Genomic DNA, 53,976 nt, shown 5'->3' with positions numbered 1-53,976 from the left:
TGTTGGGGTTCGTTCCTGACACTGGTGGCGAATTCTCCGGCCCCCTCAGGCAGCCTGCTGCAACCTGGCAAAGCGCGAGCGTCTGGTCGGCGCCACGGGCGTTCCGTCCAGCCATTCGCAGACCCGTACCAGATCGAGCGCGACGGCGGTGGCGATGTGTTGCAGGCGTGTCTTGGCCAGGCCAATGTAGCGGCAGGTGCGCAGACCGCTGCGGCGAATGGCCTGCGCATGAGTGCTCTCGACGCCCGCGCGGGCCGCATACTCTTGCTCGAAGGTCTCGGAGGTTTGCGTCAGGCGCGCCTCGCGCAGCGCTTCGTGGCACTCGCGCGACTGCAAGAGCACGATGCGCGCGCTGGTTTTGGATTTGGTGCAATCCGCACGATGCGGGCACGAGCGGCAATCGCGGGCGGAGAAACGCACTTGCGTCTCAATGCCGGGGACCCCGGTTTTCGGCTTCCAGGTCTGGCTGAGACAGCCGGCGGGACAGGTCGCCCGTTGTGCCTCCCAATCGATGAGGAAATGCGCTTTGTCGAACCCCTTGCCGGCGCGCGCCTGCCAGCTGGTATCCTCGCCCAGCGGGCCGATCACGCACACGCCGTCGCGCTGTTGACTGTCAAGGACCACCTGCGGAGAGGTATAGCCTTTATCGACTAAGTGCTTGGCGGGCAGCAGATCGGCGCGCGCAAGTGCGCGATGCACGTCCGGCAGCGCTTTGACGTCGGGAACCGTCGCGGCGGTGGTCTCGACGTGGGTAATCACGCGCGGCGCGTCGCTCTCGCAGGTCTCGCTCAGGTGGACTTTATAGCCGACCCAATCGACGCTGCGTTTGGTGCTGTAGCGCGCTTCGGGGTCGTAGGGCGATTCGATGCGCTGCACCAACGCGGACAGCTCATCGCCCGAGCGCCACGCCAGAGCGTCCTCGTCGCGGCGGTATTGCTGCTCCCAGACTTGGCGCAGCGTGCCCACCTCGGGGAGCGCCGCGAGCCGCGCGCCCGCGGGTGCGGCGGCGATCGCGTCCAAGAGGGTTTGCCCGTCGGCGCCGATCTCGGCGGCCAAGCGCTCGCGCTCGCTCTTGGCGGCGGGCAGACGGAAGTTTTCGACCCGTCGGGCATAGCGTTCGTACCAGCTCGGCGGGGCGAGCGCAGCCAGCCAGTCGGGCGCCGCATCCGCCACGGCGTTCAACGCCGTGCGCAGCGTCTCGCCGACCCGTTCCAGGCGGTTGAGGGTGCGCACCGCAGCCAGAATATGAGTGGAATCGGTGCGTTGCCGACCGCGCGCCTGGAGCAGGTGCATCTCCCGCAGGCGCGCCAGCAGCGTATCGAGCAGCCGCCTTTCGGCCTCGCCCCCCGTCAGGCGCGCGCGAAACTCGCTCAACACGGTGTGATCGAACCCAGGGTCACTCAGCTCCAGCCCGAGCAGGTATTTCCAGTCCACGCGGCCCCGCACGGCGTCGGCCGCCGCGCGGTCGGACAAATTCTCAACGAATTGCAGGATCGTCACCCACGCCAGGCGGGCGGGCGACGCGGCCGGCTGACCGCAGCGCGGAAACAGGTCGGCAAAATCCGCGTCCTGGTACAGTCCCCCCAGGGCGTCGGCGATCCTCAAGCACAACGTACCCCGCGGAAAGGCGGCGCACGCCACCCGGCGGGTTTCTTCGGGGATTTCGAACGCGGGGCAAGGTTGGAGCGACACAGAAAGCCTCCGAAACAACAGGGCACAACCGGTCCCTCCAGTGTAGGCGAACGTCGCCGCGTTGTCGGCTCGGCATCCGCCTCGCCCGGCTGCGGAATTCGCCACCAGTGTCAGGAACGAACCCGAACATTTCAGCGCCTTGCATGCGGTTGCTGAGGTGCTGCGCCCCCGGTGTCGAGGCTTTGATCACCATTCAGGCCACCAGCCTCGCGTCAACCCGTCGCGGCCTGGGGGCCGCTCCTACCGCCGTAGGAGCGGCCGCCAGGCCGCGACCAAAGTCACCCGAGCAGTGGCTGCAATCATGGTCAAGGCCAGTGTCGAAAAGGGATGCGCCGACAGCCGGTGACTCTTGATCACTGAAAGGGCGTGCCAGCAAGAGACCGCAGACAACACTGATCCCGCTGCCATGCCCTTTCAGGTCTTGGTGCTGCCCTCCAACCGCGCATGGATCTCCCTGCTCAGACAGGCAAGTGCCGTCTCGCACAGGATCGGCGCCTCGTCCGGGGTGGTGATGAAAAAGACATCGTCCACTTCGGCGCCAACCGTGGCGATCTTGGCATTTTGCAGGCGTACCCCGCAGGTCTCGAAGACCTCACCGACCTCGGCCAGCAGGCCGGGGCGGTCCAGGGTGCTCAGGCGCATCACGGTGCGGCGGTTGGTCTCGTCGACCGAGAAGCTGACGCGGGTCTCGATCGGGAAGTGGCGGTGGCGGCGCGACAGGCGGCGTGCCACCGTGATGCCGTCGCGGGCGTGGGCGCGGAGATCCGCGGTGAGGGTGGTGTGGATTTCGTCCATCCGATCGGAGTCGTTGACCGGGTGGCCGTCCAGGTCCAGTACCTGGTAGGTGTTGACCGCCATGTGGTCGTCGGTGGTCATGACCCGGGCGTCCATGATGCTGAGCGCGAGCTGATCCAGGACCGCGGTGGTGCGGGCGAACAGGTTGGCCCGGTCGGGGGTATAGATGAAGATCTCGGTACCGCCGCGTGCGGTGACCGGGCGGATGACCACCAACGGCAGTTCGCCGGGGTCGGTGTTCAGGATCAGGCGGGTCTGCCAGGCGATCTCGTCGGGCGAGTTGTGCAGGAAGAAGTCCTGGCCGAATCGCAGCCACAGTTGGTCGCACGCCTGGGGGTCGCCGCCGTAGCGTTGGACCAGCCGCTTGGCCTCGGTCTGTTTCTGTTCGATCAGTTCGTGCTGGGCCTGGGGGTGTTCCAGGCCGCGCAGCAGGGCGCGCCGGGTGCTGTGATAGAGTTCGCGCAGCAGGGCGGCGATCCAGCCGTTCCAGCGCTCCGGGTTGGTGGCGCGCGAGTCCGCCACGGTGAGCAGATACAGATAGTCCAGGCGGGTCGGGTCCCCGACCAGTTCACCGAAGGCCTGGATCACCTCCGGGTCGCTGATGTCCTTACGCTGCGCGGTCATGGACATCAGCAGGTGTTTTTCGACCAGCCAGGCGACCAGGCGGCTGTCGAACTCCGAGAGTCCGTGCAGGCGGCAGAAGTCCCAGGCATCGCGGGCGCCCAGTTGGGAGTGATCGCCGCCGCGGCCCTTGGCGACGTCGTGGAAGAGCCCGGCCAGGTACAGGATCTCCATTTTGGGGATGCGCAGCGTCACCGCGCTGCACAGCGGGAACTCCTCGGCGTGCGCGGCGATGGTAAAGCGGCGCAGGTTGCGCAGCAGGGCGAGCGTGTGCTCGTCGACCGTGTAGACGTGGAAGAGATCGTACTGCATGCGCCCGACGATGTTGGCGAAGGCCGGGATGTAGGCGGCCAGCACCCCGTAGCGGTTCATGCGCCGCACGGCGTGGGTGAGGCCGCCGGGTTCGCGCAGGCACTCCATGAACAGGCTGCGGGCGCGGATATCGGCGCGGAAGGCGTCGTCGATGCGGTGGCGGTTCTCGCGGATGGCGCGGATGGTGCTGGCGCGCACCCCGTGCAACTCCGGGTGGGTCTGCAGGATGTGGAAGACCTCCAGCAGCGCGATAGGGTAGCGGCGGAACACGGTCGGTGAGCTGATTTCCAGAAAGCCGCTACGGGTCTGGAAGCGTGAGTTGATCCGCACCGGGGGGCCGATGTCGTCGTGCAGCAGGATGGCCTCGCTGAACAGTTGCAGCAGCATCTCGTTTAGGCGGTTGAGTTCTTGCACGGTGCGATAATACTGCTGCATGAACTGCTCAACGGCGAGGTTGTTGTCGCCGTCGCAGAAGCCGAACCCCTGTGCCAGGGTGCGCTGGTAGTCGAACAGCAGCCGGTCCTCGCACCGTCCGGTGAGGCGGTGCAGCGCGAAGCGGATGCGCCACAGGTGGTTTTGCCCCTCGATCAGGGCCTGGTACTCCGGTTCGGTCAGGAAGCCCTGGGTCACCAATTCGTGCAGGGTGGTGGCGGCAAAGTGCCGCTTGGCCACCCAGCCGATCATCTGGATGTCGCGCAGGCCGCCCGGGTTCTCCTTGATGTTCGGCTCCAGGTTGTAGGCGGTATCGCCATACTTGTGCCAGCGCGCCTGCTGCTCCGCGGCCTTGGCGGTGAAGAAGGCCTGGCTGTCCCAGATCCGGTCCGCGGCGGTGGCCGTGCGCATGCGCTGGAACAGGTCGGCGTCGCCGGCCAACAGCCGCGCCTCCATCAGGTTGGTCATCACGGTGACGTCGGCTTGGGCCTCGCTGACGCAGTCATCCACGCTGCGCACACTGTGCCCGACGTGCAACCCGATGTCCCACAGGAAGGTTACCAACTGCCCCAGGGCCTCCTGAAGCATCGCCTCGGCTGCGGGTTCGGCGAGGATCAGGATGTCCAGGTCGGAGGCCGGTTGCAGTTCCTGCCGGCCGTAGCCGCCGACCGCCGCCAGGGCCACGTCCGCGGCGTCCCCCACATGGTGTTGCCAGACCTCGCGTACGACCCGGTCGGTGATTTGGCTTAAGGTCAACACCAGGGTGGTGACGGGCACCCCAAGGTCGAACTCCTTGAACAGTGCGTCGCGCCCGTCGCGCAGTTGTTGACGATAGACCGGGACCAGGTCGCGCAGGTTGGCGGGGCCCGGGGTCATGGGGCGGGGACCGCGGCGCGCTCGTCCGCGCGCAGGGTCAGTACCTCGTGGCCGTCGGGCGTGACCAGCAGCGTGTGCTCCCACTGGGCCGAGAGGCTGCGGTCTTTGGTGACCACGGTCCAGGCGTCCGGCAGCAGTTTGATGAAGCGCTTGCCGGCGTTGACCATGGGCTCGATCGTGAAGCACATCCCCGGGCGCAGCACCAACCCCTCGCCCGGCTTGCCGTAGTGCAGCACCTGGGGGTCTTCGTGGAACTCGCGCCCGATCCCGTGTCCGCAGTACTCGCGCACCACGGAGTAGCCGTGGGCCTCGACAAACTGCTGGATGGCGTGCCCGATATCGCCCAGGGTGGCACCGGGGCGCACGACCTCAATGCCGCGCCACAGCGCGTCGCGTGTGACCTTCACCAGGCGCTTGGCCAGGATCGAGGGCTCGCCGATGCAGAACATCATACTGGTGTCGCCGTGGTAGCCGTCCTTGATCACAGTGATATCCAGGTTGACGATATCGCCCCTTTTCAGTCGCTTGTTGGCGGGGATGCCGTGGCAGACCACATGGTTCACCGAGGTGCAGATCGACTTGGGGAACCCCCGGTAGTTCAGGGGCGCCGGAATGGCGCCCTGGACCGTGACGATGTGCTCGTGGCAGCGGATGTCCAGTTCCTCCGTGGTGACGTCGGCCTGGACGTAGGGGCTGATCATGTCGAGCACCTCGGCGGCCAGGCGCCCGGCGACGCGCATCCGCTCGATGGCCTCGGGGGTCTTGATTTGCACGCTCATGGGGCCTTTGAATGCGTCCATCGGGTATCCAGATTATTAAGGAAAAAACGGCCGCGATTTGCGCCGTCGTTGCCGGGGCTAAGCGGGCTATGGTATAAAACGCGGCACGCCGTCGCAAACGGGCGCTGCGCGGTCCCGCCGCGGGGCGGGTATGGCCCGTTTGAGATCAGGACCACTGCCGGGCGTGGTGCTCGAGGAGATCAGGGCGGCCGACCTCCCATCCAAGCGAAAAACCGTGGTTTTTCGCTTTATTTTTAGGGGCGGTCGGCAGACTCGATGTCCCCGACTCTGGGGCGTTTTAAGTGGATTAACACGCGGTCGCTGCGGCGGCCGGACATTCAACCGCACACGCGTCGTCACATGTTGCCGGGTGCCCGCCAGGTTCGTCACTGGATTGGGTTGCTGCATGGGACGCGTGGAGGCCCAACCCAACACACCTGAGGAAACGATCGTGAGTCAAGTATCCATGCGTCAGATGCTGGAGGCCGGCGTCCATTTCGGCCACCAGACCCGTTACTGGAACCCTAAGATGGGCCCCTTCATCTTCGGGCATCGCAACAAGATCCACATCATTAACCTGGAAAAGACGGTCCCGCTCTTCCAGGACGCACTGAATTTCATGAGCACCCTGTCGGCCAACGGCGGCAAGATCCTGTTCGTCGGCACCAAGCGGGCGGCGCGCGACGCCATCCGCGAGGAGGCGCTGCGCTGCGGCATGCCGTTCGTGAACCACCGCTGGCTGGGCGGCATGCTCACCAACTTCAAGACCATCCGCCAGTCCATCAAGCGGCTGAAGGACCTGGAGGCCATGTTCGAGAGCGGCGGCATTGAGCGCTTTAACAAGAAAGAGGCCCTGGACCTGTCGCGCGAGCGTGACAAGCTGGAGCTGAGCTTGGGTGGCATCAAGGACATGGATGGCCTGCCGGACGCCATGTTCGTGATCGACGTCGGCCACGAGAAGAACGCGGTGACCGAGGCCAACAAGCTTGGTATCCCGGTGATCGGTGTGGTCGACACGAACAACGACCCCAGCAAGGTCGACTATGTGATCCCGGGCAACGACGACGCCATCCGCGCCGTGCGTCTGTATATCGCGGGCAGTGCCGATTCAGTCCTGGAGGGTCGCGACAGCGCCGCCGGGATGGTGTCGGGCCGTGAGAGCGAGTTCCGCGACGCCGCTCCCGGGCGCGAATAGTCCGGTCGGGCCACACGGGGCGTCCCTGACCCGATTCGGTCGACGGTCGCCCCGTGATCGGTCGGCGGGCGCCCCCGGGGTGCCTCTGTCGAGGTGCCCCCCAGACGCCCCCGGAGTCGCCGAGCGCCCGCGGGCAACATCCCAATTTCGCCGCACCCCGACACCTGAGCGGGGTGCACGAGCAGTACAGAGGATTTGAGGCATGTCGATTACAGCCGCCATCGTTAAAGAACTCCGCGAGCGTACCGGCGCGGGCATGATGGAATGCAAGAAGGCCTTGGTGGAGACGGGCGGAGATATCGAGGCCGCGATCGATGCGATGCGCAAGTCCGGTCAGGCCAAGGCGGCCAAGAAGTCGGGCCGCATCGCCGCTGAAGGTGCGGTGGTCATCGAGCTGGCGGCCGACGGGCAGCGCGGCGTGATGGTCGAGATCAACTGTGAGACCGATTTCGTCGCCAAGGATGCCAATTTCACCGCCTTCGCAGCGGCCGTGGCCAAGACGGCGCTGGCGAGCACCGCGGCCGATGCCGCCGCGCTGCTGGAGCAGCCGCTCGTCGATGAGCCCGGAACCACGGTCAACGCGGCCCGCGAGGCACTGATCACCAAGATCGGCGAAAATGTCCAGGTGCGGCGCCTGGTGCGTTTCGACGGCGTCGAGGGCGCCCTCTTCAGCTACCGTCATGGCGTGCGCATCGGCGTCGTGGTGGAACTGCAGGGTGGCGACGAGGCCCTGGGGCATGATCTGGCCATGCATGTGGCGGCCAGCAACCCCGTGTGTCTGAGTGCCGACGAGGTGCCGCCGGAGCAACTGGAACGCGAGCGCGAGATCTTCCGCGCCCAGGCCCTGGATAGCGGCAAGCCGGCCAACATCGTCGACAAGATGATCGAGGGTCGGATACGCAAGTTCATGGAGGAGGTGACGCTGCTGGGTCAGCCCTTCGTCAAGGATCCCGAGCAGACCGTCGAGAAGCTGCTGAAGCAGGCCGGGGCCAAGGTGCGGCGTTTCGCCCGGGTCGAGGTCGGGGAAGGGCTGGAGAAGCGCAGCGAGAACTTTGCCGAAGAGGTCATGGCCCTGCAGAAGGACTGATTGCCTGGCGGGCGGGGGCACTGTCCGTGCCCCCGGCACCAACGGCCATGCCCCGATTCACCCTGAGTGCTGGGAAGACCTTATGTCCGTTCCGATCTACCGTCGCATCCTTTTGAAGCTCAGTGGCGAGGCGCTCGCGGGCGGCGGTCGCGAGAGCATCGACCCGGATGTGCTCGAAGGCCTGGCCGGTGATGTCCGGGACCTGCTCGGTGAAGGGATTGCGGTCGCCCTGGTCATCGGCGGGGGCAACATCTTCCGCGGTGCGGCGCTGGCCGCACGGGGGATGGACCGGGTCACCGGCGATCATATCGGCATGCTGGCCACCCTGATGAATGCCCTGGCCATGCAGGATCGCCTGGAGGCGCTGGGGGTGTCGACGCGGGTGATGTCGGCGCTGCCGGTCGGTGGCGTGTGTGAAGACTATAATCGCGCGTGTGCACTGCGGCATCTCGTGAAGGGGCGGGTGGTGATCTTCGCCGCCGGGACTGGAAACCCTTTTTTTACGACGGATTCTGCGGCCAGTCTGCGGGCCATCGAGATCGGTGCGGACCTGCTGATCAAGGCGACCAAGGTCGACGGCGTCTATTCCGCCGATCCCCTGTGCGTCCCGGATGCGACCTTTTATTCCCGAATCAGTTACGATCGCGCCTTGCGCGAGGGTTTGCAGGTGATGGACACGACGGCCATCGTGCTGTGTCGGGATCATGGCCTGCCGTTGCGCGTGATGAATATCAACGAGCCGGGGGCCTTGCTGCGCCTGATGCGCGGTGCAGACTTAGGTTCCCTGGTGGCAAGTGGTGATTGAAGATGATCAATGACATCAAGAAGGACGCGGCGACTCGGATGGGCAAGAGCGTGGAAGCCTTGGGCCACGAGCTGGCGAAGATTCGCACCGGGCGCGCCCACCCCTCGCTACTGGATCACGTCATGGTCTCCTACTACGGCTCCGAGATGCCGATTCGGCAGGTGGCGAACGTTACCGCCGAGGATTCGCGCACCCTGGCGGTGATCCCGTGGGAAAAGGGGATGGTGCAGGCGGTCGAGAAGGCGATCATGCAGTCCGACCTCGGGCTCAACCCGAACACGGCCGGTACTGTCATCCGCGTGCCCATGCCCGCGCTCACTGAGGAGCGGCGCCGCGACCTGATCAAGGTAGCACGCCATGAGGCCGAGCAGGCACGCGTCGCGCTACGCAATATCCGCCGCGATGCCAATGCCGAGTTGAAGGATATGGTGAAGGAAAAAATGATCTCCGAGGACGACGAGCGGCGTGGTCAGGAGATCGTGCAGAAACTGACTGATCAGTATGTCAAGGAGGTCGACGACGTGTTGGCCACCAAGGAATCAGACCTGATGTCCATCTGAGGCGTGTTGAGCCGCAGCCGAAACAAGACGACGTGGACACGGTATCCCCCGGCAGCGGGGCTCACGATGCTGAGCGGCGCGTCCCTAAGCACGTCGCCATCATCATGGATGGCAACGGTCGCTGGGCCAAACAGCGCAATCGCGCCCGCACCTGGGGGCACCGCGAGGGTGTCAAGAGTGTGCGTGCGGTGGTGGAGGAGTCGGTGCAGCGCGGGGTCGGGACCCTTACCCTGTTCGCCTTCAGCAGCGAGAATTGGCGACGCCCGCCCTCCGAGGTCAGCGTACTCATGGATCTCTTCATGATCACGCTGCGCGGCGAGGTGCGCCGGCTCGATGAGAATGGCGTGCGGCTGCGTGTGATTGGCGAGCGTACCGCCTTCAGCGAGAAGTTGCAGCGCCGCATTGACGAGGCCGAGGGCCTGACCGCCCATAACACCGCCCTGAATCTCCAGGTGGCGGCCAACTACGGTGGGCGCTGGGACATCACCCAGGCGGTTCGCCGCGTGGTCGCCGACGTGGCGGCCGACCGGCTTGACCCCGCCGCGGTGAATGAACAGGCGATCGCCGCACGCCTGTCTTTCGCCGATCTGCCCGACCCGGACCTTTTGATTCGCACCGGGGGCGAGAAGCGCATCAGTAACTTCATCCTGTGGCAGTCGGCCTACGCCGAGCTGTATTTCACCGAACTCCTGTGGCCGGAATTCAATGCCACTGCCTATGGGCTTGCACTGGACGACTTTGCCCATCGCCAGCGCCGTTTCGGCCTCACCGGGGAGCAGGTCGTGAGCGAGTCTGGAGTGGATCGCCATGAGTGATGCCAAGATCATGACGGCCGGTAGTGCGCTGCGCCAGCGCGTCGTGACGGCCTTCATTCTGGGGCCCTTGGTGATGGGGGCGGTGCTGTGGTTACCCGCCTCGGCATTCGCCGTCTTCATGGCGCTGGTGGTCCTGATCGGCGCCTGGGAGTGGGCTGGGCTCAGCGGGCTCAGTGCCCGGGTGGCGCAGGTGGCGTACGTCATCCTGGTGGCAGTGGGCTTGGCGAGCCTCTGGTTTCTGCCCCCGTGGTGGCGTACTTGGCTGGTTGCTGCGGGCGTCGCCTGGTGGGTCATCCAGACCGTCGCCTTGGTGCGTATCCAGCACATCGAGCCCCGGACTGGGCTGGATGGCGCGGGTGCGGCGACCGGACTCCTGGTGCTCTGCGTTTCCTGGACGGCCCTGATCACATTGCGTGACACCGGGCCCGCGGGGCCGGCCCTGGTGCTGTTCTTGCTACTGCTGATCTGGTTCGCGGACTCGGCGGCTTACTTCGCCGGCCGCCGCTGGGGGCGTTCCAAACTGGCCCCGGGGTTGAGTCCCGGCAAGACCCTTGAGGGGGTCTACGGGGCGCTGGCGGTGGCCGGCATCGGTGGGGTCCTGTTGGGCGCGGTGCTGGCCCCCCGGGTCGGTGGGATCCTGTTGGCGGTTGCTGTGTGTGCGGTCACGGTCGTCATGTCAGTCGTTGGCGACCTCTATGAGAGCCTGCTCAAGCGGCGGCGCGGGGTCAAAGACTCGGGTCAACTGCTTCCCGGGCACGGCGGCTTCCTCGACCGGATCGACAGTCTGACCGCGGCGGCACCCCTGTTTATGCTCGGTATCAAACTTTTCCTACCGGTGGTACATACATGATTGGTGTTGCGATACTCGGTTCCACCGGCTCCATTGGTCTCTCCACGCTCGACGTGCTGGCGCGGCACCCGGAGCGTTTCCGGGTCGTGGCCCTGACCGCGAACAGCAATGCGGAAAAGTTGGCCGAACAGTGTCGCCGCTATCGGCCGACCTATGCAGCCATGGCCGATCCCGCGGCCGCCCGGGTGCTCCAGTCGCTGCTCGCGGGGATGCCCGGGGCGCCCGAGGTCTTGTCCGGGGTTGCCGGGCTGGAACAGGTCGCGGCCCTCCCGGAGGCGCAGTATGTGATGGCCGCGATCGTCGGCGCCGCTGGCCTGCCCCCGAGCCTGGCGGCGGCGCGTGCCGGCAAGCGCGTCCTGCTGGCGAACAAGGAGGCGTTGGTGATGGCGGGGGCTCTGTTTATGGACGCGGTGGCCGCCAGCGGGGCCGAGCTGTTGCCCATCGACAGTGAGCACAACGCCATCTTCCAATGCCTGCCGACGGGGTTTCACTCCGGTCTGGCGCAGGTCGGGGTCGAGCGGATCCTGCTTACCGCCTCCGGTGGTCCGTTCCGCGACTGGCCCACCGAGCGCCTGGCCACGGTGACCCCCGAGCAGGCCTGTGCCCATCCGGTCTGGAGCATGGGGCGTAAGATCTCGGTGGACTCGGCCACCCTGATGAACAAGGGGCTGGAGGTGATCGAGGCCTGCTGGCTTTTCGGCACCGGACCGGAGCGGATCACTGTGGTGGTCCATCCGCAGAGCACGGTGCACTCGCTGGTCCAGTACAAGGATGGGTCGGTCTTGGCCGAACTCGGCAATCCGGATATGCGTACCCCGATCGCTCATGCCCTGGCGTGGCCGGAGCGGTTCGATTCCGGGGTTGCCCCACTCGATCTGGTGGCACTGGGGCAACTCGATTTTCAGGCCCCGGACACGGGGCGCTTCCCCTGTCTGCGTCTGGCCTTTGAGGCCGCGCACGCGGGCGGTTCTGCACCCTTGGTGCTGAACGCCTCCAATGAGGTCGCGGTGGCCGCCTTTCTCGAGGGTCGCGTAGGATTTCCTGGTATCGCGCGGGTCGTGGAGGAGACGCTGGCCTTCTACGCCGAGCAATCCGTGGCTGGTCAGGATCTGGCAGGCCTCATCGAACTCGACCAGCGTGCCCGCGCCAACGCGCAACAGATCATCGCCAAGCGGGTCGACTAGCGCCCTATGTCATTGCCTCTCCTGCAGGATATCGGCTATTTTCTGATCGCCTTGGCGATCCTCATCACCGTGCATGAACTCGGCCATTTCTTGGTCGCCCGGTGGCTCGGGGTCGGGGTGTTGCGCTTCTCGATCGGCTTCGGCCGGCCCTTGCTGCGCTACCAGCGCAGAGCGGACACGACCGAGTATGTACTCTCAGTGCTCCCGTTGGGCGGCTACGTGAAGATGGTCGATGAGCGCGAGGAGGCGGTCGCCCCGGCGCAACTCCACCTGGCCTTCAACCGGCAACGCCTGTGGCGACGGGCGGCGATCGTGGCCGCCGGGCCGGCGTTCAATCTGCTGTTCGCCATCCTCGCCTATTGGCTGGTGTTCATGGCCGGGGAGACCGGATTGCGCGCGGTCGTGGTGTCGGTGGTACCCCACTCGCCCGCCGCCCAGGCCGGCTTCCGGGAGGGGGACCAACTGCTGCGGGTCGCCGCTCGCGACGCCACCATTTGGGAGCAAGCGGTGTTCGCCTTCATGGCGGAGTCCGGTCGCAGCCAAGACTTGAGGGTCACTGTCCGTGATGCCGCCGGGCGGGAGCAGGAGCGCCTGATTGACGGCGAACGCTTCGCCGCACTGCCCGAGGATGCGAGCATCGTCAAGCGCCTTGGGCTCAATCCCCGCCCGCTGCATCTCCCGGCAATCGTCGGCGATGTCATTCCGGGTGAGCCTGCGCAGCGCGCCGGTCTGCAATCCGGGGATCGTCTGCTCGCCGGGGACGGTGAGCCGATTCGCGACTGGAGTCACTTCGTGGAGATGGTCCAGGCGCGGCCGGGCCAGGAGCTGCGCCTCGCGGTGGAGCGCTCCGGCGCGCCGTTCGTGATCCGCCTGACGCCGCGGGCCTACCAAAAGAGTGGTGCAACGCTCGGGCGCATCGGTGCCGGGGTCATGATGGATCGCCTTGAGGTTCGCTATGGGCCGCTGGCCGCGCTGGGGCAAGCGTGGGACCAGACCTGGGACATCAGTCGGCTCACGGTGCGCATGATCGGGAAGATGCTGGTGGGCCGGGCGTCCGTGGAAAATTTGAGCGGTCCCATCACGATGGCCAAGGCCGCAGGGGAAACCGCGAGCACCGGGTGGGACTCCTTCGTCAAGTTTCTGGCCGTCGTCAGTATCAGCCTGGGCGTCCTGAACCTGGTGCCGATCCCGATCCTGGACGGCGGCCACTTGCTGTATTTCTTCATTGAGTGGATCAAAGGTAGTCCGGTGTCCGAGGCGATCCAGCTGCAGGCCCAAAAGGTAGGCATCGTCCTGATCGCCGCCCTCATGGGTCTGGCCTTTTACGAGGACCTCGCGCGGGTCTTTGGTTAGCCGCTGCCGATCCCGTATACTAGCGCCCGGTGCCGGCAAAACGGTTGTTCAGGCGCCTGGTTTTCGTCACGAAGCGAACCTGTCCAGCGGTGGGCTGCGTTCACCTCGTGCTCTTGTCGGGTATCTTAAAATCGCGCAGATGGGCCGGTCTCGCACAGGCGACGTGAGTTTTTCGGTGCCCTTTAGTCGTTGTCTCGGGGTAGCCCGCGGCTTGATCTGGGGGAGATATTCCTTGTGCGTTTCATCTGCTGACATCGGCGGCGCTCGACGTCTGTCGCTCCTGGCCCTGCTGATCCTGCTTCTGTTCGGCGCCACGGTGTCGGCTGAGCAATTCCAGATTGCCGATATCCGGGTCGAGGGGCTGCAACGCATTGCGCCCGGCACGGTCTTCAATTATCTGCCGGTGCAGGTCGGCGATACGGTGGGGGACGACGTCACCGGCAATATCATCCGCGCACTCTATCAGACCGGGTTCTTTGAGGACGTGCGGGTGGAGCGCGACGGCAGCGTCCTGGTCTTGAGCGTTCAGGAACGTCCCTCCATCGCCAAGATCGAGTTCGTCGGCAACAAGGACATCGACGCCAAGTCCCTGGAGAAGGGGATGGAAGAGATCGGACTCAAGGAGGGGCGGGTGTTCAACCGCTCGGTGCTGGACCGTATCGAGCAGGAGCTGGAGCGCCAGTATTACGCGCGCGGCAAGTACGGTGTGCTTGTCACCTCCACCGTCTCCCCGTTGGCGCGCAATCGCGTGGCCATCCGCATCGACGTGACCGAGGGTCTCACCGCCCGTATCAAGCAGATCAATCTCATCGGTAACAAGGCTTTCGACAGCAAGGCGCTGCTCAAGCTGTTCGAGTTGGGTACGACCAGTTGGTACTCCTTTTACGCGAAGAACGATCAATACTCCAGGCAGAAGCTGGGCGGGGACCTGGAACGGCTGCGCTCGTTTTATCTGGATCGCGGCTTCATTAAGTTCGATATCAAGTCCACGCAGGTCTCGATCAGTGCCGACAAAAAAGAGATCTACATCACGGTGGTGATGGACGAAGGCAGCCCTTACACGATAAGCGACATCAAGTTGGCCGGTCAGCCGGCGGTCCCGGTGGCGAAGGTCATCCCCCTGATCCAATTGCGCCGGGGCGAGCCGTTTTCCCGCAAGCTGACCACCGAGAGTTCCGAGCGCATCCAGAGCCTGCTGGGCGACGAGGGCTATGCCTTCGCCAACGTCAACCCGAGTACCGAGATCAACGACACCACCAAGCAGGTGGCCGTCACCTTTTTCGTCGATCCGGGTAAGCGGGTCTATGTCCGCCGCGTCAACATGAAGGGTAACACCAGAACCCGTGACGAGGTGTTGCGGCGCGAGATGCGTCAACTCGAGAGCGCCTGGTTCTCCGCGGCCCTGGTCAAGGAGTCGCGTGAGCGCCTCAATCGCCTCGGCTATTTCGACGACGTCACCACCGAGACGCCGGCGGTTGCGGGTTCGGCGGATCAGGTCGACGTCGATATCAATGTCAAGGAGAAACCCGCGGGTAACCTGATGGCCGGTATCGGTTATTCCCAGTCCCAGGGGATTCTGTTAAACGCCAGCATTAATCAGAATAACTTCCTCGGCACCGGCAAGCGTGTCTCCCTGGCGTTCAATACCAGTACGGCGACCACCCTGTATCAGTTCAGTTACCTCAATCCCTATTACACCGTCGATGGCATCAGTCGCGGGTTTGACCTGTCGTATCGCAAGACTGACTTCACTAAGTTGCTCAACACGACTTATACGAGCTACACCACGGATGTCGGCGTCGCCGGGGTGAATTTCGGGTTGCCGATCTCTCATACCAGCCGCGCGGGCTTCGGCTTGCGCTATGAAAACACCAAGATCCAGTATGACAAGCTGACGGCGCCCCTCTATGCCCCGATCGTCGTGTATTTTACCGCCAAGAACGGCTCCGTTTACGATGATTTTATTTTTAGCGCGGGCTATAGCAACGACACCCGCGACCGGGCCGTGTTTCCGACCTCCGGGTATCAGCACAGTCTCCATGGCGAGGTCTCCATCCCCGGCAGTACGCTGACCTATTACCAGATCGGCTACGAGGGCACGCGCTACATCCCACTGTTCTCGAAGGTCGTGCTCGCGGTCTTCGGTGATGTGGGTTACGGTGACGGCTACAGCAACCTCAACTCCCTGCCTTTTTTCAAGAACTACTATGCGGGCGGTCCCCACTCGGTCCGCGGTTTCGTGGCCAACAGCCTGGGGCCGCGCGAACTTTCGCTCAATTACGGCCCGTCGGGCGGTAATCTCAAGATGGTCGGCAGCCTGGAGCTCTCGGCCCCGCCGCCCATGGGTGGTGAGATCGAAAAGACCCTGCGGGTGGGTGTCTTCCTGGATGCGGGTAACGTCTGGGTCACGCAGAACCTCTATCAAGCGTTGATCTACAAGACCGGCTTTAACCTTGGGGAAGTACGTTACTCGACCGGTGTCGCGATCAACTGGCTGTCGCCGATTGGTGCCCTTTCCATCAGTCTGGGCTTCCCGCTGAACGCGAAGCCGGGCGATGATAAGCAGATGTTCCAGTTCGGTGTCGGCCAGACCTTTTAAGGGACGGGAAGCCGCGACGTGAACCCAAGGCTGGTCGGCTGCGCGATGCTGACACTCCTGCTTGCGCCGGGGGTGCGGGCGACTGATTACAAGATCGGCGTGGTGGATCCCAACCGGGTGGTGGAGCGCTCTCCGCAATACGCGGCGGCCGGCAAGGCGCTGCAGGTGGAGGTGGAAGAGCGTGAACGCAATCTGCGCCAGCAGCAGGAGCAGATCACGGTCTTGCAGAGCAAGCTGGAGCGCGATGCCGCATTGATGAGTGAGGGCGAGATGCAACTGCTGCAGAACGATATCCGCAGCCGCACCCGCAAACTCAAGTATGCCCAGGATGAGTTCCAGGAGGACTTTGCCCTGCGCCAGAATGAGCTGCGTACCAAGCTCGGCAAGCAGGTCCAGGAAGTGGTCATCGAGCTGGCGAAGGAGCTTGGCATCGATCTGGTGATTTCCGATGGCCTGGTCTATTACAACCCGCGGGTCGATATCTCGGATCTGGTGATTGAGCGGCTGAAGCGCAATTCGGCAACCAAATGAACAGCAGCGACGCGGCGAATGCAGATGGTGGCGTGACAATGGCGGGACTGAGTCTGGAGCAACTCGCGGGTTTGCTGGGTGAGCCCTTTCGCGGCGACCCGTGCACCCGCGTGGCGCGCGTCGCTGATCTCGCCAGCGCAGAGAGCGACTGCCTGAGCTTTCTCGGTGATCGCAAATACCGTGGTGCCCTCGAGCAGACGCGTGCGGGTGTCGTCATCCTCAAGGAGCCGGACGCGGCGTTGGCGTCGGTTCCCGTGCTGATCAGTCGCAACCCGTACTTGAGCTTTGCGCGGGCGGCACGCCTGCTTTACCCCGTGCCGCCGGTGGTCGGCGGTGTCCATCCCGCGGCGGTCGTCGCCCCGGATGCCTGCGTCGATGCAGCCGCGTGGATCGGTCCGACCGCGGTGGTTGAGGCCGGGGCGCAGATCGGTCCGCGCGTCTTCGTCGGCCCGGGGTGCATCATTGGGGAAGGCGTCAGCATCGGTGAAGACAGCCGACTGGTGGCGCGGGTGACCCTGTGTCGCGGGACCCGTGTCGGCAAGCGGGCGCTGCTGCATCCCGGGGCGGTGATTGGCCGCTCGGGTTTCGGCTTCGCGAAGGACGGCGAGCGCTGGGTGCGCATCCCGCAGGTCGGTCGGGTGGTGCTGGGTGATGACGTTGAGATCGGCGCCAACACGACGGTCGACCGCGGCGCGATCGGTGACACCATTATTCATGATGGGGTTAAATTGGACAACCACATCCAGATCGGGCACAACGTAGAGGTTGGTGAGAATACCGCCATGGCCGCGATGACCGGGATCTCCGGCTCTACGCGGATCGGGCGCAACTGTACCATTGCGGGGGCCGTGGGCATGGCCGGGCACCTGACCATCGGTGACCAAGTCCATTTCACTGGCCAGGCGATGGTGACCCGCTCCTTTCCGGCGGCCGGGTCCTATAGCAGCGGGATACCGGCCATGCCCAGCGCGGAATGGCGACGGAACGTGGCGCGGTTTCGACAGCTCGATGAGCTGACGCGCCGACTCAAGCAACTCGAAGCGCGCGTCGCACAGTGTAGTGCCGCGCCTGGGCAGGAGGATAACTGATGCAGGCATCTGAGCCTAAGCAGGTGGACGTGACGGCGCCGGTCGACCGGGCCGTTTCGGACGTCATCACCATGGATATTCACAAGGTGCTGAGCCTGTTGCCGCACCGTTACCCCTTTCTATTGGTCGATCGGGTGCTCGAATTCAAGCGCGACCAGCGCCTGGTCGCGCTCAAGAATGTCAGCTTCAACGAGCCCTATTTCGCCGGCCACTTTCCGATACGCCCGGTGATGCCCGGGGTCCTGATCGTCGAGGCGATGGCCCAGGCGACCGGACTGCTCGCCATGGCCTCGCGCCCGGACGAGGTGGGTGAGAAGGCCCTCTATTACTTCGTCGGGATCGACAAGGCACGCTTCAAACGGCCGGTCGAGCCGGGCGACCAGTTGATCCTGTCGGTGGACCTGTTGGCCGTGCGCCGCGGCATTTGGAAATTCAACGGCGAGGCGCGGGTGGACGACCGCCTGGTGGCGAGCGCCGAGATCATGTGTACCGCCCGGGACTTCATCGCTTGATTCACGCCTCCGCCGTCATCGACCCAGGCGCCCAACTCGATGTGGGGGTGGAGGTCGGCCCCTTCGCGGTGATTGGTGCTGGGGTCGAGATCGGCGGCGGTACGCGCATCGGACCGCATGCCGTGATCCGCGGTCCCACCCGGATCGGGCGGGACAACCGCATCTTCCAGTTCGCCTCGGTGGGCGAGGACCCCCAGGATATGAAGTACCGCGGGGAAGAAACCCGCCTGGAGATCGGTGATCGCAACCAGATTCGCGAATGCGCCACCGTGCACCGCGGGACCATCCAGGATCAGGGGGTCACGCGGATCGGCAATGACAATCTGTTCATGGCCTATACCCATGTCGCCCATGATTGTCGCATCGGCGATCATGTCATCATGGCCAATGCCGCCTCGCTGGGGGGGCATGTTGAGATCCAGGACTGGGCGATCCTCGGCGGCTTCACCATCGTGCACCAGTTTTGCCGGATCGGCGCCCATAGTTTTTGTGCCATGGGCTCGGCCGTGAGCAAGGACCTGCCGCCCTATGTGACTGTCGGTGGTCAGCCTGCCGCTCCCCACGGGATCAACAGCGAGGGACTGCGCCGCCGCGGTTTCACCCCGGCGGCCATCACCGGCATCAAGCGGGCCTACCGTGCGCTCTACCTGGGTGGACTCAAGTTGGACGAGGCCCTGGAGCGCATCCGCGGCCTGGTCGCTGAGGCCCCGGAGGTCGCTGCCCTGGCGGACTTCGTGGCCGAGCGCACCCGCAGCATCGTGCGCTGATGCAGTCGGGCGAGCTGCGGGTCGGTATCGTCGCCAACGAGGCCTCCGGCGATCTGCTGGGTGGTGCCGTCGTGGCGGAACTCCGGCGGCTGGTGCCGGGCTTGAGCTGCGTCGGGGTGGCTGGGCCCTGTATGCTGGCCGCCGGTTGCCAGACCCTGTTTCCCCTGGAGCGCCTGTCCGTGATGGGGCTCGTCGAGGTGCTCGGTCATCTGCCGGAGTTGCTCGGATTGCGCCGGGAGCTCACGCGCTATTTCCTTAAGGAACGGCCAGATGTCTTTATCGGCGTCGACGCGCCGGACTTCAATCTGGGTCTGGAGCGGCGACTGCGTGCGGCTGGCATCCGCACTGTCCATCTGGTGAGTCCCACCGTCTGGGCCTGGCGCCCGGGTCGGGTCAAGGGGATCGTACGCGCGGTGGACCTGATGCTGTGCGTCTTTCCGTTCGAGGAGGACTTCTTGCGCCGCCACCGCGTGCCGGCTCGGTATGTCGGTCATCCGCTGGCCGATCAGATCCCGCTGGAGGTCGACCGCGCGGCCGCCCGTGCGGCTCTGCATCTCCCCGAGCACGGGACCCTCGTTGCCTTGCTGCCCGGAAGTCGCCGTGGCGAGATGGAGCGCCTGGCCGTGCCCTTCATTGAGACCGCAGTGCGCTGTCTGCAGGCCCGTCCCGATCTGCGCTTCGTCGTGCCGCTGGTCAACCCGCGGCTGCACGCCTATTTCGCCGCGCAGTTGCAGCGCCTGGCCCCGGACCTGCCGGTGACCCTGGTTGCCGGGCGGGGCCGTGAGGTCATCGCCGCGGCTGATTGTGTGCTGACCGCCTCGGGTACCGCGACCCTGGAGACCCTCCTGCTCAAGCGTCCGATGGTGGTCGGCTACCGCGTTCATCCCCTGACCTACCAGGTGGCGACGCAGTTGCGTCTGGTGAAGGTCCAATACGCGGCCATGGCCAACTTGCTCGCGGGCCGCGAACTGGCACCCGAATTTCTCCAGGATCGGTGCCGAGCTGACCTGCTGGCACCGGCCGTCCTGGCGCTTCTCGACGATCAAACGCGGGTGGCTGAGATTACCGCTGAATATGCCCGCATCCATGCCGGGATGCGGCACAACGCCGCCCGCGAGGCGGCGCTGGCGGTGCTCGAATTGATTGGGCGCGCGCCTACCGCAGCGGCCTAGTTGTTGTTCGGCAATTGCCGCAGGAGAGGTGCTGAGGTGCTCACGATCTGTTCATTCAACATCAATGGCATTCGCGCCCGGCCCCACCAGTTGGCGGCCCTCAAGGCGGGGCTCGACCCCGACATCCTGGGTCTCCAGGAGAGCAAGGTGGTCGATGAGGAATTCCCGTTGGAGGCGGTGCAAGAGGTCGGTTATTGCGCGCAGTTCCATGGCCAGAAGGGGCACTATGGGGTCGCGCTCCTCAGCAAGGCGCATGCGCTGGCAGTCGAAAAGGGGTTTCCCGCCGATCCACCGGATGCCCAACGGCGCGTGATCACCGCGCGCTATGCCCTGCCTGGGAATGATGAGCTGACTGTCATCAATGGTTATTTCCCCCAGGGTGAGGGCCGCGATCATCTCGTGAAGTTTCCGGCTAAGGCGCGCTTCTATCAGGACCTGGCGGCCTATCTGCGGGAGCACTTCAGGCCCGACCAAAAGCTCGTGCTGATGGGTGATATGAACGTGGCGCCCCTGGATCTGGATATCGGTATCGGGGCGGATAACGCCAAACGCTGGTTGCGGGACGGCAAGTGCAGTTTCCTGCCGGAGGAGCGGGAATGGCTGAAGGTCATTGCCGACTGGGGCCTGTATGACGCCTACCGGGTGCTGCATCCGGCGGCCGATGACCGTTTCAGTTGGTTCGATTACCGCTCCAAGGGCTTCGACCGGGAGCCCCGGCGGGGGCTGCGCATCGACCTGATCCTGATCAGTGCCCCGCTCAAGGAGCACCTGCGCGATGCCGGCATCGACTACGCAGTGCGTGCCATGGAGCGGCCATCGGACCACTGCCCGGTGTGGGCTAGCTTTGATTTCTGAAGCGGGATGACCCCCAAACATCCGATCGGTGTCTTCGACTCCGGCGTTGGCGGTCTGACCGTCCTCAAGGAGATCCGCCGCGAACTGCCCGCCGAGGATCTGCTCTATGTGGCCGATTCCGGTCACGCCCCCTATGGTGACAAGTCGCCGGCGTTGATCGAGGCGCGGGCCGTGGTGCTCACCGAGTTCCTGATCGGGCAGGGTGCCAAGGCCGTGGTGGTGGCCTGCAATACCGCCACCGGCGCGGCCGCCCGGCTTCTGCGCAGCCGCTATCCGGTGCCCATCATCGCCATGGAACCGGCCGTCAAGCCGGCGGTCGAACTCAGCCGCAGCGGGGTGATCGGTGTGTTGGCCACCCGTGCGACCCTGGCCAGCCACAGCTTCAGCGTTCTCCTGGCGCGGGTGAGTGCCGAGGCCAGGACCCAGATCCTGCTACAGCCCTGTCCCGGGTTGGTGGAGCGGATCGAGGCGGGGGACCTGGACGGCGACTACACCCGCGCGCTGCTCGCGCACTACCTGCGACCGGTGCTGGAGCGCGGCGCCGACAGCATCGTCCTTGGCTGTACCCATTATCCCTATCTCAGGTCGCTGATCGGTGAATTGGCGGGCCCCGGCGTGGCGGTGCTGGACTCAGGGGTGGCGGTCGCCCGCCAGGTCAGGCGACGCCTGGAGACCAGCGGGCTATTGGCGCCCGCGGGGCGCTGCGGCACGGAACGCTTCTGGACCAGTGCGCACCCGGCGGCCGGTTGGGGTTTGGTCTCGCGGTTGTGGGAGGCGCCGGTGACATTGGCGCCGCTGCCGGATGATCCGGCTGAGGGGCGTTTGCCGCGGGGTTGCACGTGACCCGCGCACGGCCGGCCGCCCCTGCCTCCCCGCACGCCGCGGGCTCGCCAGGCCCGTCGGGTCAGTCCTCGCCGTCCTTATTGGTGTTGATTCTGAAGGGGACATAGGCCGGGCAAAAGCCGGTGGTGCCGGTGATCAGCAGGATGAGACCGATGACTGACAGGAACCACAGGTGCAATAAAACCCCGGCCAGTACCAATATACCGGCCGCGGCCAAGCGGATGGTGCGGTCGGTCTGGCCGACGTTTTTCTTCAGGCTCATAGTTGGAACTCCTCGTGATTTGATGGATCTTGCGACTGCGTAGGCGGCGCACTGCCGATGTTTCAGCGTTGGTTGCGTTCCGGCTCGGCGACCGCTCCAGTCCTTCGGGGGCGCTCGCGGCGGGCCGTAGCGAGCGCCGATGTCGACGTGGGCGCCCGCGTGCAGTGCGCAGCAGCGTGGGTGCGGCCGGGCGTGCCGCCATGGTCCGTGATGATAACCCCCGCGCCCGACCGGTGCTTGACTTGGAATAGCCTGGGACGCCGGTCGGGTGGGGCGACAGGCTGTGCGCTGGGCAACTCTTTCGGTGCGCTCGCCCCGACCGGCGCCGCCGCACGGCTTGCCGATCACCCGCGTCGCGGCTATGATCGGCTCGCGCTCACGGCCCGTTAACCTCGTGTTGGCCGGCGCGGTTGCCGCGTCAGGGCGCGCGAGCGCGCACCCTACGACCCGAGGTGACATTTTTTCTACAATAGACCTTTAGCGTAGTTGCGGCGCCTGCGTAGCGTGCAGATTCGCGTGGATAGACTGGAGCCATCAAAAACCATGACGAGCGGACCGCGGGCGTTGATCTGTGGAGTGACCGGCCAGGATGGCGCCTGGCTGGCGCGCTTGCTGCTGGAGAAGGGCTACGAGGTCTGGGGTACCTCCCGCGACGCGCAAAGCACCCGCGCGGCCAATCTCAATACGCTCGGCATCACCGATTCCGTGCGGCTGATTTCCATGGCCCCGAACGACTTCAGGAGCGTGCTGACCGCGCTCGACCGTAGCGACCCGTCGGAAATCTACTACCTGGCCGGGCAGAGTTCGGTCAGCCTGTCGTTTGAGCAGCCGGCCGAAACACTTGAAAGCATCGTGACTGGCGTGCTGAATGTACTGGAGACCATCCGCCTGCGCCGCAAACCGGTCCGCTTCTATAACGCGGGCTCCGGCGAGTGCTTCGGCGACACCGGCGGGGAGCCGGCCGATGAGCATACGCCATTTCGCCCCTGCAGCCCCTATGGGGTCGCCAAGGCGTCGGCGCATTGGCTGGTCGCCAACTATCGTGAATCCTATGGGTTACACGCCAGTACTGGTATCCTGTTCAACCATGAGTCACCCCTGCGCCCTAAGCGCTTTGTGACCCAAAAAATCATCCAGAGCGCCGGCCGGATCGCCGCCGGCAGTCAGGAGCGCCTGTTGCTGGGCCGCCTGGATATCTCCCGTGATTGGGGTTGGGCGCCGGAATATGTGGACGCAATGTGGCGCATGGTGCAGTTGGATACGCCGGAAGATTTCGTGATTGCGACCGGCAGTTCCCATCGCTTGGAAGAGTTCGTTGCCACGGCCTTTGCGATTCATGGTTTGGAGTGGCGTGAGCATGTGGACGAATCCCCTGACCTGTTTCGTCCCACCGACATCCCTTACAGCGGTGCCTCGCCCCTGCGCGCGCGCCAGGTCTTGGGGTGGAGCGCGGCACAGCGTATGAGCGATGTCGTTCGTTTGATGACAGAGGCCTTATGAACCTGGTGGCTTTTGCCCTCGTCTTGACCGGAGTGCTCTTGAATGCCATCGCCCAGCTGGCACTCAAGGCGAGCGTCAAGGGGGCGGGTGCCATCGATCTCAGTCTATCCGATGCCGGCGTGGCGGCCCTGCGTCTGGCGGGTGAGCCCTGGCTCTGGGTCGGCTTGGGCTGCTATGTGGTCAGCGTCGGCGTCTGGATCCTCGCGCTGTCCCGGGTCGAGGTCAGCATCGCCTATCCGATGCTGTCCATCGGCTATGTCGTCAATGCCGTGGCGGCCTGGGCCTGGCTGGGTGAATCAATGAGTTTGACCAAGGTGGGCGGGATCGGGATTATCGTGATCGGCGTGCTCGTACTGGCGAGGTCTTGAAGCAATGCAGACGTTGCCGTTTACCCGCCCGACGATCGGCGAGGCCGAGCAACGGGCCGTGGCCGAGGTTCTGGCCTCCGGCTGGATTACGACTGGACCCAAGGTCGCGGCCTTCGAGCAGGCGCTGGCGGATTACATCGGCGGCGGCGTGCGGGTGCTGGCCTTCAACTCCGGCACCAGCGCGCTGGAGGCGGCGCTCCTGGCGCACGATATCGGTCCGGGGGATGAGGTCATCGTCCCGGCCATGAGTTTTGCGGCGACCGCGAACGTGGTGCTGCGGGTGGGTGCCCGTCCGCGTTTCGTCGATGTCGATCTGCACTCGCGCAATCTCACGGCCGCGTCCGTGGCGCGGGCGATCACCGGGCACACCCGGGCGATCATGCCGGTCCACTTTGCGGGTCTGCCGGTCGACCTGGAGCCGCTCTACGCCCTGGCCCGGGAGCGCTCCGTGCTGGTGATCGAGGATGCCGCCCAGGCGCTGGGCACCCGCTACCTGGACCGGCCGGTGGGCGCGACGGGTAACCCAGTGTGCTTCAGCTTCCACCCGAACAAGAACATCACGACCATTGAGGGTGGCGCCCTGGCGATCGCCGATCCCGGGATGGCGCGGCGGCTCGCGCGTATCCGCTTCCATGGGATCGAGAAAGACGCCGAGGGCAACATTGAGGTCCCGGAGTGGGGCGGCAAGATGAACCTGTCGGATGTGAGCGCCGCCATCGGTCTGGTGCAGTTGCCGCGCCTGGATGACTTCATCGCGCGCCGCCGTGCCTTGGCCCTGCACTACGCGCACTGTCTGCCGCGCCACGGCGCGGCTCTGGTGCCGCAGGACCTGCCGGGACACAGTTGGCACATGTACTGTGTTTGTGTAGACTTCGCGGCGCTTGGCACGACGCGTCCGGCCTTCCTGAGCGCACTCGCCGCGCGCGGCATCCTCGCCGGCATCCATTACCCGGCGATCCACACCTTCGGCCTCTATCGTCGGCTCGGCTACGGCCCGGGTGATTTCCCGAACGCCGAGCGGATCGGCGCCCAGACCCTGACGCTCCCCCTGTTTCCCGCGATGGAATTGGCTGACGTGGAGCGGGTCTGCGAGGCCATGTCTAACCTTTTATCGGAATAAACCATGGTCAAGGTGGCGACCACAGCGGCGGTGGACCTGTCAGTCGTCGTCCCCGTGTATAACGAGGAGGCGGTGCTGGGCCCGCTCTTCGAGCGACTCTACCCGGTCCTTGATGCACTGGGCCTGTGCTACGAGCTCGTGTTGGTGGACGACGGCAGCCATGACCGATCGGCGCAGTTGCTGCGCCAACAATACGCGTTGCGCCCCGATGTCACACGCGTGTTGCTGCTGCGCCGTAACGTGGGCCAACACCGTGCCATCCTGGCCGGATTCGCCGAGTCGCTCGGGCGGCGGGTCCTGACCCTGGATGCGGACCTGCAGAATCCGCCCGAGGAGATCCCCAAGCTGCTCGCGGCCATGGACCTGGGGCACGACTATGTGGGCAGTATCCGGCAGGATCGTCAGGACCCCGCCTGGCGCAAGGCGGCCTCCGGGGCGATGAACCGGCTACGTGAGCGCATCACCGGGGTGCATATGACCGACCAGGGGTGCATGCTGCGGGCCTATGACCGCGAGATCGTGGATGCGGTCCTGGATTCGCAGGAGGTCGGCACCTTCGTGCCGGCCCTGGCCTATCTCTATTCCGCCAATCCCACTGAGATCGTCGTCGCCCACGAGGAACGCGCGGCGGGTCTGTCGAAATACCCGCTGTATCGCCTGATCAATCTGAATTTCGACCTGATTACCGGCTTCTCGCTGGCCCCGCTGCAGCTGTTCTCGCTGGCGGGCTTTGCTATCTCGGCGGCCTCCTTCGTGTTCGTCCTCTATCTTGCGCTGCGGCGCCTGGTCGTCGGACCGGAGGCCGAGGGCGTTTTCACCTTATTCGGTATCCTGTTCTTTCTCTGCGGGGCCATTCTGTTCGGTATCGGCCTGTTGGGTGAGTATGTTGGGCGCATCTATGCCCAATCCAACGGCCGCCCACTGTATCTGATCCGCACGCAGTTGCGGCCCCGGTTTGATTCGACCGGGGTCGACGCGTGAGTCAGCGTGCGGTGGTCTTCGCCTACCATGAGGTGGGCGTGCGCAGCCTGGCGGTCTTGCTGGAGTTGGGCCTTACGGTCCCATTGGTGGTGACCCACGAGGATGATCCCGCCGAGCAGCGCTGGTTCGCGAGTGTGCGCGAACTGTGCGCCTGGGCCGGCATCCCCTGCATCACGCCGACCCGGCCCAATGCGCCGGCGGTCGTCGCTGCGGTCCGCGCTGCCGCGCCGGACTGGCTCTTCTCCTTCTATTACCGCCGCCTGCTCGGCGCTGAATTGCTGGCGTTGCCTACGCGCGGCGCCTTCAACCTCCATGGCTCCCTGCTGCCCCACTATCGCGGGCGGGCGCCGGTCAATTGGGCCGTGCTGCACGGGGAGCGGCAGACCGGTGCCAGCCTGCACCGGATGGTCGAGGAGCCGGATGCCGGCGCCTTGGTGGACCAGCAGGCCGTCCCAATCCTCACCAACGACAGGGCCGACCGGGTCTTCGGCCGGATCGTCTGCGCGGCCGAGACCCTGTTGCTGCGCACCGTGCCGCGGATGTTGGCCGGCACCCATGAGGAGTCGCCGTTGGACCTGGCCGCGGGGAGCTATTACGGTGGCCGGCGGCCCGAGGACGGGCGCGTCGATTGGACGCGCTCGGCGTGGGACGTCCATAACCTGATCCGTGCCGTAGCCCCCCCTTATCCGGGGGCCTTCACCGAGGTGGGTGGGCGGCGGCTCGCCCTGCTGGGCAGTCATTTCCAGGGCGAGTCCGCGCGCGGCGCGGGCGCGCGTCTCTACTGGGAGGGGGCGGCCTGTTATGTCGACTGTGCAGACGCGCGGCGCACCCGCATCACCCGGCTCGCGCTGGGCGACGAGGACCTGACGGCAGCGCGTTTCCGCGCGGCCTTCGGTAGTGATATCCTTGAGTTACCCATATTAATGACCCGCGCCGTCGGCCCCGCCAGCGCTTGATCCACTGCTAGCCTATTATGAAAATACTGATTCTCGGCGTCGACGGTTTTATCGGTCATCATCTGTCCCGGCGGATCCTTGATGAGACCGATTGGGACGTGTTCGGTATGGACATGAACAGCGGCCGGGTGGCCGCCTTGATGGACCATTCGCGCTTTCACTTTTTTGAAGGCGACATCACGATCAACCGGGAATGGGTTGAATACCATGTGAAGAAATGCGACGTGGTGATGCCGCTGGTCGCCATCGCCACCCCGGCGACCTATGTCACGGACCCGCTGTCCGTTTTCGAGCTGGACTTCGAGGCCAATCTGCCGATCGTGCGCGCCTGTGTGCGCTATCGCAAACGGGTGCTGTTCCCGTCGACCTCGGAGGTCTATGGGATGTGCCCGGATGCACAGTTTCATCCCACCGAGTCCAAGTTGGTGCTGGGGCCGATCACCAAGCCTCGATGGATCTATTCCTGCGCCAAACAGCTGATGGACCGCGTCATCGCGGCCTATGGTCAACAGCAGGGTCTCGATTACACCCTGTTTCGGCCGTTCAACTGGATCGGTTCGGGACTCGATAGCCTGCACACGCCTAAGGAGGGTAGTTCCCGGGTCGTGACCCAGTTCCTCGGTCACATCGCCCGCGGCGAGCCGATCCGGCTGGTGAACGGCGGCGAGCAGCGCCGCAGCTTCACTGATATCTCAGACGGCATCAGTGCGCTGATGCACATCATCGCCAACCCGGGTGGGCGGGCGTCCGGCCAGATCTACAACATCGGCAATCCCGGTAACGATCTGTCGGTGCGCGAGTTGGCCGTGCTGATGCTGGAGATCGCACAAGAGATTCCGGAATATCGGGCCGGCGCCGCGGCCGTCACCCTCATTGATGTACCCTCCACCACCTATTACGGCGCGGGCTACGAGGACATCCAGACCCGCGTCCCCTGGATCGAAAACACCCAAACGGACTTTGGCTGGGCCCCGCGGGTCACCATCCGCGACGCCCTGCGTAACATCTTCGACGCCTATCGCGGCGAGGTGGCGGCGGCCGGCGCACTGATCGACGACTGAGGCCCTCATGAGCGTTACCGACACTGTCGCACCGGACCGTTTGGCCGCGGGGCCCGCCATCTGGGTGGGTACCCTGTTGTTGGCCCTGGCCTATCTGCTCCCCGGCCTGACCGGCCACGACCCCTGGAAGCAGGATGAGGCCTATTCATTCGGCATCATCTACAACATGGCCACCACCGGCGACCTGGTGGTGCCCACACTCGCGGCCGATCCCTTCATGGAGAAGCCGCCGGCCTATTACATCACCGCGGCCGGCCTGGTGCGCCTGTTCGACGGGTACCTGCCGGCCCACGATGCCGCGCGCCTGGCGAGCGGTCTCTATATGGCGCTCGCCTTCTTGTTCACCGGGCTCATGACGCGCGCCACCTGGGGCGAGGGCCGGGGGCTCATTGGTGTCATCCTGCTGATTGCGACCGTCGGGCTGATCATCAACGGTCACTTCATGATCACTGACACGGCCCTGACGGCCGGCATGGCCATGGCCTGTTACGGTCTGCTGCGCGCGCGGCTCGATCGCTGGGGTGGCTTCTGGCTCGGGACCGGTGCCGGCCTGGCCTTTATGTCCAAGGGTCTGCTGGTGCCCGGTATCCTCGGTATCAGCGTCGTGCTGTTGGTCCTGTTTCGCGACTGGCGCTCCTGGACCTACCTGAAGGCCTTGCTGGTGGCGGCACTGGCCGCGTTGCCCTGGCTGCTGATCTGGCCGACGGCACTGTATCTGCGTTCCCCCGAGCTCTTCCATCTGTGGTTCTGGGACAACAATTTCGGCCGCTATCTGGGTTTCTCGGAGCTTGGACCGCCCACCGTTCACCTGTTCTGGCTGCAAACGGTCCCCTGGGTGACGCTGCCCGTGTTGCCATTGGCACTCTGGAGCCTCTGGTCGCGGCGGCAAACGGCGTGGCGCAATCCCGGTGTGCGGATGGCGCTGGTGGTATCCGTGGTCGGCTGGGGTGTGCTGTTCGGTTCCAGTACGGCGCGGGAGCTCTACACGCTGCCGCTGCTACCGCTGCTGGCGGTGCTGGCGGCCGGCGCGGTGGAACGCGTGCCGCGCCCTGTGGTCACGTTCGGCTACTGGTTCAGCGCCGGACTCTTCGGTCTGCTGTCACTGATCATCTGGGCGTTTTGGGTCTACAACATCGTCGCGGGACGCCCGCCCCAGTGGTTCTGGCTGAGCGAGTTCCTCACCGTCGATTATGTCGGCACCTGGGACCGGGTGGTGTTCGCCATCGCGGCCGGCTTCCAGCTCGGTTGGGCCTGGTGCCTGTGGCGCTGGAGGCCGCCGCAAGCCGCCGCCCTGCTGGCCTGGCCGGTGGGTCTGACCCTGATCTGGGGACTGCTCGCGGTGCTGCATCTGCCCTGGATCGAGCAGGCGCGCAGTTATCGCGGGGTATTCACCGAGCTGCGTGCCCAGTTGCCGGCAGACTTCAATTGTCTGGCGGATCTCAACATGATGCCGCTGCGTGAATGCGAGCGCGGCCTGTTGCACTATGTGGCCGGCATCAAGACCGAACATGTGGACTCCCCGGCCCAGACGCGTTGTGACTATATCGTCACCGAGACCAACCTGCGTCGTCGGGGTGCGGAGATCGACATCGGCGCGGGCTGGGAACGCATCTGGCGGGGCTCGCTCCCGCCGGTTCGCCTCGACCTGTTCACCCTGTTCCGGCGTGTGCCGACAGCCCAAGCCGCTGCGGCGGCGCCCGCGCCATGACCATCGCGCTCAAGGTCGACGTCGACACCTTGCGCGGTACCCTGGAAGGGGTGCCGCGCTTGCTGCAATTGTTCGACGAGTTTCAGGTCCGCGCGACGTTCCTGTTCAGTCTCGGCCCTGACCATACCGGGCGGGCGCTCTGGCGCGTCTTCCGCCCGGGCTTCCTGGCCAAGGTCAGGCGCACCTCGGTCGCTCACCACTACGGGCTCAAAACGCTGCTCTACGGAACCTTGCTGCCCGGTCCGGACATCGCCCGGCGGGGTGGGGCGGTGATGCGCGCCTGCGCCGCGGCGGGGCACGAGGTCGGCGTCCATGTCTATGACCACATCAAGTGGCAGGATCAGGTGGCCAACCGCGATGCGCACTGGACCGAGCGGGAGCTGCGCCTCGCCTGCGACGCCTTCGAGCGGGTCTTCTCCGCGGTGCCGAAGGTCCACGGTGCCGCTGGTTGGCAGATCAACCCCAATGTCTTGGCGCTGGAGCAGCGGTTCGGCTTCGACTATGCGAGCGACACCCGGGGCACCTGCCCCTACTATCCGATCTTAAACGGCGTGCGTTCCACCTGCCCTCAGTTGCCGACGACCCTGCCGACGCTCGATGAGCTGATCGGTTGCGATGGGATCACCGAGGCGAATGTGCAGGACCACGTCTTCGCCGCCAGCCGTGATCGCCGGCCGCATGGCCATGTCTATACGCTGCACGCGGAGCTCGAAGGGCAGCGGCTGCTGCCGGTCATGCGCGCGTTGCTCAAGCAGTGGCTCGACAGTGGCCCGCGCATCGTACCCTTGCGCTCGGTCTACGAGACCCTGGACCTTGAGCGGCTGCCGACCCACCAGGTCGATTGGCGGCAGGTGCCGGGGCGCAGCGGGCTCTTGGCCGTACAGGGTGTGGTGGTTTCCTGATGCCAGGCGAAACCGCGCCAAGACCCCCGGTCCAGGGGGCCGGGCAAATGATGCCCGCAGGTATCCGGTGCCACGTACCAGCTATCCCCGTAATTGGGGTTCCAGCAGGTCTGCGCTCTCCTTGATGCCGCTGGGCTCAACCGGCGCGGGGGGCGGCCCGGCGGCGAGCAGCTCGGCGACCCGCCCGGCCGTCAGAACCGCGAGACTCAGCTCCCGGGTGGGGACTTGAGCGCTCAGCCACCGATCAGCAGACCGGACCCCGTGCCCTCGGTGCATCGGCGGCGCTCTGCCGTGCCTCACCCCAGCGTATACCCCGCATCCACATTGAGGATGGTCCCGGTCACCACCCGCGCCTGCGCGGAGGCGAGAAACAGCACCGCGCGGGCCACATCGTCCGGGTCTACCACCCGGTGTTGCAGGACGTGCCGATGGCTCACGATGTCATCGATCAGCCCGGTGGCGTCCCCCCACATCTCCGAGGGCACGACACCGGGCGCGACGCCGTTGACGCGGATGCCCTCGGGCCCGAGTGCGAGGGCCAGCCGCCGCGTCAGCATGTCGAGCCCGGCCTTGCTGACCGAGTAACTGGTGGAGCCGCAGGTGACGAAGGGGTGCTGCGCGCAGGCGGATGAGATATTGATGACCGCCGGCGCCGGGCTGCGCCGCAGCAGTGGGGCGCAGACCTGGGTGAGCGCGAAGGGGGCGATCAGGTTGGTCTCCAGGGTCGCGCGCCAGTCCGCGAGGCTCTCTTCCAGGCAGCCGCCCCCGCGGATGATCCCGGCGTTGTTGACCAGGCAATCCAGCCGTCCGCACTCGGTGCCGATCCGCGTGGCCAGTTCGGCGCGAAAGGCGTCGTCGGTCACGTCGGCGACCGTGACGGCCAGGTTCCCGGCCGCGACGGCGTCCGCGTGCCGCTGCGCGAGCCGGGCCACCCGCTCGGCGTTGCGACCGAAGGTATAGACCCGCTCGCCGGTCGCGAGGAATGCGGCGACCAGCGCGGCACCGATGCCTGAGGTGCCGCCGCTGATGCAGACGACGCGCGGACCGATTGGCGAATCCATGCTCATCGTTCCCGTTGCCCCAGGTTGGCGTGGATCAGGGCGCCGTTGAGTACCGGGGCGCTGGCGGCGAAGGCGACCGCGGCGGCGATCTCCTGCGGTTCGATCAGCCGATCGAAGGCCGACAGACCGGTGATCGCGGCCAGGGTGTCCGCGTTGTCGCCGATCAGTGCACGGATCTGCGGGGTGTCCGTGAACCCCGGGCAGACCATGCAGGTGTGGATGCCACGCCCGGCCAGGTCCTGGCAGGTGGCGCGCATCAGGCCGACCAGTGCGTGCTTGGCGATGACATAGCCGGCGACCCCGGGGACCGCCTTCTCGGCCAGGGTGCTGCCGATATACAGGATGCTGGACCCGGGTTTCAGGTGCGGGATGGCGATCCGGTTCAGTGCGTTGGGGGCGACCAGGTTGAGCTCCAGGGTGGCACGCAGGTCGGCGTCCGCCAGGTTGTCGACCCGGTTGCGGTGCATGGCCGAGGCGTTATGCACCAGGCACACCCGGTCGGCCCGCTCCAGCCAGGGCGCCAGTTCGCTCCCGAGTCCATCCGCCGCGTCCGGGGTCGCCAGGTCGCAGTGGATGTTCTCCACGCCTGGTGCGGGGCAGGGGTGGCGGGAGATGTTGATGACCTGGTAGCCATCCAACGCAAAGCGGGCGGCGATGGCACGCCCGATGCCGGAGCTGGCGCCGGTGACGATCAAGAGGTTCATGCGGACTCCCAATGCGAAAAGGCCCATTGTCCGGGGCTGGATGAGACCCCGATCTCCAGCGCCCGCAGATCAAGGCCCGTGAGTTCCGGCCGCGCCCGGAGGCGTATGACCAACAGGCCAGCCAGTTCCTCAATGGTGACGTTGCGGATCGGTAGCTCCAGGCAGTCGCGGGCCAGGAAGGGGATGCGTTCGTCGGCGAAGCGGGCGACCACCATCCCGTCCTGGTGCTCCAAGGCCAGATAGGGGGAGAGTTCCGGGAGCAGTACCCGCTCGTCGAGTGCATCGCACAGGTCCCGCAGCACCCGTTTGAGCAGCACATAGTCGAAGGCCAGACCGTCTGGCCCGATTCCCGCAGTCACTGCACAGCGGACTTGGAAATTGTGCCCGTGCAGGTTCTCCCGCTCGGTGGCGGAGAAGATGGTGAAGTGCCCGGCGCTGAAGTTCAGGTACTCCTTGCTGATCTCGATGCAGGTCAGGGACTCTGGTGGCACGGGGGACTCCGGGTGGTGGGCGTGGTTGCTGTGCCCTTGTAGATGTGGGGCAATCGGTGGGATCAAAGGGCGGGCGGGACGCGGATCCGACTGGAGGACCGGGCTATTGGGCTCAGTTTCTTGCTGCCGTGGGTTGCGTGGTGTTGACCGCTGTACCTGAAGGGCTACACTCTAGATCAATCCTGCTCCTGTCGGAACCCCAACCGATGTCTACCATGACCCTGAGTCTGAGCGATGAGACCGACCAAGCGCTCGATGCCCTGGTACAGGCCACAGCGCGCACCAAGTCCGATTTGGTCGAGCGGGCGGTCGTCGCGTTCTTGAGTCACAACGCCTGGCAGGTGGCGGCGACCCGCGAAGGGATCGCGCAGGCCGATGCCGGTGAGTTGATCGAGCACCAGTCGGTGAGGCGGCACTGGGAGGCCAAGCTTGCGGCTGCGCTGGACTAGACGCGCCGCCAGCGACCTTGACGGGATCGAGACCGACATTGAGGTCGACGATCCCCAGGCCGCCGTGCGGATGGTTCTGCGGATACTGGATGCCGCGGAGCGTCTTGTCGACCACCCGTACCTAGGCCGCAGCGGTCGTGTGCCGGGCACCCGGGAGTTGGTGATCGCTGGCTCGCCCTACATCGTTGCCTATCGTATCGGCTCAGGCAGCCTTGAGATCCTGCGCGTGCTCCATGCCGCGATGCGCTGGCCTGATAGCCTCTAATCGGCGATGGGCTGGTCCGCTTGCCAGTTAGGCTGGAAAAGTGAGTCACGCGGCAATCTTGACTTTCTGGAGGCCGACAAAGTCAAGCGGCAGCGTTTCGTCTCGCTCGACTTTCAGGCATAATTTAATTGCTTCGCGGATGCGCTCCATCAACACATCAAGCGACTTGGCCTGGGTATGGCATCCGGCGAGGCTCGGCAGAGACGCAACGAAGTATCCTTCGACGTCGCGCTCGATCACGACGTTGAAATCACTGGGCATGGTGGTTGCGTTCCAGGATCATTGAAGCTATGGTTTCGTGAGAACCTGCTTGCTCTTGCCGTATTCCCGTTCCTTGCACGGGTGTCTGCCTTTAGCTGCCGATTTTACTTTCATGCCCACGCCCCGCTAGAATGCCTTTGTCTATTCTTAAGCTCTCTGAGGGGCGATCGGGGTAACCTTGCTCACTTCATGAAGTCGAGGCCAAGCATGGCTTTCTTCTGATTCTCATCTCCAATCTCAATGTTCCATCGCTTTTCCATAAATGCTAGCATGCGAAGACCTCGCGCCAAGATTGATGCGGGGGTCCATTGCTGTTCCTTGGCTAGCTCGTTCTCGGCATAACAGCCATATCTATACCCGATAGGCGAATTTTGCGCATCGCCCAGTTTGTCAGGGAACGGTTTGTTCGAAAGGCTAGAGTTTTTGGGCTTCGATAAAGGTAGCAGATTTCCAAGTGAGTCACGAAGCGCGTCTCTTTGCTTTTGAGTAAGTCCAGTAAAGCGCGAAGTCCAATACTCGTGACGTGCTTGACGGGGGAAAATATGTTCGACCGATAAGAAATCATTTTTGTCTTCCGTGAACTCAGGCCAGTAAATTTTTGGCCTATCAGTCTTGGAGCGTTTCTGTAAGTCAAGGTTATACTCGAAAAGAAAGTAGCGAATTCCATCCCAGCGATAAAATCCATCTGCTCGGAACCTAGCGGAAACGCTTCGCATGAACTCGCTATTCCTTAGCAACGTAGCCGTCTTGTCGGAGATGGTTTTTGTTGCCTTTTCTGCGGTCACTTTTCCACCTCTCAGCTCAATCAATAGCTTATAGCTATCCTCCAGGTAGGGGAACGGCGACATAAATTGCCGAGGCATAGGTGAAAGAATAAACAACTGACGTTCAATCGCCTGAAGAAAATCTATTCGTCTCGTGTCAGAAGACTCAGACTGCAGGAATACCAGTACTAAGGGTTGAAAGAAGGGCATGTTGAGGCGATTTATTTTATCCAGCCAGGGTTGGATTTCGGGGCCGAAATCAGAATCAAAGGGGTTCCACATCTTATACCACATTTCCACCGCTTCCTGCAGGGAGTTGACGTACTGATAAACGCCGGAAAGGGTGATCTGGCTTTCAACGGAAGCATCGGACATGACATTTCGCGAGACGAAGCGATTCTCAAGCAAATCGCCAGCGTAATCGATTCGATAGAGTCTTCGAAATCGATTGACCTCATCAGCTGCTGTTTCGTCAAATACACTCTTCCCAAAATAAATTACATAGTGCGTTTGCAAAAACCGGTCGTCATCCAGCGGCTGCTCCTTATTTCGTCCCAGGTTATGATAGATTGCCTTCCAGCAATCGTTTATTGTTGCGCGAAGCTTCTTTCGCTCGTAGTCGGGCTCATCGAATTTTAGCGAGAGATAGATGAGTCTGTTCTTGAGTAGCTCGAGATACGAAAGCGGTTTCCCTCTGTTATTCATCGTCTCAAACGCTACGCAAACATCAACATCTTCAGTGATCGTGAAAATATTAAGAAGCAGATGCTGCGTGACCTTCTTGTACAATACCTCAAGGCCTGGCCGTTGAAGTGCCGTTAGGCGTTCCCCAAAAAAATTCTTTGCATTAGAGAGGTTTTGTGTGTAAATAGTCTCTTGAGTCATCGCACTTGACGAGCGCTCGCAGAATATCCTCGTTTTCAGAAACTCATAGCTTGGGTTGTCTTTCTCATACCCAAATACATAGGAGCGGGAAATTCCGTCATCCTTTGAGTCGAATATGAATCTACGCTGGATGTCTGCTCGATCGGTAAAATTCAGCTTATCCTTTGCTTTGATTAGCTCCAAAATTGATTGAATCAGTATGATTGCAGTAGTCAAGCGTTGCTGGCCATCTACGACAAAATTAAGGCTGATAGCTCTTTGCATCTATTATCCAGAGATCATCATCCCAGTGTTGGTATATTTCCCGAGAAACAGTCTCCAGTGTCAGAACGCCGATGTAATGATTGTTGTTAGACTCAAGCTGTTGGATGTCATTCCAAAAGTCCTTCAGCTGTTTTTCTGTCCATGCATAGCCGCGCTGGTAGTCGGGGATGCGAAACAGCCGCTCGGTGAAGATTTTCGAAAGCGTGAGTAATTGATTGTCCATCTTTTCATCCTTTGCGGTGGTAGATGTTTGGATAGGCGACGAGCCTTACAACCGAGGTGCGATCACCGGGACGTAATATCAGGCCATGCCAGATTTAGATCGTCTTTTCGTCGTAACTAATGGCGTTACCGTAAGTCGGTATCTAACTCTCGACACGGGATATAGCTGTGGCGCGCCGGTCCTTACATTCCTAGCTGTGGCCACGAGTTAATCGTCGGACCGCAACGCCGCCCGCAGCCCCCGCACCGCCTGGGTCTGACTCGGATAGGCCATGAAGCGGACGATCAAATCCGGGTCTAAATTCGGTAGGAGTCGGCTGCGCTGGGACTGTGTATAGGCATCGCCTTCAAGGACATAGATGCGCAAGGCGCCATCCTTCCAGAACCAGACCTCGGGCACGCCTAAGCCGCGGCAGACCTCAAGTTTGTCGATGCCGCCGGACGTCCAGATGACCTCGCAGGCCAGATCGGGAATCTCCGGGGGGCGGGTGATCGGACCCATGACAAAGCACTCGTCTGCTTCGATTCCGCGCGCCTTGGCCTCCTTGCGTACGGTCCAGGACCCAAACCCCTCCAACTCGATGCCAGTCTCTTCCGCATAGGCGAAGAGTAAGCGTCCGAGTCGAGTTCGCAGGTCTTCATGGTCGATCGAAGGCGTCATCAGCTCCAGTTCCCCATCGAGATAGGTGACGCGCGTACCGCTACTCTCACCGCGCATGGCGAGCAGTGATTCGTAGTCCTGCCAGCGGATGCCGTGCAGGTACACCCGCTGGTCAAAGTGTTCAGTCGGCGAGTCGGAACGAATCGTGTTAGTCGTACTCATGCCAGGCTTCCGGTGTTCCCTGGTTCCCACGCGCCGCGTGGGAACCCATTTGCGACGCGCTGCGCCCATCCACGCACCGCGGCGCGGTGGGGATGCATTCCCACGCGGCGCGTGGGAACGACATCGCTCCTCTGTTATTCGACGTCATAGGCCAGATTGGGCCCCAGCCAGCGCTCAATCTCGGCGACCGTCATCCCTTTACGCTCGGCATAGTCGATGATCTGATCCTTGTTGATCTTGCCGACGGCGAAGTAATGGCTGTCCGGATGGGAGAAATAGAGCCCGGAGACTGCCGCGGTGGGGACCATGGCCTTGGATTCGGTGAGCCAGATACCGGTGTGGCGTTCCACGTCCAGCAATTGCCAGAGCAGGTCCTTTTCGGTGTGGTCCGGGCAGGCGGGGTAGCCTAGCGCCGGGCGGATGCCCTGGTATTGCTCGTCGATCAGGGCGTCGGCGGCCAGTCGCTCGTCCTCGGCATAACGCCAGTGGCGGGTGCGCACGCGCTGATGGAGCATCTCGGCCAGGGCCTCGGCCAGGCGGTCGGCCAGCGCCTTGAGCATCAGGGCCGAATAGTCGTCGAGCTCGGCCTCGAAGCGCTTCACGTGGGCGTCGATCCCCTCGCCCGCGGTGCAGGCGAAGCCGCCGATATAGTCGGGGATCCCGCTATCCACCGGCGCGATAAAGTCCGCCAGGCAGTCGTTGGCGTGGCCCGCGGGCTGCTTGCCCTGCTTGCGCAGGCCGTGGAAGGTGAGCAGGGTGTCGCTGCGCGACTCGTCCTCATAGACCAGGATATCGTCCCCGACCGCGTTGGCCGGAAAGATCCCGATGACGGCATGGGCCGCGAGCCATTCTTCGGTAATAATACGGTGCAGCATCGCCAGCGCATCGGCGTGGAGTTTGCGTGCCTCCTCACCCTTTTCCGGGTCGTCCAGGATCTGGGGGAAGCGGCCCTTGAGCTGCCAGGCGTGGAAGAAAAAGGTCCAGTCGATATAGGCGGCAATCTCTTGGAGCGGGATGTTTTTGAAGACCTGGATGCCGGGCTCCGCCGGCGTCGGCGGTTGATAGTGTGCCCAATCGATGGCGACCGGATTGGCCTGGGCGGCGGCGAGCGGGATCAGGTCGCGGGCCTCGTCGCGGGCGGCGCGCCGCGCGCGGACCTCTTCATAGTCGGCGAGAATGCCGGCCAGGTAGTTCTCCTTCAGGTCTTTGGAGAGCAGGCTGCCGGCCACGCCGACGGCGCGCGAGGCGTCCTTCACGTGCACCACCGGGTGCGCGTATTGGGGTGCGATCTTCACCGCGGTATGGAGCTTGGAGGTGGTCGCCCCGCCGATCAGGAGCGGTACCGTGAATCCCTGGCGTTGCATTTCGCGGGCGACATGGACCATCTCATCGAGTGACGGGGTGATGAGCCCGGAGAGTCCGATGATGTCCGCATTGATCTCTCGCGCCCGGGCCAGTATCCGGTCCGCCGGGACCATCACGCCCATGTCCTCCACCGCATAGTTGTTGCATTGCAGGACGACGCCGACGATGTTCTTGCCGATGTCGTGGACATCGCCCTTGACGGTGGCGAGCAGGATGCGGCCCTGGGCGTGGCCCGTGCTCTTCTCTTGCGCGAGGTAGGGTTCCAGATAGGCGACGGCTCGCTTCATGACCCGCGCGGACTTCACGACCTGGGGCAGGAACATCTTGCCCTCGCCGAACAGGTCGCCGACCACGTTCATTCCGTCCATCAGCGGGCCTTCGATGACGTTGATCGGCCGGCCGAGCAGCTGGCGGGCCTCCTCGGTATCCGCCTCGATGAAATCGGTGATGCCCTTGATCAGTGCGTGCTCGATGCGCTTGCCCACCGGTGCATCACGCCATGAGAGGTCCTGTTTGTTCTCGACACCGGAGCCGTCGCCCTTATATTTGGGGGCGATGTCGATCAGCCGCTCGGTGGCGTCCGGACGGCGATTGAGGATGACGTCCTCGACCGCCATTCGCAATTCCTCCGGCAGGTCGTCATAGACGGCCAACTGGCCGGCGTTGACGATGCCCATGTCCATGCCGGCGCGGATGGCGTGATAGAGGAAGACCGAATGGATCGCCTCCCGCACCGGGTTGTTGCCGCGGAATGAGAACGAGACATTGGACACCCCGCCCGAGACCTTGGCATAGGGCAAGTGGGCCTTGATCCGGCGCGTCGCCTCGATGAAGTCCACCGCGTAGTTGTTGTGCTCATCGATCCCGGTGGCGACCGCAAAGATGTTCGGATCGAAACAGATGTCCTCGGGTGGGAAGCCGATCTCATCGACCAGGATGCGATAGGCCCGTTTGCAGATTGCAAACTTGCGCTCCTGGGTGTCCGCCTGGCCTTGCTCGTCGAAGGCCATCACGACCACCGCCGCGCCATAGCGCAGGCACTTGCGGGCGTGCTCGCGAAAGACCTCCTCACCCTCCTTCATGCTGATGGAGTTGACGATGGCCTTACCCTGGACGCATTTGAGTCCCGCCTCGATCACCTCCCATTTGGATGAGTCGATCATGATCGGTACCCGGGCGATGTCCGGTTCCGCGGCGATCAGATTCAGAAAGCGGGTCATGGCCGCTTTGGAGTCCAGCATCGCCTCATCCATGTTGATGTCGATGATCTGGGCGCCGCTTTCCACCTGGGCGCGTGCCACGGCCAGGGCGGCATCGAACTTGCCGTCCAGGATCAGGCGCTTGAATACGGCGGAGCCGGTGACGTTGGTACGCTCGCCGACGTTGATGAAGGTGGCCGTGGGACGGGATTGGGTGGTCATGGCTACTCGCGGAAGGGGTTGTCGACCGTTACGCCGTCGAAATCACGGCCGTGTTGAAGGTCTTCGGTATAGAGGATGCGGGCTTTGGCACGGCGGGCGGCCTCGACGATGAGTGCGTCCCAGAAGGCGATAGCGGCACTGTGGGATAGCGCGATGGCGCGCCGGATCAGCGCGACATCCTCGACCACGACCGGGTAATCGGCCAAGGCCGCAACCGCCCGTGCCGCCTGGTCGGCAGACAGTGGGCGACGCAGTCGGCGGGTCGTGACCGAGTAGAACTCCTTGAGTACCTGGGTGCTGATACTCAAATCGCCGCGCAGCCCCAGGTCGCCCATGAGCGAGCGCGCCCGACTGCGCTTCACCGGTTCGTCCAGGTCATAGGCGTAGACCAGGACATTAGTGTCGGCGAAATACGGGGCGATCATAAATCTCTTCGCGGGTCCAGGTGCGGCCCTCAGGTCCGGAGCCGGAGTCGGCCTCGTCCGAGATGGCGAGCAGGGTGGCGGTGGCTTCGGCGTAGGGCGTCTGGGTCTGTGCATACCGTTCGAGGAAATCCCGCACCACCGCATTCACCGAGGTGTTGTCGGCCAGCGCGCGCATCCGTGCCCGTTTCAGCGTGTCTTCTTCGATCGTCACGGTCAGGTTCATGGATGAAGTCTCTGATGTCCACACGAGATCAGTGTAGCACGGGAGTCGGGCATTACGCTTTTTGCGGGGCGGCGTCCGGCGCGACCGGTCGGAGAGGCTGGCGGAGTTGCCGGCTCACTGCGCATCGCCGCGCGGTCCGGCGTCCGCCGGTGGCCGGTGACTCGCCAGATCCAGGTAGCGGCGCGCCTCCGCGAGCAGCCGCTTGTGCCCGAGCAGAATCTGCCAGCGCGTGCCGCCGAGCTGGCGCCACAGCATGGCGGAGCGGATGGCGGCCAGCAGCATGGCGCGGATGCGTACCTGATTGTCGGCGTTGCGCAGGTGGTGGGAGGCGCCGCGCACCAGGATGCGCGGTGTCAGCGGGCTTAAGTTCTCGCTGTAGAGGTCGGCGAACCGCCCGAGGAGCTCGGGGTCCAGCAATGGGCCGCGCGCGCGCAGGGCGTCGGCCGCGGCGATCCCCCGGCCGATCTGCTCCATCAGGTCCGGCCGGGCGGACAGTTTGCGTTCCAGTCGGATGACCGAGACCACATAACGGGTCAGCTCCAAGTCACGCTTGGGTTGGCCGGTGAGTTGAGCGACGAGCTGGCGCGCCCCGTTGGCCATCGCCCCGGGCGGGCCGTAGACCGCCGCGACGTTGGCCGCGTCGATCTGGAACAGGCTGTAGATGCAGGGCTCCATGGTGGCGGTGTCGGCGCTCCCGCTGCGGGCGATGCGCATCACACAGGCGACGGCCTGATAGATGCCGGCGAGTGCGGTTACGCGGTCCTGGTCGTCATGGGCCATAGGCCTGGGGCTCCTGTTACGGAAAGGTTTCTTAAGACCCTCACAGGATACCAGCCATGCCCCGGGCGTGCCCCGCAAGAGTCACCGCGAAACTTGGGATTTGCCCACGCAAAGATGCACAGTCGGATAGGCTGTAGGTGCGACTTAAGTCGCACCTACAGTCGCAACTACACTTGGTGGTTCCAGGCCCGGTCCACCGTCGCGCCGCCCAGGCAGGCATCGGCGGCGTAGAAGACTACGGACTGTCCGGGGGCCACGGCCCGCTGGGGCTCGGCGAAACGTACCTCACACGTCTCAGCGCTGACGGCGGTGATTTCGCACGCCTGCAAGGGTTGGCGATGCCGCAACCGCGCCTGACAGCGCCAGGGCAGGGGGCCGGGCGGGACGGCACCGATCCAGTGCAGGCGATCGGCGGCGAGGCAGCGGGAACTCAGCAGCGGGTGGTCGCCCCCTTGGACCAGGATCAGTGTGTTGCGGCTTGGGTCCTTGGCGGCGACGAACCAGGGCGCATCCGTCGCGCCGATGACTCCGCCGACCCCCAGCCCTTGACGCTGGCCGATGGTGTAATAGGCGAGCCCCTGGTGCTCACCTAGGCGCTGACGCTCCGGGGTCTCGATCGGCCCCGGTTCCCGCGGTAGGTAGCGGGCGATGAAGTCGCGGAAGCGGCGCTCGCCGATGAAGCAAATTCCGGTGCTGTCGCGCTTTTCGGCGTTGGGCAGACCAAGCCCGCGGGCGATGGTGCGGACCTCGGGCTTGGTGAGGTCGGCCAGCGGAAAGAGCGCGTGGCTCAGTTGGGCCTGGTCCAGCAGGTAGAGAAAATAGGTCTGGTCCTTGTTCGGGTCGGCGCACAGCCGCAGCCGGCAACCGTCGGGCTCGCGGGTGACCCGGGCATAGTGACCGGTGGCGATCCAGTCGGCACCCAGCCCCAGCGCATGGTCCAGGAAGGCGCGGAACTTGATCTCGCGGTTGCACAGCACGTCCGGGTTGGGGGTGCGCAGTGCCCGGTACTCCTCCAGGAAATACTCGAACACCTGGTCCCAATACTCGGTGGCAAAGTTGACCGTGCGCAACCCGATGCCGAGGCGTTGCGCCACGGCGGTCGCATCCCGCAGGTCCTGGGCGGCGGCGCAATAGCCGGGTTCGTCGTCCTCCTCCCAGTTCTTCATGAACAGGGCCTCAACCTGGTAGCCCTGGGCGATCAACCGGTGGGCGGCCACCGCGGAGTCGACCCCGCCGGAGAGCCCCACCATGACCCGGTCGCCGGGGGCGGGTGGCCGCATCCGTGGTTGGGGCAGAATGATCATATGATTTCTTTTCTTTCATTTGCGTTAACTGGGGATGCGTCCACTGGCGAGGATCAGCGGGCGCCAAACCGCGCCAGCGCGCTCGCAGCCGCCGCCACCGCCACCACGACGAAGGCCAGGTTAAACCACAGGGTGTGCCAACGTAGCGTAGCGGCGAGTTCTTCCGCGGCATAGGTGGAAATCACGAAGGGCTGGCGTTCGTCGCCGGTAGCCGTCAGGTGGGCGAGCACCGGGATGAGCCGGCGCTCGCCCTCGGCGCGCTCGGCCAGAGCGCCGGCCTCGCGACGCGCCTGCTCCCACTCCTGCATGCCGATGGTGCCGTCGCCGTCCGTGTCGAAGCGGGCCAGGCGCGCCGGGTCCTGCTTCCAGATCTTGAGCAGGGCGCGGCTTAACCGCTCGCGCTCGGCGGGGCCGCGCAGCGGCGTCTCGAAGCGGCCCAGGCAGTAGAGCGGTTCGCCGTCCTCGATCCGTTCTTCGACATAGCGATAGCGCTTGGTCTGGTACCATTTGCTCGGTGTGGTGATTCTGGGGTCGCGAGCGTATCCGCTCCAGCGCTCCACGCGGCGCGGGCTGATATCGGCACCGCCCGGGTCGAGGATGCACTGCCCAGTGCCGTCATCGAGCAGCAAGGGTTTGGTGGACTGGCCGTTGTCGACGGTCTTCCAGCCCTTACTGCCCTCGCCACCCTGTTTTTCGACACGGTAACGGTACCAGAGGCAGGGCTGTCCGGTCAGCGGTCCCGCGACCTGTCCCAGGTGGGGGCGGGCGAGGCCCGACAACTCCACATACCCCTGGGCCGCAGACTGGATACGGGCGGTGGGGGTGTCAGTCATGGTGCGCAGCCGCCAAAACGCCTGGGTACCCTTGTACAGCAGGAAACGCGCGCCGGCCACCATGGCAGTGAACAGGAACCAGAATGGCACCGGGTCCAGTCCGAGTATGATGGACCTTATGCCCTGCGATGCCATTGCCAGGCCCCCTCTGCGGGCGCGTCAACCGAACAGCGTCTTGATATCCACATCCGCGCGCTCCTGCGCGAACTCCAGCAGGTCGCAGGGCCGGGCGTTCATGAACCGGGCGACCACCAGGTCCGGGAACTGCTCGATGCGGACGTTGTGCAGGTTGACGCTGTCGTTGTACAACTCACGGCGGTCGGCGATGGTGTCCTCCAGGTGTGAGATGCGCTGCGACAGTTGCCGGAAGCCCTCGTTGGCCTTGAGATCCGGGTAATTTTCGGCGAGCGCGAACAATTGACCGAGCCCTGCGCGCAGGTCGGTCTCGGCCGCCCCCAGCGCGCGCAGGTCAAGGTCCCGGCGCGCCTGCGCCACGGCGGCGCGGGCGCGCACCACCCGCTCCAGGGTCTCGCGCTCGTAGGCCATGTACTGCTTGCAGACCTCCACCAGCTTGGGGAGTTCGTCGTGTCGCTGCTTTAGCGACACGTCGATGTTGGACCAGGCACGGGCCACGGCGTGCTTGAGCCGCACCAGGTTGTTGTAGATCTGAATCGTGTAGACGGCCGTCACCAAGAGCAGGGCGAGAACGATCAGGGTGGTGATTCCCATGGGGGTCTCCGCAAGGCGATCGGGGATGGGCCGGCCTCAGCCCCCGTAAATCTGTCTCGCCTTGGCCAGCAGTTCGTCGATTTCACGCTCGGCGGCGGCCCAGTCATCGGCATCGCTCCCGCCCGTGAAGCCGCGCTTCTCAGCCCGGAAGTAGGCGGCCTCGCGGATCATGTCCAGGCGCTGTTCCGGCGCCACGGTGGCCAGGTCTTGGACGCTGATCGATGGCTCTTCCACGGGGCGCTTATGGTTGGCCTTGGGGGCCCCCGGTGCGGCCTTCTTCGCGACCACTTTCTTGGTCGCCGTCGGCGGTGCTGGTGGTGCCGCGGCCGCTGACGCCTTCGCGGCAGCCGCAGCAGCGGCCGCTTTGGTCTGAGCCGGCGCCGCCGCGGGGCGCGCGCTGCTCGGTTTCGCCGCGGTCGTCTTAGGGGGCGGGGTCGCCCCGCTGGGCGTGTCGGTGGGGGCGGCCGGCTTGTCGGCCGTTTTCTTGGTTACGCTCTTGTTGTCAGCCATGTCGCTCGCTCACCTCGTTGAAAGTGCCGCCGGTCGGCGGTCGATCCAGACCCGCGCCGGGCGGGGTCGGGGTTGATTGAGTGGCGATTCTCGCTGGCAGGTCCATAAACTACAAGTCTTCTTGGCATAGCGCCTGAGCCCCTGTCGGTCTGGTCCGGGGGGGGCTGCCACGCGGTTACCGTCGCGTTGCGGCCGCGGGCCGGCGCGCGCCGGGGTTGGCTTTTGCTGTGTGCCGTGCGCCTGCTTTGTTATCCTGGCAGCCCAACTCAGCCTGCCGGGGTTCAAACGATGATTGCCCACCATGCACTCGTGCTCAATCTCCATCAGCCGCCAGGTAACCTCCAGCACTTGCTGGAGCACCAGACCTGGGAGGCCAAGGAGATCCTGTTCGCCATGGATCGTATCCCGCGTGTACTGTGGGGCCACGAGGCGCTGGCCCGGGTCCATCTGTCGCTCTCCGGCACCTTGCTCGAGACCCTCTCGGACCCCGATTTTCAGCAACAGGTTTATGGTATCGTGGACTGCGGCGCGCTGCTGTGGCACTTCCAGAACCAGGACCTGTTTGAGATTCTGGGCACCGGTTACTACCACCCGGTGTTGCCCCTGATCCCGGCGGCGGACCGCCAGGAGCATTTGCGGCGCTGGCTTGGCATCGCCCAGCACCTTCTGTGGCGCCCGCGCTTTCAGGGGTTTTGGCCGCCTGAGATGGGTTTCTCAATGGAGTTGATCCCGCTCCTGCGTGCCTGCGGTTATCGCTATGTGCTGGTCGACAGCGAGCATGTCGAGCCGGTGACCGACATGAGCTGGCAGGAGTTGCGCTACCGCCCCCACCTGGCAAGCTACGGAGACGACACGATTACCGTGATCGTCCGCGACCGTGACCTCTCGGACGCTCAGGAGTCGGGCATGGAGTTGGACTGGTTCCTCAACGAGGTTGCCGAGCGGACCAAGTGGTGCGACTTTCCGCCACTGGTGACCACCTGCACCGACGGGGAGAACGGCGGTTGGTTTCGCAACGTGACCGAGGGCGCCAATTTCTGGAGTGCCTTCTATCTGCCGTTGCTGGCGCGCGTGCGCGCCGGCACCGCCGGTATCTCCCCGACCTTCATCTCCGACTATCTGAACGTCCACGGTGTTCACGGCGAGGTCAGGGTCCGCACCGGCGCCTGGAATACCGGCTGGCACCACGGTCGTGACTTCACCCAGTGGACCGGCTCAGCGGCCCAGCGGGAGGTGTTCGGGGTGTTCGCGCGCACCAGCAAGGTGATACACGACGCCCGCTGGTCTGCGGGTGAGCAGGGGGCTAGCGAGAGTCACCAGGCGGCACTTGACGACGCACTCTGGCACCTGCTGCGCGCCGAAACGAGCTGCAATCTGTATTGGGGTGAGGACTGGGTGCCGCGGGCCGAATTGGACCTGCGGGCTACCCGGGAGGTGCTGGCGCGGATCGGCATTGAGGTGCCGTTGGCCGCGCCGCCCAAGCCGGTGCCCCCGCTGGATCAAGGCGTGGCGCAAGGGCCGACCGTGCCGGGGGACGAATCCGCTGCCGCGCCACCTGGCGTCGCCGCCGAAGCAAGTTCATCAATTCCTGTCGCGGCAGCGGTGCAGCAACTTCCATCCGACATCCTGCCAGGCTGAGGCTAAATCGACAGGATTCACAGGATGTCGCAGGATTTACAGGATGATTAATCAGCGAATCTGTTGGTTCTTCCATCCTGTCAATCCCGTCCAATTACCAACCGGCGGTGTTGCGCGTAGCGCTACCGCCCCATTCGTTTACAGCCCCCGTGATGCCGGGGGTACCTACCGGAGCCTGTCTTGTCGAACCCATTGCCTGAATACATCGGAGACGTACCCAACATCAGCGGTCAGGAGGCCCAGGTCGCCGCGGTCATTGCCGCTGCGGCGGCCAAGCCGTTGTTCGCCGCCCGGGGTGGCCTCGACATCGGCCAGGTCAGGGCCGCTGCCGCCATTGCGCTGCATCAGCACCAGCCGCTGATCCCGGCCGGCGGGCACGACCTGCAGTCCGCCGCCCTGATCAGCAACCTCCAATACATGATGGAAAACCAGGGGATCGGTGATAACTACAATGCCCCGGCCTTCGTCTGGTGCTACCGCCGGATGGGCGAGTTCATTCCGCAATTGGTCGGCGAGGGCAAGTCGCCCCGGGTCATGCTGGAATACTCCGGCACCCTGCTCCACGGGTTGCGCAAGATGGGTGAGCACCACGTCATCGACGCACTCAAGACCATCACCTGCAACCCGGACTACAACTGGACCACCGAGTGGCTCGGTATGCCCTGGGGTCACGCGGTGGCGCCCTCGACCCCCGAGCAGGACTTCCGGTTGCACGTGCGCGCCTTCCAGCACCACTTCGCCGCGATCTTCGGTTGGGAGGCCTTGGAGCGGGTGCGCGGCTTCTCCCCGTCGGAGATGGCTCTGCCCAATCATCCGGACCTGGCCTATTCATTCGTCAAGACCCTGGTCGATTGCGGCTTCCAATGGGTATTGATTCAGGAACACACGGTGCAACAGGTCAGCAATGGCCGCAACCTGGAGCGTCCCCATATCCCCCACCGGCTGGTCTGCACCAATTCCCAGGGTGAGACCGCGAGCATTATCGCCATCATCAAGACCCAGGGGTCGGACACTAAGCTGGTGGCGCAGATGCAGCCCTGGTACGAGGCCCAGGGGCTCCAGCGCGTGGAACTGGCCGGCCATTCCATTCCGCCCCTGGTAACCCAGATTGCGGACGGTGAGAATGGCGGCGTGATGATGAATGAGTTTCCGGGCAAGTTCATGGAGGTGGCTCACCTGGCCAGCCATACCGACGTGCCGATGATGAACGCCAGCGAGTACCTCGAACACCTCGCCGCGCTGGGCCTCAAAGAAACCGACTTCCCCGCCGTGGCGCCGCTCTTCCACGACCGAATCTGGGCGCGAATGAAGCCCGGCGATGGCCCCGAGGTTCTGGCCAAGGTGATCGCCGAGTTGAAACAGGAGGACGGACGCTTTCACATGGAGGGCGGCAGCTGGACCAGCAATCTGTCCTGGGTTCAGGGCTACGACAATGTCTTGGGTCCCATGGAGGAGGCAAGCGCGTTATTCTTCGAGAAGGTTCTGAAGCCCGGCATCCCCACCGACTCCCTCCACTACCGCAATGCACTCTTCCACCTGATGGCCTCCCAGACCAGTTGTTTCCGTTACTGGGGCCAGGGCCAGTGGACCGACTATGGCCGCGAGATCTGCCGCCGCGTGCAGGATATCATCCGCCATGACTTCGGCTAGCCCCAGCCCGCCGCCACTCCCCCCGGTGGTGGGAGCGGCAACTCGCCGCGGTCAGCCTTGCGGACAGTCCGGCCAGGTGCGGCAGGATGCCGGCGCGATGCTCAGCGTCGGTTGGGACCTGCAAGCGCAACCGTGGCGCGCTGCCGGATTATTGATGCCTATTTTGGATGAGTCTAATGGGTAGTCTCTCTTCGTCCAGTTTCCAATTCGATGAATCGCTGAGGCTGGCCAAGCTCAGGCTCTTGAAAATGCATCATGAGTCGAATCTTGGTCATGTGGGTGGCAATGTCTCATGCCTCGATGCATTGATGACGCTTTACCATCTGGTTCGAACCCCCCGCGACCGCTTCGTCCTGTCCAAAGGGCATTCGGCCGGGGCGCTCTATGTCACGCTGTGGAGTCTTGGTCAACTCACGGATGCCGACCTGACTACCTTTTGCCAGGACAATACCTTGCTCCCAGGCCATCCGAGTGGCACCGGAGTCCCGGACGTTCTCTTTGCCACCGGTTCACTGGGGCATGGCCCGTCGCTTGCCGCGGGATTGGCCTTGGCGGCAAAATACCAAGCATCAGAGCGCCAGATTTACTGTCTGTGTTCAGACGGTGAATGGCAAGAAGGCAGTTGCTGGGAGGCCCTCATCTTTGCTGTCCACCATAAGTTGGATAATTTGACAATACTCATTGATCAAAATCACTTACAGGGGTTCGGAAAGACTGAAGAGATCATATCTTGCGGCGACTTGACCGGTAGAATCTCGTCTTTTGGTGCGCAGGTGCAACGAATTAATGGACACGCCTGGTCCGAAATTAGCGAGTCGCTGAAAAATAGAACGCCGAACAAGCCAAATATTGTAATCTTGGACACCATCAAAGGGAAAGGGTTACATTTCGCGGGGATGATGGAGTCGCATTATCTCCCGCTTTCCGATGAGCAATATGAAGACGCTTGCTCCCGAATTGGCACGGAGGCATGCTGATGAGGCGCGCTTTTGCGGTCGCCGTGGTTTCACAGTGCAGCGACGAAACCACGATTTTCCTGACCGGTGACCTAGGCTTCATGGCGCTTGAAGAAGTGCAAGCGGCATTTGGGCGTCGTTTTATTAATGCCGGCGTTTCTGAGCAAAACATGATTGGCGTAGCAGCTGGCCTGGCGCGCGAGGGCTTCAAGGTTTTTGCCTATAGCATTGCACCATTTTGCTATGCTCGTCCGTTCGAGCAAATTCGCAATGATCTTTGTCTGGCTAATCTCCCGGTTTGTCTGGTCGGTAACGGTGGGGGCTATGCGTATGGGCATATGGGTCCAACGCACCATGCGCTTGAGGATTGCGCAGCGATGAATGCTCTAGGTGTTCGCGTCCTGGTCCCCGCATTTAATGAAGATATACCAGCGATGCTCACTGGCTTGTCTGTGCCAACCTATCTTCGGCTGGGCTATGATGCGCGTCCCCAGTGCGCAGACGTTCCCCCATATTCCTCCTGGCGAGAGGTGCTGAATGGAAAGCGGGGAGCCCTGGCGGTGTTGGGTCCCTTGGCCGGTGTGGCGTGGCAGGCATTGCTGGATGTAGCGGTTGACCGCAGGCCTGCTGTCTGGGCGGTGACCGAATTCAATCACAATGAGATTCCCAGCGCGTTCTGGGCTCAGGTGGAGGATGGCAGCCTGTTTGTGGCGGAAGAGCATGTGGCCTCCGGGGGCTTGGGAATGCATGTCGCTCTTGCTATGGCTTCGGGGGGCGTCAAGGTTGCGACCTTTGTTCACCGGTATGCACTCCGATATCCGACGGGTCGCTTCGGGTCACAAGCGTTTCATCGTGCCGAATGTGGTCTTGATGGCGAAGGGATTCGCGCCATGGTTGCTGGTAGATAGAGATGAACATTGACGACAAGCTAGCGAGTCTTCACGGTCCGGTGCTGATAATAGGTGCGAGCGGTTTCGTCGGCGCGAACCTGCTGCGCCGGTGTCTTGGTTGCCGCGAGGATGTTGTTGGTACTGTGTTCTCGGGGGATTCGTGGCGGATTAATGAGATCCCAGCAGTCCATATCGCGTTTCTTAATCTTCAGGATGCGGTCAGCGTTCAGTCCACATTCCAGCGGGTGCGGCCCAAGACGATATTTGACTGCTCATCGTTCGGCGCCTATTCGTTCGAGCAGGAAATTGACCGGATACACTCGACTAACTATCTCAGCTTCATTCGCGTGATGGAGCAGGTTGCCGATCTCGATGTGTCTGCCTATATTCATGCCGGCAGCTCGTCAGAGTACGGGCTGAATGCCTCTGCCCCGGCGGAAACCGCGATGTTGGTTCCAAATAGCCACTATGCGGTCAGCAAGGCGGCCACCAGCCACGCGATCACCTATTATGGGAAAACGCGTGGTGTGCCGGTGGTCAACTTGCGCTTGTACTCCGTCTATGGACCTTTTGAGGACAGTTCGCGTCTGATCCCGGTCCTGTGTGAGCGAAGTTTGCACGGGGAGCTTCCGATATTCGCCCGTGCCGAAGTGACCAGGGATTTTATCCATATCGACGACGTCATTACCGCCTTTGCGGATGCGGCGTTGCGAATGTCCCCGGAGCTTGCGGGCGAGTCCCTGAATATCGGAACAGGCATTCCAACTTCTCTGCTTGCTCTCGCGACATTGGCCAAGCAGCTTTTTGCTGTCCCAGCCGAGCCCCAATTCACCCCGAGTGCCGGCCGCGCGTGGGATGTCGATCACTGGTACGCCAACCCGCAACGGGCTCGCGATCTCCTCGGCTGGACGGCAAAGATCGGGCTTCATGAGGGCCTGGTTAACACCCGAGATTGGTGGCAACGCTACCTGGCAACTGCCGACTTCTCACGGCTGACCAAGAAAGAGCAACCGACCAGGCAAAAAAACTCGGTCGCCGCGATTGTTGCCTGTTACCGGGATGCGCAAGCAATCCCCATTATGTACGAACGCCTGATCGCCGTTTTCAATCGAGTGGGGCTGGATTATGAGATTATTTTCGTTAATGATTGTTCCCCGGATGAGTCTGCCGAGGTAATCAGGCAAATCAGTGCGCATGATCCTCATGTGATCGGTGTCACGCACACCCGTAACTTCGGTTCTCAGTCAGCTTTCCGCAGTGGCATGGAGCTCGCTACTAAGGAGGCTTGCGTGCTCTTGGACGGCGATCTGCAGGATCCCCCGGAACTGATCGCTAGCTTTGTCGATGAATGGCGAAAGGGGGCCGACGTTATCTACGGACGACGCATTAAGCGCGAAATGCCAATGTTGCTTGAGGTGTTCTACCGAGGGTTCTACTGGCTATTCGCCGCGTTGAGTGAAGTGCCGATGCCGAAGGACGCCGGTGATTTTTCGCTGATGGATCGCTCGGTGGTTTATTGGATACTGCAGTGTCAGGAGCGTGACGCGTTTCTGCGCGGACTGCGGGCCTACGTCGGCTTCAAGCAAGTCGGCGTGGACTATGCACGACCGGAGCGCATGTTCGGCGTGAGCACCAACAACTGGGCGAAAAACATCGGTTGGGCGAAAAAGGGCATCTTTTCTTTTTCGCGTGCCCCACTCAATATGCTCACGGCGCTGGGCACCATCGCGAGCATCGCTACGGTGGGCCTGGCGCTATACGCCATCCTGCTGCGCGTACTGGCGCCTGAATCCGTACCCAAGGGGATAACTTTCTTGTCACTATTGGTGATGTTTTTTGGCTCTTTCACTATTCTTGGCATTGGCTTGCTCGGCGAGTATATTGGCAAGATCATGGAGGAGACCAAGGCGCGTCCGGCCTTTATTCGCCATAGCATCATTGTCCGCGGCGAAGTGCGGCCAGCTGAGCACCGGCGACTCCGTTAGCGATGCAAAAAAATAATCTTACCAGAGCGGAGCGGGCCTGTCCGGTATGCGGTGGACGGTCCTACCGGCCATTCGCGGAAGAGCGTATCGACCCACTCAAGATCAGCAACTTTACCTATGCCTCGCGTAAGTCGCCGGAGTTCATGTGTCTGCGTTTGGTGCGCTGCACGGAATGTGATCTTGTTTACGCCCCAACGCCACCGACCACCGATGTTCTGTCGGCAGTGTATGCGGGGGCGGGCTACGACTCAGCCCCCGAAGCGCAAGCCGCGGCACGCAGCTATGCGAGGGCGCTGACCCCCTATGTCGCGCGGCTTGCCGGGCGTAATGCCGCGGTGGATGTGGGGGCCGGTAGCGGGCCGCTGTTGCCCTGGCTGGGCGAATGCGGCTTCCGGCCAGTGATCGGCGTTGAGCCCTCGCGCGCTGCCATTGCGGCAGCGGCAGAGAGCGTGCGGCCGATGCTGCGCGAAGGTATGTTTTCGCCGGCGTTACTGCCCGATGTTACGGTCTCTCTGATTTGTTCGTTTATGACGCTGGAACACCTGGAATCCCCGGGCGACTTCGTCAGAACGGCTTACGGACTTTTGGAGCCCGGCGGCATGCTGGCGCTGGTGGTTCACAATTGGCGTGCGCCGCTCAATCGCGTCCTTGGCTTACGCTCGCCGATCATCGACGTGGAGCATCTTCAGCTGTTCAGTCCCCGTTCACTACGCACTCTGCTCGTCCAGTCCGGCCTTACGTCAATCGCTGTGCAGGGGCTTACGAATGCCTACCCGCTACGCTATTGGCTGCGCTTGGCGCCGCTGCCTTCCGGGTTCAAGGAACGTGCGCATCGGCTGTTGGACAAACTCGGGCTGTCCTACACCGAAATGCCCTTCCGAGTCGGTAATATGCTCGTCACAGCCGTCAAGCCCGCGACGCGAGGCAGGTGAGCATGTGGATCGACCGCTGGCTACCGTTGAGGTCTTAAGCGAATGAGGTGTCCTTGATCTCCATTAAATGTGTCAGCGTCCGGCGCATTCTTTAGGTTGAAATGGTTGCTTAACTCATTTAGCAAGGGCGGTCCCCACGCAAAATCTGGATCAGCTTCGAAGATTTTATTGGTAGTTTTGTCGTAATATACAGCGACATCGGGTTCTTTGAGGAGATCAACATAGGCGTTTAACTGATTGCGTCGGAACATAGCCGCTAATGGGGTGATCGTCGCCCCTGCGCTCTGCCGAGACAGCAAGGCTAGGCGCCATGCGCTGAAGGAAATGAACAGCGGTCGTTTGCCGTCTGCTGTGCGCTGGATAAATGCGATGAGTGCCCGCTTGCCCTCGTGGTCATCCTGTCTATACCAAGCAGCGGCCGTTGGCAAATAGTACGGAGTGATTGCAAAGGCTGCCGCAGAGAGGCTGAGTACCGCAAGCAGCAGGCCTTGTTGCGGCATACGAAGGGATGGTAAGTGCTTGCCCGAATCGGATGTTGGCGATCCCGTGCCCAGCCAGGCAATCAGGGCCAAGCCGAGTGGATAGGAAATGCTCAGCAGGCAGGTGTAGTGACTTCGACCTTGGTAATAGGCAAAAAGCAACCCGAAGAGTAGAGTTGAAAATACAATAAAGTCGCAATTTTGCGAGGCTGCCTGGTTAGTGCGCTCGGGAGAAGTCAGGTAATGTTGAATTGCGCTAGAAAATAGTGTAATGGCGAGCAGTACGTAGATATTCCATAAATGAAACGCCGGCATAGCGATCATGCCAAATCCTAGCTGGTAAAAGTCGCGTGCGTACTGGAAGAGCAAAGAAAAATCTGGTATAGCGTTGGATTTGTAATAGAGGTAAGAAACAAGAAGTGAAACGCCCGCAACAAAGCTCAGCGCACCTCTAAGAAAAGCAGCTGTGATCGTGCTAGCCCAATGCAGTTGGATTTGGCCGGTAACAAGCGACCCTAGGTTGGCGATTAATTGCCAGCCTAGCCAGGCCGCTAAAGCAGCAAGTCCGGTTTCTGGATTCCAATAGATCGCAATTGGGAAAAGCAAATAGGGTAGCCAGCGCCAACCAGGTCGTTGGTGTATGTTGAATGAGGCAAAGAGCAGAAACAGGCTAGGCCAGAACCAACGGAAATTCGTGCATTGAAAGCAGGCGAATTGCTGTGACTTCATGCCAGTGAGGTAGATCACGCCCGCCGTGGTGATCAGCGCCAGTGTGCTATTGCCCGAGAGAAGTCGGCGGGCCGCCAGCCATATACACAGCATGCTGGTCGCCAGTGCGAAGAACGCAAACCAGAAGAGCCCAATTGGGTCGCCAGACGCCGCTCCCAAGAATGGCCTGGCAAATTCTACGATTCCTCCGTACTGTGAAAGCAGATTGACTGCGACTGCCGACTTGCTCAGGTAGGCGGTGACTGCCGGCTCAAAAATCGGCCCCATGTGGATCAGGCTAGACCAATACTCAGAATACTCATCTGCCCCAATAGTTTCTACTAAAAGAGACAATTTGGCAGTGACATAGAGGATGCC

Annotated in this window: 52 protein-coding genes and 1 pseudogene; 32 read left to right on the top strand and 21 right to left on the bottom strand. The window is 63.4% G+C overall.

Annotated elements, in window-relative coordinates:
- Positions 1 to 45: 45 nt before the first annotated feature.
- The 3 genes from QZY44_RS29060 to map all read right to left on the bottom strand — a co-directional run bounded on the left by QZY44_RS29060 (position 46) and on the right by map (position 5,507).
- Positions 46 to 1,692, bottom strand: a complete 1,647-nt coding sequence (locus QZY44_RS29060; RefSeq protein ID WP_295456130.1) for an IS1182 family transposase — start codon at positions 1,690 to 1,692, stop codon at positions 46 to 48.
- Positions 1,693 to 2,106: 414 nt separating this feature from the next.
- On the bottom strand, positions 2,107 to 4,728 hold the full coding sequence (gene glnD, locus QZY44_RS29055; protein ID WP_295456124.1) for a [protein-PII] uridylyltransferase: 2,622 nt from the start codon (positions 4,726 to 4,728) through the stop codon (positions 2,107 to 2,109).
- Positions 4,725 to 5,507 (bottom strand): type I methionyl aminopeptidase, encoded by a 783-nt coding sequence (gene map, locus QZY44_RS29050; protein WP_295456129.1) that lies wholly within the window; start codon positions 5,505 to 5,507, stop codon positions 4,725 to 4,727. The genes glnD and map overlap by 4 nt, the downstream gene beginning before the upstream one ends.
- Positions 5,508 to 5,973: 466 nt before the next feature.
- Between map and rpsB the strand changes: the two genes are divergently transcribed.
- The 16 genes from rpsB (at position 5,974) to murI (ending at position 21,723) form a co-directional block, all read left to right on the top strand.
- Positions 5,974 to 6,702 (top strand): 30S ribosomal protein S2, encoded by a 729-nt coding sequence (rpsB, locus tag QZY44_RS29045; protein ID WP_295456128.1) that lies wholly within the window; start codon positions 5,974 to 5,976, stop codon positions 6,700 to 6,702.
- Between the two features lie 202 nt (positions 6,703 to 6,904).
- Complete coding sequence (gene tsf / locus QZY44_RS29040; RefSeq protein WP_295456123.1) at positions 6,905 to 7,789, top strand: translation elongation factor Ts; 885 nt, start codon at positions 6,905 to 6,907, stop codon at positions 7,787 to 7,789.
- An 82-nt stretch (positions 7,790 to 7,871) separates the two neighbouring features.
- Positions 7,872 to 8,594, top strand: coding sequence for a UMP kinase (gene pyrH / locus QZY44_RS29035; RefSeq protein WP_295456122.1), 723 nt, complete (start codon positions 7,872 to 7,874; stop codon positions 8,592 to 8,594).
- 2 nt (positions 8,595 to 8,596) lie between these two features.
- Complete coding sequence (gene frr / locus QZY44_RS29030; protein WP_295456121.1) at positions 8,597 to 9,154, top strand: ribosome recycling factor; 558 nt, start codon at positions 8,597 to 8,599, stop codon at positions 9,152 to 9,154.
- 32 nt (positions 9,155 to 9,186) lie between these two features.
- Positions 9,187 to 9,969: a polyprenyl diphosphate synthase gene (gene uppS, locus QZY44_RS29025; protein WP_295456120.1), complete on the top strand. Its 783-nt coding sequence runs from the start codon at positions 9,187 to 9,189 to the stop codon at positions 9,967 to 9,969.
- The gene (locus tag QZY44_RS29020) at positions 9,962 to 10,819 is read left to right on the top strand and encodes a phosphatidate cytidylyltransferase (protein ID WP_295456119.1); all 858 of its coding nucleotides are present in this window, start codon (positions 9,962 to 9,964) and stop codon (positions 10,817 to 10,819) included. Before uppS ends, QZY44_RS29020 begins: the two co-directional genes overlap by 8 nt.
- Positions 10,816 to 12,003 carry a 1-deoxy-D-xylulose-5-phosphate reductoisomerase gene (gene ispC / locus QZY44_RS29015; protein ID WP_295456118.1) on the top strand — a complete coding sequence of 396 codons (1,188 nt, stop codon included), beginning with the start codon at positions 10,816 to 10,818 and terminating at the stop codon, positions 12,001 to 12,003. The genes QZY44_RS29020 and ispC overlap by 4 nt, the downstream gene beginning before the upstream one ends.
- Before the next feature lie 6 nt (positions 12,004 to 12,009).
- The gene (rseP, locus tag QZY44_RS29010; RefSeq protein ID WP_295456117.1) at positions 12,010 to 13,356 is read left to right on the top strand and encodes an RIP metalloprotease RseP; all 1,347 of its coding nucleotides are present in this window, start codon (positions 12,010 to 12,012) and stop codon (positions 13,354 to 13,356) included.
- 316 nt (positions 13,357 to 13,672) lie between these two features.
- Positions 13,673 to 15,955: an outer membrane protein assembly factor BamA gene (bamA, locus tag QZY44_RS29005; protein WP_295456127.1), complete on the top strand. Its 2,283-nt coding sequence runs from the start codon at positions 13,673 to 13,675 to the stop codon at positions 15,953 to 15,955.
- A 45-nt stretch (positions 15,956 to 16,000) separates the two neighbouring features.
- Positions 16,001 to 16,486 (top strand): OmpH family outer membrane protein, encoded by a 486-nt coding sequence (locus tag QZY44_RS29000; RefSeq protein WP_295456126.1) that lies wholly within the window; start codon positions 16,001 to 16,003, stop codon positions 16,484 to 16,486.
- Positions 16,483 to 17,574: a UDP-3-O-(3-hydroxymyristoyl)glucosamine N-acyltransferase gene (gene lpxD / locus QZY44_RS28995; protein WP_295456116.1), complete on the top strand. Its 1,092-nt coding sequence runs from the start codon at positions 16,483 to 16,485 to the stop codon at positions 17,572 to 17,574. The genes QZY44_RS29000 and lpxD overlap by 4 nt, the downstream gene beginning before the upstream one ends.
- A gap of 71 nt (positions 17,575 to 17,645) precedes the next feature.
- Positions 17,646 to 18,086 (top strand): 3-hydroxyacyl-ACP dehydratase FabZ, encoded by a 441-nt coding sequence (fabZ, locus tag QZY44_RS28990; protein ID WP_295456125.1) that lies wholly within the window; start codon positions 17,646 to 17,648, stop codon positions 18,084 to 18,086.
- On the top strand, positions 18,083 to 18,853 hold the full coding sequence (lpxA, locus tag QZY44_RS28985; protein WP_295456115.1) for an acyl-ACP--UDP-N-acetylglucosamine O-acyltransferase: 771 nt from the start codon (positions 18,083 to 18,085) through the stop codon (positions 18,851 to 18,853). The genes fabZ and lpxA overlap by 4 nt, the downstream gene beginning before the upstream one ends.
- Positions 18,853 to 20,025: a lipid-A-disaccharide synthase gene (gene lpxB, locus QZY44_RS28980; RefSeq protein ID WP_295456114.1), complete on the top strand. Its 1,173-nt coding sequence runs from the start codon at positions 18,853 to 18,855 to the stop codon at positions 20,023 to 20,025. The genes lpxA and lpxB overlap by 1 nt, the downstream gene beginning before the upstream one ends.
- Before the next feature lie 36 nt (positions 20,026 to 20,061).
- On the top strand, positions 20,062 to 20,880 hold the full coding sequence (gene xthA / locus QZY44_RS28975) for an exodeoxyribonuclease III (RefSeq protein WP_295456113.1): 819 nt from the start codon (positions 20,062 to 20,064) through the stop codon (positions 20,878 to 20,880).
- A 6-nt stretch (positions 20,881 to 20,886) separates the two neighbouring features.
- Entirely contained in the window at positions 20,887 to 21,723 is an 837-nt protein-coding gene (murI, locus tag QZY44_RS28970) for a glutamate racemase (RefSeq protein ID WP_295456112.1), read from the top strand.
- Between the two features lie 61 nt (positions 21,724 to 21,784).
- On the opposite strand, the gene QZY44_RS28965 is transcribed toward murI, so the two are convergent.
- Positions 21,785 to 21,985, bottom strand: coding sequence for a DUF2892 domain-containing protein (locus QZY44_RS28965; RefSeq protein ID WP_295456111.1), 201 nt, complete (start codon positions 21,983 to 21,985; stop codon positions 21,785 to 21,787).
- 543 nt (positions 21,986 to 22,528) lie between these two features.
- On the opposite strand from QZY44_RS28965, the gene QZY44_RS28960 reads away from it, so the two are divergent.
- Genes QZY44_RS28960 through QZY44_RS28925 form a run of 8 tightly spaced genes read left to right on the top strand, consistent with a single transcriptional unit; the run spans position 22,529 to position 30,581 of the window.
- The gene (locus QZY44_RS28960) at positions 22,529 to 23,485 is read left to right on the top strand and encodes a GDP-mannose 4,6-dehydratase (RefSeq protein WP_295456110.1); all 957 of its coding nucleotides are present in this window, start codon (positions 22,529 to 22,531) and stop codon (positions 23,483 to 23,485) included.
- Positions 23,482 to 23,853, top strand: a complete 372-nt coding sequence (locus tag QZY44_RS28955; protein WP_295456109.1) for an EamA family transporter — start codon at positions 23,482 to 23,484, stop codon at positions 23,851 to 23,853. Before QZY44_RS28960 ends, QZY44_RS28955 begins: the two co-directional genes overlap by 4 nt.
- Positions 23,854 to 23,857: 4 nt before the next feature.
- Positions 23,858 to 24,973, top strand: coding sequence for a DegT/DnrJ/EryC1/StrS aminotransferase family protein (locus QZY44_RS28950; RefSeq protein ID WP_295456108.1), 1,116 nt, complete (start codon positions 23,858 to 23,860; stop codon positions 24,971 to 24,973).
- Between the two features lie 3 nt (positions 24,974 to 24,976).
- Entirely contained in the window at positions 24,977 to 25,954 is a 978-nt protein-coding gene (locus QZY44_RS28945; RefSeq protein ID WP_295456107.1) for a glycosyltransferase, read from the top strand.
- The gene (locus tag QZY44_RS28940; RefSeq protein ID WP_295456106.1) at positions 25,951 to 26,910 is read left to right on the top strand and encodes a formyltransferase; all 960 of its coding nucleotides are present in this window, start codon (positions 25,951 to 25,953) and stop codon (positions 26,908 to 26,910) included. Before QZY44_RS28945 ends, QZY44_RS28940 begins: the two co-directional genes overlap by 4 nt.
- A gap of 17 nt (positions 26,911 to 26,927) precedes the next feature.
- Positions 26,928 to 27,971, top strand: a complete 1,044-nt coding sequence (locus QZY44_RS28935) for a bifunctional UDP-4-keto-pentose/UDP-xylose synthase (RefSeq protein ID WP_295456105.1) — start codon at positions 26,928 to 26,930, stop codon at positions 27,969 to 27,971.
- Between the two features lie 7 nt (positions 27,972 to 27,978).
- Entirely contained in the window at positions 27,979 to 29,679 is a 1,701-nt protein-coding gene (locus QZY44_RS28930) for a glycosyltransferase family 39 protein (RefSeq protein WP_295456104.1), read from the top strand.
- Entirely contained in the window at positions 29,676 to 30,581 is a 906-nt protein-coding gene (locus tag QZY44_RS28925) for a polysaccharide deacetylase family protein (RefSeq protein WP_295456103.1), read from the top strand. Before QZY44_RS28930 ends, QZY44_RS28925 begins: the two co-directional genes overlap by 4 nt.
- A gap of 81 nt (positions 30,582 to 30,662) precedes the next feature.
- Here QZY44_RS28925 and QZY44_RS28920 read toward each other — a convergent pair whose 3' ends face one another.
- From QZY44_RS28920 to QZY44_RS28905, 4 genes are read right to left on the bottom strand one after another with little or no spacing between them, the layout of a single operon-like run.
- Positions 30,663 to 30,857 carry a hypothetical protein gene (locus tag QZY44_RS28920; RefSeq protein WP_295456102.1) on the bottom strand — a complete coding sequence of 65 codons (195 nt, stop codon included), beginning with the start codon at positions 30,855 to 30,857 and terminating at the stop codon, positions 30,663 to 30,665.
- A 20-nt stretch (positions 30,858 to 30,877) separates the two neighbouring features.
- The gene (locus QZY44_RS28915; RefSeq protein WP_295456101.1) at positions 30,878 to 31,642 is read right to left on the bottom strand and encodes an SDR family oxidoreductase; all 765 of its coding nucleotides are present in this window, start codon (positions 31,640 to 31,642) and stop codon (positions 30,878 to 30,880) included.
- A gap of 2 nt (positions 31,643 to 31,644) precedes the next feature.
- Positions 31,645 to 32,346 carry an SDR family oxidoreductase gene (locus QZY44_RS28910; RefSeq protein WP_295456100.1) on the bottom strand — a complete coding sequence of 234 codons (702 nt, stop codon included), beginning with the start codon at positions 32,344 to 32,346 and terminating at the stop codon, positions 31,645 to 31,647.
- Positions 32,343 to 32,837, bottom strand: a complete 495-nt coding sequence (locus tag QZY44_RS28905) for a 6-carboxytetrahydropterin synthase (RefSeq protein ID WP_295456099.1) — start codon at positions 32,835 to 32,837, stop codon at positions 32,343 to 32,345. The genes QZY44_RS28910 and QZY44_RS28905 overlap by 4 nt, the downstream gene beginning before the upstream one ends.
- A gap of 206 nt (positions 32,838 to 33,043) precedes the next feature.
- Between QZY44_RS28905 and QZY44_RS28900 the strand changes: the two genes are divergently transcribed.
- Together QZY44_RS28900 and QZY44_RS28895 are read left to right on the top strand one after the other, a co-directional pair.
- Entirely contained in the window at positions 33,044 to 33,286 is a 243-nt protein-coding gene (locus QZY44_RS28900) for a ribbon-helix-helix protein, CopG family (protein ID WP_295456098.1), read from the top strand.
- Entirely contained in the window at positions 33,267 to 33,551 is a 285-nt protein-coding gene (locus QZY44_RS28895) for a type II toxin-antitoxin system RelE/ParE family toxin (protein ID WP_295456097.1), read from the top strand. The genes QZY44_RS28900 and QZY44_RS28895 overlap by 20 nt, the downstream gene beginning before the upstream one ends.
- Before the next feature lie 45 nt (positions 33,552 to 33,596).
- On the opposite strand, the gene QZY44_RS28890 is transcribed toward QZY44_RS28895, so the two are convergent.
- The 12 genes and pseudogenes from QZY44_RS28890 to QZY44_RS28835 all read right to left on the bottom strand — a co-directional run bounded on the left by QZY44_RS28890 (position 33,597) and on the right by QZY44_RS28835 (position 44,360).
- Positions 33,597 to 33,812, bottom strand: coding sequence for a type II toxin-antitoxin system HicB family antitoxin (locus QZY44_RS28890; RefSeq protein WP_295456096.1), 216 nt, complete (start codon positions 33,810 to 33,812; stop codon positions 33,597 to 33,599).
- Between the two features lie 182 nt (positions 33,813 to 33,994).
- The gene (locus QZY44_RS28885) at positions 33,995 to 35,725 is read right to left on the bottom strand and encodes a DUF262 domain-containing protein (RefSeq protein WP_295456095.1); all 1,731 of its coding nucleotides are present in this window, start codon (positions 35,723 to 35,725) and stop codon (positions 33,995 to 33,997) included.
- Positions 35,703 to 35,948: a DUF262 domain-containing protein gene (locus QZY44_RS28880; RefSeq protein WP_295456094.1), complete on the bottom strand. Its 246-nt coding sequence runs from the start codon at positions 35,946 to 35,948 to the stop codon at positions 35,703 to 35,705. The genes QZY44_RS28885 and QZY44_RS28880 overlap by 23 nt, the downstream gene beginning before the upstream one ends.
- 207 nt (positions 35,949 to 36,155) lie before the next feature.
- A complete protein-coding gene (locus QZY44_RS28875; protein ID WP_295456093.1) occupies positions 36,156 to 36,770 on the bottom strand; it encodes a Uma2 family endonuclease in 615 nt (204 codons plus the stop codon).
- A gap of 134 nt (positions 36,771 to 36,904) precedes the next feature.
- A pseudogene (gene metH, locus QZY44_RS28870) lies at positions 36,905 to 39,532 on the bottom strand (methionine synthase); the annotation flags it as partial.
- Positions 39,533 to 39,558: 26 nt separating this feature from the next.
- Positions 39,559 to 39,981, bottom strand: a complete 423-nt coding sequence (locus tag QZY44_RS28865) for a PIN domain-containing protein (RefSeq protein WP_295456092.1) — start codon at positions 39,979 to 39,981, stop codon at positions 39,559 to 39,561.
- Positions 39,953 to 40,204, bottom strand: coding sequence for a hypothetical protein (locus tag QZY44_RS28860; RefSeq protein WP_295456091.1), 252 nt, complete (start codon positions 40,202 to 40,204; stop codon positions 39,953 to 39,955). The genes QZY44_RS28865 and QZY44_RS28860 overlap by 29 nt, the downstream gene beginning before the upstream one ends.
- 114 nt (positions 40,205 to 40,318) lie before the next feature.
- Positions 40,319 to 40,984 carry a high frequency lysogenization protein HflD gene (gene hflD, locus QZY44_RS28855; RefSeq protein ID WP_295456090.1) on the bottom strand — a complete coding sequence of 222 codons (666 nt, stop codon included), beginning with the start codon at positions 40,982 to 40,984 and terminating at the stop codon, positions 40,319 to 40,321.
- A 167-nt stretch (positions 40,985 to 41,151) separates the two neighbouring features.
- A complete protein-coding gene (gene mnmA / locus QZY44_RS28850) occupies positions 41,152 to 42,288 on the bottom strand; it encodes a tRNA 2-thiouridine(34) synthase MnmA (protein WP_295456089.1) in 1,137 nt (378 codons plus the stop codon).
- Positions 42,289 to 42,341: 53 nt separating this feature from the next.
- On the bottom strand, positions 42,342 to 43,256 hold the full coding sequence (locus tag QZY44_RS28845; RefSeq protein WP_295456088.1) for a GIDE domain-containing protein: 915 nt from the start codon (positions 43,254 to 43,256) through the stop codon (positions 42,342 to 42,344).
- A 24-nt stretch (positions 43,257 to 43,280) separates the two neighbouring features.
- Positions 43,281 to 43,850, bottom strand: a complete 570-nt coding sequence (locus QZY44_RS28840; protein WP_295456087.1) for a LemA family protein — start codon at positions 43,848 to 43,850, stop codon at positions 43,281 to 43,283.
- Positions 43,851 to 43,886: 36 nt separating this feature from the next.
- Positions 43,887 to 44,360, bottom strand: a complete 474-nt coding sequence (locus tag QZY44_RS28835; RefSeq protein ID WP_295456086.1) for a DUF2934 domain-containing protein — start codon at positions 44,358 to 44,360, stop codon at positions 43,887 to 43,889.
- 288 nt (positions 44,361 to 44,648) lie between these two features.
- Here QZY44_RS28835 and QZY44_RS28830 point away from each other — a divergent pair, with 288 nt between their 5' ends.
- The 6 genes from QZY44_RS28830 to QZY44_RS28805 all read left to right on the top strand — a co-directional run bounded on the left by QZY44_RS28830 (position 44,649) and on the right by QZY44_RS28805 (position 52,411).
- Complete coding sequence (locus QZY44_RS28830; RefSeq protein WP_295456085.1) at positions 44,649 to 45,998, top strand: glycoside hydrolase family 57; 1,350 nt, start codon at positions 44,649 to 44,651, stop codon at positions 45,996 to 45,998.
- A gap of 180 nt (positions 45,999 to 46,178) precedes the next feature.
- On the top strand, positions 46,179 to 47,648 hold the full coding sequence (locus QZY44_RS28825; RefSeq protein WP_295456084.1) for a glycosyl hydrolase family 57: 1,470 nt from the start codon (positions 46,179 to 46,181) through the stop codon (positions 47,646 to 47,648).
- A gap of 176 nt (positions 47,649 to 47,824) precedes the next feature.
- Entirely contained in the window at positions 47,825 to 48,625 is an 801-nt protein-coding gene (locus QZY44_RS28820) for a 1-deoxy-D-xylulose-5-phosphate synthase N-terminal domain-containing protein (RefSeq protein WP_295456083.1), read from the top strand.
- Positions 48,625 to 49,512, top strand: coding sequence for a hypothetical protein (locus QZY44_RS28815; protein ID WP_295456082.1), 888 nt, complete (start codon positions 48,625 to 48,627; stop codon positions 49,510 to 49,512). Before QZY44_RS28820 ends, QZY44_RS28815 begins: the two co-directional genes overlap by 1 nt.
- Positions 49,513 to 49,514: 2 nt before the next feature.
- Complete coding sequence (locus tag QZY44_RS28810) at positions 49,515 to 51,479, top strand: NAD-dependent epimerase/dehydratase family protein (protein ID WP_295456081.1); 1,965 nt, start codon at positions 49,515 to 49,517, stop codon at positions 51,477 to 51,479.
- Positions 51,480 to 51,481: 2 nt separating this feature from the next.
- Positions 51,482 to 52,411 carry a class I SAM-dependent methyltransferase gene (locus QZY44_RS28805; protein ID WP_295456080.1) on the top strand — a complete coding sequence of 310 codons (930 nt, stop codon included), beginning with the start codon at positions 51,482 to 51,484 and terminating at the stop codon, positions 52,409 to 52,411.
- Positions 52,412 to 52,431: 20 nt separating this feature from the next.
- On the opposite strand, the gene QZY44_RS28800 is transcribed toward QZY44_RS28805, so the two are convergent.
- A partial coding sequence (locus QZY44_RS28800; protein ID WP_295456079.1) for a hypothetical protein occupies positions 52,432 to 53,976 on the bottom strand: 1,545 nt, incomplete at its 5' end.

Origin of the sequence: uncultured Thiodictyon sp., from assembly GCA_903837595.1 — a bacterium.
GTDB lineage: Bacteria > Pseudomonadota > Gammaproteobacteria > Chromatiales > Chromatiaceae > Thiodictyon.
The sequence above is the reverse complement of the archived record's forward strand: the minus strand, read 5'-3'. Positions and strand labels throughout refer to the sequence as shown.

Bases quoted from the DNA above. Each gene is read 5' to 3' on its own strand.
- QZY44_RS28875 (WP_295456093.1), bottom strand. From the start codon at position 36,770: ATGAGTACGACTAACACGATTCGTTCCGACTCGCCGACTGAACACTTT.
- frr (WP_295456121.1), top strand. From the start codon at position 8,597: ATGATCAATGACATCAAGAAGGACGCGGCGACTCGGATGGGCAAGAGC.
- QZY44_RS28925 (WP_295456103.1), top strand. From the start codon at position 29,676: ATGACCATCGCGCTCAAGGTCGACGTCGACACCTTGCGCGGTACCCTG.
- QZY44_RS28885 (WP_295456095.1), bottom strand. From the start codon at position 35,725: ATGCAAAGAGCTATCAGCCTTAATTTTGTCGTAGATGGCCAGCAACGC.
- QZY44_RS28935 (WP_295456105.1), top strand. From the start codon at position 26,928: ATGAAAATACTGATTCTCGGCGTCGACGGTTTTATCGGTCATCATCTG.
- QZY44_RS28865 (WP_295456092.1), bottom strand. From the start codon at position 39,981: ATGATCGCCCCGTATTTCGCCGACACTAATGTCCTGGTCTACGCCTAT.
- mnmA (WP_295456089.1), bottom strand. From the start codon at position 42,288: ATGATCATTCTGCCCCAACCACGGATGCGGCCACCCGCCCCCGGCGAC.
- QZY44_RS28915 (WP_295456101.1), bottom strand. From the start codon at position 31,642: ATGGATTCGCCAATCGGTCCGCGCGTCGTCTGCATCAGCGGCGGCACC.
- map (WP_295456129.1), bottom strand. From the start codon at position 5,507: ATGAGCGTGCAAATCAAGACCCCCGAGGCCATCGAGCGGATGCGCGTC.
- glnD (WP_295456124.1), bottom strand. From the start codon at position 4,728: ATGACCCCGGGCCCCGCCAACCTGCGCGACCTGGTCCCGGTCTATCGT.
- fabZ (WP_295456125.1), top strand. From the start codon at position 17,646: ATGGATATTCACAAGGTGCTGAGCCTGTTGCCGCACCGTTACCCCTTT.
- QZY44_RS28965 (WP_295456111.1), bottom strand. From the start codon at position 21,985: ATGAGCCTGAAGAAAAACGTCGGCCAGACCGACCGCACCATCCGCTTG.
- ispC (WP_295456118.1), top strand. From the start codon at position 10,816: ATGATTGGTGTTGCGATACTCGGTTCCACCGGCTCCATTGGTCTCTCC.
- QZY44_RS28890 (WP_295456096.1), bottom strand. From the start codon at position 33,812: ATGCCCAGTGATTTCAACGTCGTGATCGAGCGCGACGTCGAAGGATAC.
- QZY44_RS28920 (WP_295456102.1), bottom strand. From the start codon at position 30,857: ATGCACCGAGGGCACGGGGTCCGGTCTGCTGATCGGTGGCTGAGCGCT.
- QZY44_RS28955 (WP_295456109.1), top strand. From the start codon at position 23,482: ATGAACCTGGTGGCTTTTGCCCTCGTCTTGACCGGAGTGCTCTTGAAT.
- rpsB (WP_295456128.1), top strand. From the start codon at position 5,974: ATGCGTCAGATGCTGGAGGCCGGCGTCCATTTCGGCCACCAGACCCGT.
- QZY44_RS29000 (WP_295456126.1), top strand. From the start codon at position 16,001: ATGCTGACACTCCTGCTTGCGCCGGGGGTGCGGGCGACTGATTACAAG.
- QZY44_RS28835 (WP_295456086.1), bottom strand. From the start codon at position 44,360: ATGGCTGACAACAAGAGCGTAACCAAGAAAACGGCCGACAAGCCGGCC.
- lpxB (WP_295456114.1), top strand. From the start codon at position 18,853: ATGCAGTCGGGCGAGCTGCGGGTCGGTATCGTCGCCAACGAGGCCTCC.
- QZY44_RS28845 (WP_295456088.1), bottom strand. From the start codon at position 43,256: ATGGCATCGCAGGGCATAAGGTCCATCATACTCGGACTGGACCCGGTG.
- QZY44_RS28910 (WP_295456100.1), bottom strand. From the start codon at position 32,346: ATGAACCTCTTGATCGTCACCGGCGCCAGCTCCGGCATCGGGCGTGCC.
- lpxD (WP_295456116.1), top strand. From the start codon at position 16,483: ATGAACAGCAGCGACGCGGCGAATGCAGATGGTGGCGTGACAATGGCG.
- QZY44_RS28860 (WP_295456091.1), bottom strand. From the start codon at position 40,204: ATGAACCTGACCGTGACGATCGAAGAAGACACGCTGAAACGGGCACGG.
- hflD (WP_295456090.1), bottom strand. From the start codon at position 40,984: ATGGCCCATGACGACCAGGACCGCGTAACCGCACTCGCCGGCATCTAT.
- tsf (WP_295456123.1), top strand. From the start codon at position 6,905: ATGTCGATTACAGCCGCCATCGTTAAAGAACTCCGCGAGCGTACCGGC.
- rseP (WP_295456117.1), top strand. From the start codon at position 12,010: ATGTCATTGCCTCTCCTGCAGGATATCGGCTATTTTCTGATCGCCTTG.
- QZY44_RS28840 (WP_295456087.1), bottom strand. From the start codon at position 43,850: ATGGGAATCACCACCCTGATCGTTCTCGCCCTGCTCTTGGTGACGGCC.
- murI (WP_295456112.1), top strand. From the start codon at position 20,887: ATGACCCCCAAACATCCGATCGGTGTCTTCGACTCCGGCGTTGGCGGT.
- QZY44_RS29020 (WP_295456119.1), top strand. From the start codon at position 9,962: ATGAGTGATGCCAAGATCATGACGGCCGGTAGTGCGCTGCGCCAGCGC.
- QZY44_RS28945 (WP_295456107.1), top strand. From the start codon at position 24,977: ATGGTCAAGGTGGCGACCACAGCGGCGGTGGACCTGTCAGTCGTCGTC.
- pyrH (WP_295456122.1), top strand. From the start codon at position 7,872: ATGTCCGTTCCGATCTACCGTCGCATCCTTTTGAAGCTCAGTGGCGAG.
- QZY44_RS28900 (WP_295456098.1), top strand. From the start codon at position 33,044: ATGTCTACCATGACCCTGAGTCTGAGCGATGAGACCGACCAAGCGCTC.
- QZY44_RS28880 (WP_295456094.1), bottom strand. From the start codon at position 35,948: ATGGACAATCAATTACTCACGCTTTCGAAAATCTTCACCGAGCGGCTG.
- QZY44_RS28930 (WP_295456104.1), top strand. From the start codon at position 27,979: ATGAGCGTTACCGACACTGTCGCACCGGACCGTTTGGCCGCGGGGCCC.
- QZY44_RS28950 (WP_295456108.1), top strand. From the start codon at position 23,858: ATGCAGACGTTGCCGTTTACCCGCCCGACGATCGGCGAGGCCGAGCAA.
- QZY44_RS28830 (WP_295456085.1), top strand. From the start codon at position 44,649: ATGATTGCCCACCATGCACTCGTGCTCAATCTCCATCAGCCGCCAGGT.
- QZY44_RS28810 (WP_295456081.1), top strand. From the start codon at position 49,515: ATGAACATTGACGACAAGCTAGCGAGTCTTCACGGTCCGGTGCTGATA.
- QZY44_RS28820 (WP_295456083.1), top strand. From the start codon at position 47,825: ATGGGTAGTCTCTCTTCGTCCAGTTTCCAATTCGATGAATCGCTGAGG.
- QZY44_RS28960 (WP_295456110.1), top strand. From the start codon at position 22,529: ATGACGAGCGGACCGCGGGCGTTGATCTGTGGAGTGACCGGCCAGGAT.
- QZY44_RS28805 (WP_295456080.1), top strand. From the start codon at position 51,482: ATGCAAAAAAATAATCTTACCAGAGCGGAGCGGGCCTGTCCGGTATGC.
- QZY44_RS28815 (WP_295456082.1), top strand. From the start codon at position 48,625: ATGAGGCGCGCTTTTGCGGTCGCCGTGGTTTCACAGTGCAGCGACGAA.